General features: G+C 72.4%; 53 protein-coding genes, 1 tRNA gene and 1 pseudogene (1 of these 55 running past the window's edge). 30 read left to right on the top strand and 25 right to left on the bottom strand.

Annotated features, from left to right (window positions below; all coding sequences use genetic code 11):
- From FQY79_RS13865 to FQY79_RS13825, 9 genes are all read left to right on the top strand, one after another.
- On the top strand, positions 1-289 hold the 3' portion of the coding sequence (locus FQY79_RS13865) for a DsbE family thiol:disulfide interchange protein (protein ID WP_146313482.1). 269 nt of this gene lie to the left of the window's left edge; 289 of the gene's 558 nt are visible here — the last part of the coding sequence; its start codon lies beyond the left edge, outside the window; the stop codon is at positions 287-289.
- Entirely contained in the window at positions 286-741 is a 456-nt protein-coding gene (locus tag FQY79_RS13860; protein WP_186760088.1) for a cytochrome c-type biogenesis protein, read from the top strand. Before FQY79_RS13865 ends, FQY79_RS13860 begins: the two co-directional genes overlap by 4 nt.
- Positions 735-1772, top strand: a complete 1038-nt coding sequence (locus FQY79_RS13855; RefSeq protein WP_146313481.1) for a tetratricopeptide repeat protein — start codon at positions 735-737, stop codon at positions 1770-1772. The genes FQY79_RS13860 and FQY79_RS13855 overlap by 7 nt, the downstream gene beginning before the upstream one ends.
- 105 nt (positions 1773-1877) lie before the next feature.
- Positions 1878-2990: a homoserine O-acetyltransferase MetX gene (metX, locus tag FQY79_RS13850; protein WP_146313480.1), complete on the top strand. Its 1113-nt coding sequence runs from the start codon at positions 1878-1880 to the stop codon at positions 2988-2990.
- Between the two features lie 38 nt (positions 2991-3028).
- Positions 3029-3481 carry a DUF2214 family protein gene (locus tag FQY79_RS13845; RefSeq protein ID WP_146313479.1) on the top strand — a complete coding sequence of 151 codons (453 nt, stop codon included), beginning with the start codon at positions 3029-3031 and terminating at the stop codon, positions 3479-3481.
- A gap of 40 nt (positions 3482-3521) precedes the next feature.
- Positions 3522-3608, top strand: a tRNA-Leu gene (locus FQY79_RS13840).
- A gap of 182 nt (positions 3609-3790) precedes the next feature.
- Positions 3791-4198 (top strand): DUF1330 domain-containing protein, encoded by a 408-nt coding sequence (locus tag FQY79_RS13835; protein WP_146313478.1) that lies wholly within the window; start codon positions 3791-3793, stop codon positions 4196-4198.
- Positions 4199-4632: 434 nt separating this feature from the next.
- A complete protein-coding gene (locus FQY79_RS13830) occupies positions 4633-5772 on the top strand; it encodes a PQQ-dependent sugar dehydrogenase (protein ID WP_146313534.1) in 1140 nt (379 codons plus the stop codon).
- Between the two features lie 85 nt (positions 5773-5857).
- Complete coding sequence (locus FQY79_RS13825) at positions 5858-6946, top strand: DUF2235 domain-containing protein (RefSeq protein WP_222434292.1); 1089 nt, start codon at positions 5858-5860, stop codon at positions 6944-6946.
- Between the two features lie 10 nt (positions 6947-6956).
- On the opposite strand, the gene FQY79_RS13820 is transcribed toward FQY79_RS13825, so the two are convergent.
- The 3 genes from FQY79_RS13820 to FQY79_RS13810 form a co-directional block, all read right to left on the bottom strand.
- Positions 6957-7676, bottom strand: a complete 720-nt coding sequence (locus FQY79_RS13820) for an extensin-like domain-containing protein (RefSeq protein WP_146313477.1) — start codon at positions 7674-7676, stop codon at positions 6957-6959.
- A 430-nt stretch (positions 7677-8106) separates the two neighbouring features.
- Positions 8107-10182, bottom strand: a complete 2076-nt coding sequence (locus FQY79_RS13815; protein ID WP_246123132.1) for a M13 family metallopeptidase — start codon at positions 10180-10182, stop codon at positions 8107-8109.
- 481 nt (positions 10183-10663) lie between these two features.
- Positions 10664-11131, bottom strand: coding sequence for an FKBP-type peptidyl-prolyl cis-trans isomerase (locus tag FQY79_RS13810; protein ID WP_146313475.1), 468 nt, complete (start codon positions 11129-11131; stop codon positions 10664-10666).
- Between the two features lie 190 nt (positions 11132-11321).
- Between FQY79_RS13810 and FQY79_RS13805 the strand changes: the two genes are divergently transcribed.
- A complete protein-coding gene (locus tag FQY79_RS13805) occupies positions 11322-12455 on the top strand; it encodes a sensor domain-containing diguanylate cyclase (protein ID WP_186760087.1) in 1134 nt (377 codons plus the stop codon).
- On the opposite strand, the gene FQY79_RS13800 is transcribed toward FQY79_RS13805, so the two are convergent.
- From FQY79_RS13800 to FQY79_RS13770, 7 genes are all read right to left on the bottom strand, one after another.
- Positions 12428-13297, bottom strand: a complete 870-nt coding sequence (locus FQY79_RS13800; RefSeq protein ID WP_246123131.1) for an endonuclease/exonuclease/phosphatase family protein — start codon at positions 13295-13297, stop codon at positions 12428-12430. The genes FQY79_RS13805 and FQY79_RS13800 overlap by 28 nt on opposite strands.
- Positions 13287-14594 (bottom strand): acyltransferase family protein, encoded by a 1308-nt coding sequence (locus FQY79_RS13795; RefSeq protein WP_186760081.1) that lies wholly within the window; start codon positions 14592-14594, stop codon positions 13287-13289. Before FQY79_RS13795 ends, FQY79_RS13800 begins: the two co-directional genes overlap by 11 nt.
- 60 nt (positions 14595-14654) lie before the next feature.
- Positions 14655-15185, bottom strand: coding sequence for a riboflavin biosynthesis protein RibA (locus FQY79_RS13790; RefSeq protein ID WP_146313472.1), 531 nt, complete (start codon positions 15183-15185; stop codon positions 14655-14657).
- Positions 15186-15787: 602 nt separating this feature from the next.
- Entirely contained in the window at positions 15788-17653 is a 1866-nt protein-coding gene (locus FQY79_RS13785; protein WP_146313471.1) for a right-handed parallel beta-helix repeat-containing protein, read from the bottom strand.
- A 139-nt stretch (positions 17654-17792) separates the two neighbouring features.
- A complete protein-coding gene (locus tag FQY79_RS13780; protein WP_146313470.1) occupies positions 17793-18587 on the bottom strand; it encodes an OBAP family protein in 795 nt (264 codons plus the stop codon).
- Between the two features lie 77 nt (positions 18588-18664).
- Positions 18665-19132 (bottom strand): GlcG/HbpS family heme-binding protein, encoded by a 468-nt coding sequence (locus tag FQY79_RS13775; protein ID WP_146313469.1) that lies wholly within the window; start codon positions 19130-19132, stop codon positions 18665-18667.
- A gap of 130 nt (positions 19133-19262) precedes the next feature.
- Entirely contained in the window at positions 19263-20768 is a 1506-nt protein-coding gene (locus tag FQY79_RS13770; RefSeq protein ID WP_186760079.1) for a PQQ-dependent sugar dehydrogenase, read from the bottom strand.
- Positions 20769-20934: 166 nt separating this feature from the next.
- Here FQY79_RS13770 and FQY79_RS13765 point away from each other — a divergent pair, with 166 nt between their 5' ends.
- The gene (locus FQY79_RS13765) at positions 20935-23214 is read left to right on the top strand and encodes an LpqB family beta-propeller domain-containing protein (protein ID WP_186760077.1); all 2280 of its coding nucleotides are present in this window, start codon (positions 20935-20937) and stop codon (positions 23212-23214) included.
- Between the two features lie 37 nt (positions 23215-23251).
- Here the strand turns inward: FQY79_RS13765 and FQY79_RS13760 are convergent, their stop codons facing one another.
- Positions 23252-25762, bottom strand: a complete 2511-nt coding sequence (locus FQY79_RS13760) for a diguanylate cyclase (RefSeq protein WP_146313466.1) — start codon at positions 25760-25762, stop codon at positions 23252-23254.
- A 27-nt stretch (positions 25763-25789) separates the two neighbouring features.
- Positions 25790-26008 (bottom strand): hypothetical protein, encoded by a 219-nt coding sequence (locus FQY79_RS13755; RefSeq protein ID WP_146313465.1) that lies wholly within the window; start codon positions 26006-26008, stop codon positions 25790-25792.
- Positions 26009-26525: 517 nt separating this feature from the next.
- On the opposite strand from FQY79_RS13755, the gene FQY79_RS13750 reads away from it, so the two are divergent.
- Positions 26526-28064, top strand: coding sequence for an alpha-N-arabinofuranosidase (locus tag FQY79_RS13750; protein WP_342779032.1), 1539 nt, complete (start codon positions 26526-26528; stop codon positions 28062-28064).
- Between the two features lie 123 nt (positions 28065-28187).
- On the opposite strand, the gene FQY79_RS13745 is transcribed toward FQY79_RS13750, so the two are convergent.
- The 3 genes from FQY79_RS13745 to FQY79_RS13735 form a co-directional block, all read right to left on the bottom strand.
- A complete protein-coding gene (locus FQY79_RS13745; protein ID WP_146313464.1) occupies positions 28188-29234 on the bottom strand; it encodes a S66 peptidase family protein in 1047 nt (348 codons plus the stop codon).
- 148 nt (positions 29235-29382) lie between these two features.
- Positions 29383-29892, bottom strand: a complete 510-nt coding sequence (locus tag FQY79_RS13740) for a ferritin-like domain-containing protein (protein WP_027073075.1) — start codon at positions 29890-29892, stop codon at positions 29383-29385.
- A 91-nt stretch (positions 29893-29983) separates the two neighbouring features.
- Positions 29984-30529, bottom strand: coding sequence for a YaeQ family protein (locus tag FQY79_RS13735; protein WP_146313463.1), 546 nt, complete (start codon positions 30527-30529; stop codon positions 29984-29986).
- A 156-nt stretch (positions 30530-30685) separates the two neighbouring features.
- Between FQY79_RS13735 and FQY79_RS13730 the strand changes: the two genes are divergently transcribed.
- Genes FQY79_RS13730 through FQY79_RS13720 form a run of 3 tightly spaced genes read left to right on the top strand, consistent with a single transcriptional unit; the run spans position 30686 to position 33842 of the window.
- The gene (locus FQY79_RS13730) at positions 30686-31561 is read left to right on the top strand and encodes an N-formylglutamate amidohydrolase (protein WP_186760074.1); all 876 of its coding nucleotides are present in this window, start codon (positions 30686-30688) and stop codon (positions 31559-31561) included.
- Entirely contained in the window at positions 31558-32784 is a 1227-nt protein-coding gene (locus FQY79_RS13725) for a tyrosine/phenylalanine carboxypeptidase domain-containing protein (protein ID WP_186760072.1), read from the top strand. The genes FQY79_RS13730 and FQY79_RS13725 overlap by 4 nt, the downstream gene beginning before the upstream one ends.
- The gene (locus FQY79_RS13720; RefSeq protein ID WP_222434291.1) at positions 32781-33842 is read left to right on the top strand and encodes an ATP-grasp domain-containing protein; all 1062 of its coding nucleotides are present in this window, start codon (positions 32781-32783) and stop codon (positions 33840-33842) included. The genes FQY79_RS13725 and FQY79_RS13720 overlap by 4 nt, the downstream gene beginning before the upstream one ends.
- Positions 33843-33921: 79 nt before the next feature.
- Here FQY79_RS13720 and FQY79_RS13715 read toward each other — a convergent pair whose 3' ends face one another.
- Complete coding sequence (locus FQY79_RS13715) at positions 33922-34290, bottom strand: SpoIIAA family protein (protein WP_027073071.1); 369 nt, start codon at positions 34288-34290, stop codon at positions 33922-33924.
- Between the two features lie 158 nt (positions 34291-34448).
- On the opposite strand from FQY79_RS13715, the gene FQY79_RS13710 reads away from it, so the two are divergent.
- Genes FQY79_RS13710 through FQY79_RS13700 form a run of 3 tightly spaced genes read left to right on the top strand, consistent with a single transcriptional unit; the run spans position 34449 to position 37620 of the window.
- Positions 34449-35702 carry an efflux RND transporter periplasmic adaptor subunit gene (locus tag FQY79_RS13710; protein ID WP_146313460.1) on the top strand — a complete coding sequence of 418 codons (1254 nt, stop codon included), beginning with the start codon at positions 34449-34451 and terminating at the stop codon, positions 35700-35702.
- 3 nt (positions 35703-35705) lie between these two features.
- Positions 35706-36905, top strand: a complete 1200-nt coding sequence (locus FQY79_RS13705) for an ABC transporter permease (protein WP_146313459.1) — start codon at positions 35706-35708, stop codon at positions 36903-36905.
- Positions 36898-37620 carry an ABC transporter ATP-binding protein gene (locus FQY79_RS13700; protein ID WP_146313458.1) on the top strand — a complete coding sequence of 241 codons (723 nt, stop codon included), beginning with the start codon at positions 36898-36900 and terminating at the stop codon, positions 37618-37620. The genes FQY79_RS13705 and FQY79_RS13700 overlap by 8 nt, the downstream gene beginning before the upstream one ends.
- A gap of 21 nt (positions 37621-37641) precedes the next feature.
- Here FQY79_RS13700 and FQY79_RS13695 read toward each other — a convergent pair whose 3' ends face one another.
- Positions 37642-38535 (bottom strand): acyltransferase, encoded by an 894-nt coding sequence (locus tag FQY79_RS13695; protein ID WP_146313457.1) that lies wholly within the window; start codon positions 38533-38535, stop codon positions 37642-37644.
- Positions 38536-38741: 206 nt separating this feature from the next.
- Here FQY79_RS13695 and azu point away from each other — a divergent pair, with 206 nt between their 5' ends.
- The 4 genes from azu (at position 38742) to FQY79_RS13675 (ending at position 41805) form a co-directional block, all read left to right on the top strand.
- On the top strand, positions 38742-39377 hold the full coding sequence (azu, locus tag FQY79_RS13690; RefSeq protein ID WP_146313456.1) for an azurin: 636 nt from the start codon (positions 38742-38744) through the stop codon (positions 39375-39377).
- A 281-nt stretch (positions 39378-39658) separates the two neighbouring features.
- Positions 39659-40918: a putative Na+/H+ antiporter gene (locus FQY79_RS13685; protein WP_146313455.1), complete on the top strand. Its 1260-nt coding sequence runs from the start codon at positions 39659-39661 to the stop codon at positions 40916-40918.
- 82 nt (positions 40919-41000) lie between these two features.
- Complete coding sequence (locus FQY79_RS13680; RefSeq protein ID WP_246123130.1) at positions 41001-41396, top strand: DUF1801 domain-containing protein; 396 nt, start codon at positions 41001-41003, stop codon at positions 41394-41396.
- Positions 41397-41484: 88 nt separating this feature from the next.
- Entirely contained in the window at positions 41485-41805 is a 321-nt protein-coding gene (locus FQY79_RS13675) for an HPF/RaiA family ribosome-associated protein (RefSeq protein WP_027073062.1), read from the top strand.
- A gap of 19 nt (positions 41806-41824) precedes the next feature.
- On the opposite strand, the gene FQY79_RS13670 is transcribed toward FQY79_RS13675, so the two are convergent.
- Entirely contained in the window at positions 41825-42967 is a 1143-nt protein-coding gene (locus FQY79_RS13670) for an NAD-dependent epimerase/dehydratase family protein (RefSeq protein ID WP_146313454.1), read from the bottom strand.
- A 246-nt stretch (positions 42968-43213) separates the two neighbouring features.
- On the opposite strand from FQY79_RS13670, the gene FQY79_RS13665 reads away from it, so the two are divergent.
- The 7 genes from FQY79_RS13665 to FQY79_RS13635 all read left to right on the top strand — a co-directional run bounded on the left by FQY79_RS13665 (position 43214) and on the right by FQY79_RS13635 (position 49173).
- The gene (locus tag FQY79_RS13665; protein ID WP_222434290.1) at positions 43214-43993 is read left to right on the top strand and encodes an alpha/beta fold hydrolase; all 780 of its coding nucleotides are present in this window, start codon (positions 43214-43216) and stop codon (positions 43991-43993) included.
- Between the two features lie 557 nt (positions 43994-44550).
- Positions 44551-45858: a glycosyltransferase family 2 protein gene (locus FQY79_RS13660; RefSeq protein WP_246123129.1), complete on the top strand. Its 1308-nt coding sequence runs from the start codon at positions 44551-44553 to the stop codon at positions 45856-45858.
- Positions 45855-46784 (top strand): hypothetical protein, encoded by a 930-nt coding sequence (locus FQY79_RS13655; RefSeq protein ID WP_146313453.1) that lies wholly within the window; start codon positions 45855-45857, stop codon positions 46782-46784. The genes FQY79_RS13660 and FQY79_RS13655 overlap by 4 nt, the downstream gene beginning before the upstream one ends.
- 57 nt (positions 46785-46841) lie before the next feature.
- On the top strand, positions 46842-47276 hold the full coding sequence (locus FQY79_RS13650; RefSeq protein ID WP_146313452.1) for an FKBP-type peptidyl-prolyl cis-trans isomerase: 435 nt from the start codon (positions 46842-46844) through the stop codon (positions 47274-47276).
- Complete coding sequence (locus tag FQY79_RS13645; RefSeq protein WP_027073057.1) at positions 47276-47767, top strand: hypothetical protein; 492 nt, start codon at positions 47276-47278, stop codon at positions 47765-47767. Before FQY79_RS13650 ends, FQY79_RS13645 begins: the two co-directional genes overlap by 1 nt.
- 100 nt (positions 47768-47867) lie before the next feature.
- Entirely contained in the window at positions 47868-48539 is a 672-nt protein-coding gene (locus tag FQY79_RS13640) for an NAD-dependent epimerase/dehydratase family protein (RefSeq protein ID WP_246123128.1), read from the top strand.
- Positions 48540-48639: 100 nt separating this feature from the next.
- The gene (locus FQY79_RS13635) at positions 48640-49173 is read left to right on the top strand and encodes a hemerythrin domain-containing protein (RefSeq protein WP_146313451.1); all 534 of its coding nucleotides are present in this window, start codon (positions 48640-48642) and stop codon (positions 49171-49173) included.
- Between the two features lie 30 nt (positions 49174-49203).
- Here the strand turns inward: FQY79_RS13635 and FQY79_RS13630 are convergent, their stop codons facing one another.
- From FQY79_RS13630 to FQY79_RS13605, 6 genes are all read right to left on the bottom strand, one after another.
- A complete protein-coding gene (locus tag FQY79_RS13630) occupies positions 49204-50178 on the bottom strand; it encodes a DUF4344 domain-containing metallopeptidase (RefSeq protein WP_232221224.1) in 975 nt (324 codons plus the stop codon).
- Between the two features lie 128 nt (positions 50179-50306).
- Positions 50307-51350, bottom strand: coding sequence for an HDOD domain-containing protein (locus FQY79_RS13625; protein WP_146313526.1), 1044 nt, complete (start codon positions 51348-51350; stop codon positions 50307-50309).
- Positions 51351-51410: 60 nt separating this feature from the next.
- A complete protein-coding gene (locus tag FQY79_RS13620; RefSeq protein WP_051323045.1) occupies positions 51411-52052 on the bottom strand; it encodes a GNAT family N-acetyltransferase in 642 nt (213 codons plus the stop codon).
- A gap of 122 nt (positions 52053-52174) precedes the next feature.
- Complete coding sequence (locus tag FQY79_RS13615) at positions 52175-53605, bottom strand: PQQ-dependent sugar dehydrogenase (protein ID WP_084524895.1); 1431 nt, start codon at positions 53603-53605, stop codon at positions 52175-52177.
- Entirely contained in the window at positions 53602-54027 is a 426-nt protein-coding gene (locus FQY79_RS13610) for a DUF2231 domain-containing protein (RefSeq protein WP_027073054.1), read from the bottom strand. The genes FQY79_RS13615 and FQY79_RS13610 overlap by 4 nt, the downstream gene beginning before the upstream one ends.
- A gap of 115 nt (positions 54028-54142) precedes the next feature.
- The gene (locus FQY79_RS13605; RefSeq protein WP_342779031.1) at positions 54143-54607 is read right to left on the bottom strand and encodes a cupin domain-containing protein; all 465 of its coding nucleotides are present in this window, start codon (positions 54605-54607) and stop codon (positions 54143-54145) included.
- 1 nt (position 54608) lies between these two features.
- Between FQY79_RS13605 and FQY79_RS13600 the strand changes: the two genes are divergently transcribed.
- Positions 54609-55088 carry a VOC family protein gene (locus FQY79_RS13600; protein ID WP_146313449.1) on the top strand — a complete coding sequence of 160 codons (480 nt, stop codon included), beginning with the start codon at positions 54609-54611 and terminating at the stop codon, positions 55086-55088.
- A gap of 151 nt (positions 55089-55239) precedes the next feature.
- Here the strand turns inward: FQY79_RS13600 and FQY79_RS13595 are convergent.
- A pseudogene (locus FQY79_RS13595) lies at positions 55240-55521 on the bottom strand (DUF1810 family protein); the annotation flags it as partial.
- Positions 55522-55640 lie beyond the last annotated feature (119 nt).

Genomic DNA, 55640 nt, shown 5'->3' with positions numbered 1-55640 from the left:
GATCACCCGCCTGGCCGAGACCAAGCGCATCCGCGTGGTCGGCTACAACTGGAAGGACGAGCACGCCGACGCGATGCGCTGGCTGGAGCAGTTCGGCAACCCGTACTGGCTGGTGCTGGTGGACTACGACGGCCGCAAGGCGATCGACTGGGGCATCTACGGCGCGCCCGAGACCTTCCTGGTGGACGCGCAGGGCATCGTGCGCTGGAAGCACGTCGGGCCGATCGACGAGGCCGTGCTCGAACGCGACCTGCTGCCTGCGCTCGACGCCATCGGGGTGCCGCGATGAACGTGCGCCCCGCCCTGCTGCGTCGACTGCTCGCCGCGCTGCTGTTCGCGCTCGCCATCGGCGTGGTGCACGCCCAGGCGGTGCGCGATGCCACGCCGCTCGAGTTCCGCGACGAGGCCGAGGCCCGCCGCTTCCACGACCTGGTCGCCGAGCTGCGCTGCGTGATGTGCCAGAACCAGTCGCTGGCCGACTCCAACGCCCAGATCGCACACGACCTGCGCCGCGAAGTGTTCGAGCTGATGCGCGAGGGCCGCAGCGACGCCGAGATCCGCGACTACCTGGTCGACCGCTACGGCGAGTTCGTGCTCTACCGCCCGCGCTTTGGCGGCCATACCTGGCTGCTGTGGCTGGGCCCGGCGCTGGTGCTGCTGGCCGGCAGCATCGTGGTGGCGAGGGTCGTGCGCAGCCGCAGCCGCCAGCCGCTGCCGCCCGAGGAGGACCAGGAATGGTGAGCCCCGTCGTGCTGTACATGGTGCTCGTCCTGGCCGCACTGCTGCTCGCCGCGCTGGTGGCATGGCCGCTGCGCCGCGATTCGCGGCGGGTGTTCGTGGCGGTGCTGGTGGCGGTGCCGGCGATGGCGTTTGCGCTGTACCGCATCGTCGGCAGCCCCGAAGCCCTGGATCCGGCGGTCGTGGCCGCGACCGCCGGGCAGGCGCCGTCGATGGAGGAGGCGATCGCCGAACTCGAGGCCGCGCTCGAGCGCGACCCGGCCCAGCCCGAGGGCTGGCGGCTGCTGGCCCGCGCCCATGCCGCGCTTGGCCACCGCTTGCGCGCGCGCGAGGCCTACCTGGCCGCGCTCGAGCACATCCCCGACGATCCCGACCTGCTGGTCGAGGCCGCGCAGGCCGTCGCCCAGGCCAACCCCGACCACCTGATCGACGACCAGGCGCTGGGCATGCTCCGCCAGGCCCTGGTGCACGATCCCGACCACCAGCGCGCCCGCTGGTTCATCGGCGTGGCCCACCGCCAACGCGGCGAGGACGCCGAAGCCGTGGCGGCCTGGGAGGACCTGCTGCCGAAGGTGGACGCCGCGACCGCACGCGCCCTGCGCCCCCAGATCGCGCTTGCGCGCGAGGCCGCCGGCATGCCGCCGCTGCCCGCGGCCATGGCCGACGCGCCCGCCGGCGCCGGCAACGGCGTGCGCGTGCGCGTGCGCCTGGATCCGGACTTCGCCGCGCGCGTGCGCCTGCCCGGGGACGCGGTGGTGTTCGTGTCCGCGCGCGCGGCCGGTGGCCCGCCGATGCCGGTGGCGGTGGAACGGCACGCCCTGCGCGACCTGCCGCTGGACATCGTGCTTGACGACGGCGACAGCCTCATGCCCACCGCGAAGCTGTCCACGCTGGAGGCGGTGGAGGTGGTGGCCCGCATCTCCGCCACCGGCAGCGCCGACCGCAGCGACGACGACGTCGAATCGGCCGCGGTGCGGGTGCAGTTGCCGGCCGATGGCCCGGTGGAACTGGTGATCGGCGCCGCCGCGCGCTGAACGTCCGGCACAGCGTCCAGTCCGCGCGTTGCACGGACGCGTGCCTCTGCAATGATTGCGGATGCAACGCTCGGGCCGGCGCGACGATGGCTTTAGAATCCGCGCATGACCGAGTTCATCCCCCCCGGCACGTGCTGGGTCGACCTGCCTTCCCCTTTCCGGATGAAGCGCGGCGGCGTGCTCGAACACGGACGCGTGGCCTACGAAACCTGGGGCCGGCCCAACGCGGCGGGCGACAACGCGATCCTGATCTGCCCCGGCCTGTCGCCCGACGCGCACGCCGCCAGCCGCGAGGACGACCCCACGCCGGGCTGGTGGGAAGCGATGCTCGGCCCGAGCAAGCCGATCGACACCGACCGCTGGTACGTCGTGTGCGTCAATCCGCTCGGCAGCTGCAAGGGCTCGACCGGCCCGGCCTCGATCGACCCGGCCACCGGCGAACCCTACCGCCTGCGCTTCCCCGACGTGTCGATCGAGGACGTGGCCGATGCCGCCGCGCACGTGGTGCGCGCGCTCGGCATCGAGCAGCTCGCGTGCGTGATCGGCAACTCCATGGGCGGAATGACCGCCCTGGCCCTGCTCCATCGCCACCCGGGCATCAGCCGTGCCCACATCAACATCAGCGGCAGCGCCCGCGCCCTGCCGTTCTCGATCGCGGTGCGCTCGCTGCAGCGCGAGGCGATCCGCCTCGACCCGAACTGGAACGAGGGCCACTACAGCGACGAACGCTATCCCGAATCGGGGATGCGCATCGCGCGCAAGCTGGGCGTGATCACCTACCGTTCGGCGCTGGAGTGGGACGGCCGCTTCGGCCGCGTGCGACTGGAGTCCGACCGTCCCGACGAGGAACCCTTCGGCCTCGAGTTCCAGGTCGAGAGCTACCTCGAAGGCCACGCCCGCCGCTTCGTGCGCCGCTACGACCCCAACAGCTACCTCTACCTCAGCCGCTCGATGGACTGGTTCGACCTGGCCGAGTACGCCGATGGCGATGTGCGCGCGGCGCTGGCGCAGGTGCAGGTGGACAAGGCGCTGGCCATCGGCGCCCGCACCGACATCCTGTTCCCGGTGGAGCAGCAGCAGGAGATCGCCGAGGGCCTGGCCGCGGGCGGCGCCCGCGCCCGCTTCGTCGGCATGGAGTCGCCGCAGGGCCACGACGCATTCCTGGTCGACTTCGAGCGCTTCGGTCCGGCGGTCTCGGGGTTTCTCGACGGCCTCTGAGGGTGCGAACATGGGGTGCCTGCACGGGAGTGCCCGCCATGTTCTGCGATTTCCTTCTGGCCTCGGCCCACCACCTGCTGCTGTTCGGCCTGGTCGCCATGCTGGCGATCCAGTCCGCCCTGCTCGCGCGCCCGATCGATGCCGCGGCCGCGCGCCGCCTGGTCGGCGTGGACCGCGGCTACGGCACCGCCGCCGGCCTGCTCCTGCTTGCCGGCGTGGCGCGCGTGTTCTGGGGCGTCAAGGGCGCCGGCTTCTACCTGCACAACCCCTGGTTCCACGCCAAGGTGGGCGCGTTCGTGCTCGCCGCCCTGCTCTCGATCCTGCCGACCCTGGCCTTCATCGGCTGGCGCCGCCAGGCCACCCAGCAGCCCGGCTGGACGCCGGAGCCGGACCGCGTCGCCCGGATCCGCACCCTCGTCCGGATCGAACTGGCGCTGGTCGCCCTGATCTTCGTCTTCGCCGCGGCCATGGCCCGCCACGGTGGCCTCTGAGCTGGGCCGACCAGACCCATCCGCTATACTGCGCCCCCGCGCCGGAGTGGCGGAATCGGTAGACGCAGCGGACTCAAAATCCGCCGCCCTCAAAAGCGTGTGGGTTCGAGTCCCACCTCCGGCACCAGGGCCCTCGCTGCGCGTATTTGCCACGGCTTCTCCGGCCCGTTCCTGCAGTCCCGTCCGGCGCGGCCGCAGCTGGCGGATCCGTCCGCTGTCCGTGCCGATGCCCTGGCGTCGAGTCCTGTCTTTCAAAGGCCTCGCCAGCCTGCCAGGTCGTTGCACTTCCAGTCCGCCTACGGGTGTCATGTGAGCAACATCGAAGACCTCCTCTCGGCCGGGCAGCTCGAAGTCCTGGCCTCGCTGCCGGAAGGAAAGCCGGTTGTCATGCTCAACCTGCTGCGCTTCCGCGACCGGGCCGCCTACGACGATCCCGGCGAGGCGTGCAGCGGACGCGAAGCCTACCGGCGCTACTCCGAGGGCTCGCTTCGGGCGATCTCCGCCGTCGGCGGGCGCGTCATCTTCAGCGGCAGGGCGCATGCTTCGCTCATCGCTCCGTCGGACGAGACCTGGGACCAGGTATTCCTGGTCCGCTATCCGTCGGCCGCCGCCTTCCGCACCATGCTGTCCATGCCCGAGTACCAGGCCAGCGTGCGCCATCGGGCTGCGGCACTGGCGGACTCCCGGCTGGTGCCGGTCACGCTGTACGGAGAGTAGGCGCGAGTGGACGGGGCGCTGGGCGGGGCGGATGGGTGCGGTTGCCGGTGGAGCGCGGCTGGGGCCGCTGCAGGGTGGTGGCGGGTCGGGCAGGCGTGGTGGACGTCGGGACCATCGTGATCGCGGCATCCCGGCTCACGTGGCGATAACGGGGCGCGGGTTACTGGAAGCCTCGGACGGGCGTGGACGGTCGGGGCTCGACCGCGATCGCGCACGGCCGCCCCTTCCCCGACCCGGAGCCACGGATGCGCATCTCCCTCGCCAGCCTCGCCCTTGCGTTCCTGCTGGTCGCCGGTTGCGACGACGACGTGGAAGACGCGCCGGCGAAGACCGCCGCCAGCGAGGCGACGGCCACGGCCGCCGCACCGCCGCCGATCCTGTCCACGCGCCGCGCCGCGCCACCGGTGCGTGCCGGAGATTCCGCGCCGGCCGCGATGACGCCGGCGGCGCGGGCGCCCGCCGGGGCCACGAGCCGTGCCGCCGACGTCGAGCGCGGGACCGGCGGGCCCGGCCCGCGGCGCCGCGTGGTCGAGCCCGATCCGCCCTTCGTCCGCACGCCGGTGGCCACGTTCAATCAGCCCTGGGCGATGACCTTCCTGCCCGACGGGCGGGCGCTGGTGACCGAGAAGGCAGGCCAGCTGAAGCTCGTCGACGTGCGGACCGGCAGCGTCGGCATCGTCAGCGGCGTGCCCGCGGTCGCGGTCGGCGGCCAGGGCGGCCTGGGCGACGTGATCCTGCACCCCGGCTTCGCCGGCAACCGTCGCATCTACCTCAGCTACATCGAGCGCAGCGGCCCGAACTACGGCGCGGTGGTGGTGCATGCGCGGCTGGCGCTGGACACGTCCGGCGGCGGCCACCTCTCGCAGGTCACGCGGGTCTGGGAACAGGTGCCGAAGGTGACCGGCCAGGGGCACTTCAGCCACCGGCTGGCGTTCGACGCGTCCGGCAAGCTCTGGATCACCTCCGGCGACCGGCAGAAGTTCGACCCGGCCCAGGACATGGGCACCAACCTGGGCAAGATCATCCGCCTCGATGAGGATGGCAGCGTGCCGGCCGACAATCCCTTCTTCGCGCAGGGCGGCGTCGCCGCGCAGGTGTGGACCCTGGGCCACCGCAACATGCTCGGCATCGCCTTCGACGCCCAAGGCCGGCTGTGGGTGCACGAGATGGGGCCGGAGGGCGGCGACGAGCTCAACCTGATCCTGCGCGGGCGCAACTACGGCTGGCCGCTGGTCTCCAACGGCAACCACTACGGCGGCGCGCCGATCCCGGGCCACAGCACGCGACCCGACCTGGAGGCGCCCAAGGCCTGGTGGACGCCGGTGATCGCTCCGTCCGGGATGATCATCTACTCCGGCGACCTGTTCCCGACCTTCCGCGGCCAGGCGTTCATCGGCGGCCTCGCCTCGCAGGCGCTGATCCGGGTGCGCCTGGACGGCACGAACGCAGCGGAGTACCGCCGCTATCCCATGGGCCAGCGCATCCGCGAGGTCGAACAGGGGCCGGACGGCGCGATCTGGCTGCTGGAAGACGCCAACCCGGGGCGCCTGCTGAAACTCACGCCCCCCGCCTGACCCGGGTGCGCGACCGGCGCGGCTGTCCGCCTTCGCCCGTGCGCAGCGTAGTCCGGTGCAACGGCGCCCCCGCGCCGCTGCCCCCATGGACGACATGAAACGGATCGCGATCTTCTGCGACGGCACCTGGAACAGCGCGGACCAGGAGAAGAACGGGGAGCCCTGCCCCACCAACGTGATCAAGCTGGCGCTGCGCACCGCGCGCCGCGCCGGGACGATGCCGCAGCTGGTGTTCTACGACCAGGGCGTGGGCACCGGCGGCTCGCTCGACAAGCTCACCGGCGGCGCCTTCGGCCGCGGCCTGGACGACAACCTCTACGAGGCCTACCGCTTCCTGGTGCTCAACTACGAGCCCGGCGACGAGCTGTTCCTGTTCGGCTTCAGTCGCGGTGCCTACACCGCGCGCAGCCTCGCCGGCATGATCCGCAAGTGCGGCATCCTGCGGCTGCGGCATGCGCGGCGCTACCGGGAAGCGATCTCGCTGTACTGCGACGACCACCACCCCGACGACGACCCGGCGCAGGCGTTCCGCAAGGAGTGCTCGGTGACGGGGAACGACCCGGTCCCGATCCGCTTCATGGGCGTGTGGGACACGGTCGGCGCGCTGGGCATCCCGGTGCGCGGGCTGCGCGCGCTCACCGCGCACAAGTACAGGTTCCACGATGTCGAGCTGAGCGGGATCGTGCAGCATGCCTGCCACGCGCTGGCCGTCGACGAACGGCGTGCGCCGTTCGAGCCTGCGATCTGGGCTTACCAGCCGAAGGATGGACAGGTGGTGGAGCAGGTCTGGTTCTGCGGCGTGCACAGCGACATCGGCGGCGGCTATCCGCCGCAGGAGTCGGGCCTGTCGGACATCGCCCTGGAGTGGATGCGCGGTCGCGCCCGTGCGGCGGGGCTGGCGATCGACGCCGAGGTCGACACCACCCATGCGCTCAACCCGGACCCCATGGCGACGGCGCACGATTCGAAGACGGGGCTGTACCGGCTGACGCCCGGCAAGGACCGCGTGATCGGAGTGGTGAACACGCCGGAGGGCAAGACGGCCACCGGGCGCGATCCCACCCAGTCGCTGCATCCGAGCGTGCTCAGGCGCTGGGACCAGGATCCCCGCTACCGGCCCGACAACCTGCGCGCCTACCTGCGCATGATCGGCGACCCGCGCGCGGAGGCCTGAGCCAGCGGAGTCAGCGGCACAGGCGTCCGCCGCCGCGAGCGACGTGGAAGTGGTCGGCGTGGGCGTCGTTGTAGTCGGGGCCGAGCACGACGTCGAACCAGTCGCAGGCGCCGTCGCGCACCGCGCGCAGGAACGCCGCTTCGGGTGTGGAGGCATCGTCGCCTGCTGCCCAGTCGCCCAGCACGCGCACCCGGCGACCGTCCTCGAGCACGAAGCCGGCGATGTCGAACGCGTCGGCCGTGGCGTGGCGGCTGCGCCGGCCGCCCTCGCGCCCGTAGAGGTTGCGGCAGGCGTACGAGCCGAAGTGTTCGATCCGCGCCACCGGACTGCCCAGGTGCGTGGTCGCCGCCTGCTGCAGCGCGTGGCGTTCCCACATCGCCAGCGCCAGCGCACTGCGGCAGCTCAGGGCGAAGGGTTCGCCCACCGCCACGCTGGTGCGCGCGATGCGGAAGGCGTTGTCGAAGCCGCAGCCGTCGCCGGTGACCCGGTCCTCCAGCGGCGTCGCGTCGAGCGCGGCCTGGGCCAACGCCGCGCGGCAGGCGTCGCGGTCGCTGGCGGCGCGATCGAGCTTGAAGCGCGTGAGCAGGTTCGGCGCCGCGTCGATGCGCAGCGGCGCCCACGGATTCCAGCGCTCGGGCACGCGCAGCGCGCCCGACCACAGCGCCCAGGTGGCGAGCGCGACCAGCAGCAGTAACAGCAGGCCGCCAAGGCGGCGCGGTTGGGCCTCCATGGCGCGCAGTGTGGCGGGGGCGCGGACCAAGCGCGCGTGAGTGTCGCGCGCACGCTCTGGAATCCGCGGCTGAAGCCGCGCCTGCAGGACCTGCGCTTGCAGGAGCGCTTCAGTCGCGACGGACGTGGCCCCCACCCCGGCCCTCCCCCGCGAGCGGGGGAGGGAGAGCAGCAGCGCCTTGGCGCGAGCGTCCCCCACCGGCCCTCCCCCGCGAGCGGGGGAGGGAGAGCAGCAGCGCCTTGGCGCGGGCGTCCCCCACCGGCCCTCCCCCGCGAGCGACGGAGGGAAACATCGGCTTCGTGGGGAAGGAGAGGGGACGTCAGCGGGATGACGAAGCGGACCTGGGCAACGCGACGGGACGCCGCACGCGAGCGCTCCCTCCCCCGCTTGCGGGGGAGGGTTGGGGTGGGGGCAACCCTCCGCCAATGCGTTACCAGATCCGCACCCGCTCCTCGGGCGCGATCCACAGCCGGTCGCCTTCCTTCACGTCGAATGCGTCGTACCACGCGTCGATGTTGCGCAACGGCGCGAACGCTCGGATGTGGCCGGGCGAATGGGTGCCGTTGACCAGCTGCTGGCGCAGCGCGTCGTCGCGCCACAGGGTGCGCCAGACCTGGGCCCAGCCCAGGAACAGGCGTTGCTCGCCGGTGAAGCCGTCGATCACCGGCGCCGGCTCGCCGCCGAGAGAGCGGCGGTAGGCCTCGAGCGCGATGGTCAGTCCGCCGAGGTCGCCGATGTTCTCGCCCATCGACACGCGGCCGTTGATGTGCATGCCGGGCAACTGCGGAAACTCGTAGGCCTCGTACTGCGCGCCGAGCCTGGCGGCCTGGGCTTCGAACTTCTCCGCGTCCTCGGCCGTCCACCAGTCACGCAACATGCCCTTGCCGTCGGACTTGCGGCCCTGGTCGTCGAAGCCGTGGATGATCTCGTGGCCGATCACGCCGCCGATCGCGCCGTAGTTCACGGCCGGGTCGGCATCCGGGTCGAAGAACGGCGGCTGCAGGATCGCCGCGGGGAAGACGATCTCGTTCTTGACCGAGTTGTAATAGGCGTTGACCGTCTGCGGGGTCATGCCCCACTCGTGCTTGTCCACGGGCTTGCCCAGGCGCGAGCGGCGGAAGTCCCACTCGAAGCGCCGGGCGCGCAGGGCGTTGCCGAAGACGTCGCCCTCGCGCACCTCGAGCGCACCGTAGTCGCGCCACTTCTCGGGATGGCCGATCTTGAGTCCGAACCCTTCGAGCTTGGCGCGCGCCTCGGCCTTGGTCTCGGGCGACATCCAGTCCAGCGCTTCCAGGCGTGCGCCCATGGCCAGCTTCACGTTGGCCACCAGTTCGTCCATCTTGGCCTTGGCGTCGGGCGGGAAGTACAGCGCCACGTAGTCGCGCCCGATCGCCTCGCCCATCACCCCTTCCACGAACGACACGCCGCGCTTCCAGCGTTCGCGCGGTTCGGGCTGGCCGGACATGAACTTCTCGCGGAACTCGTAGTGGGCGGTGACGAAGCGCTCGGGCAGCAGTGGCGCCATCGAGTCGACCAGGTCGGCCGCAAGCCAGGCCTTGAGGGTGTCGAGGTCGGCTTCGGCGAAGGCCGCCGCCATCTTCGGGATCGCGGTGTCCTGGCGGACCACGGCCAGTTCGGCATCGCCCACGCCGGCGCCGTCGAAGAAGGTCGCCCAGGGGAAGCCAGGGGCCTTGGCCTCGAACTCGGACAGCTTCACCGGGTTGTAGGTCTTGTCGCGGTCGCGGCTCTCGGCGCGGGTCCAGTGGGCCCCGGCGATCCGGGTCTCGAACGCCAGGACCTTTGCCGCGGCGGCCTGGGGGCTCTCCCAGCCAGCCAGTTCAAGCAGTTGCGCGACATAGCTCAGGTAACGCTCGCGCTGCGGCGCGAAATTGTCGCGCAGGTACATCTCGCGGTCGCCCAGGCCCAGGCCGGACTGCGAGAGGTAGAGCGTGTAGACATCGGGGTTGCGCTGGTCATCGGCGACCATCAGTCGGAACAGGCCGCCGCCGAAGCCGTTGGCGACGCTGGCGCGCACCAGCGCGTCCTTGTCGGCGGCATCGCGCAGCTCGGCGATCAGCGGGCGCAGCGGCGCGTCGCCACGGGCCTCGATCGCGGCCTCGTCCATGAAGTCCCTGTAGAGCGTGGCGATCTTGGCCGCGTCGTCGGTGGACGGGTCGGCCTTCGGATAGCTCTCCACCAGGGCGCGCACGCGCGCTTCGGACAGGTCGCGCAGGACCCGGAAGTTGCCATAGCTGGACTGGTCGGCCGGGATCTCGGTGGTGCGCGCCCAGTTGCCGCTGGCGTAGGCGAAGAAGTCCTCGCCCGGACGCACGCTGCGGTCCATGCCCTCGACGTCGAAGCCCCAGGTGCCGTAACGCGGCGCCTTGATGGCCGACTGCTCGGCCGCGCTGGCTGCCTCCTCGGCGGCGGTCGACTGCTGGCTGCAGGCCGAAAACGACAGCGCCAGCGCCAGTGCGGTCGCCGCAAACAGGAGATTTCTCTTCACTACATTGCTCCAGATGATTGATTTGTAGACGGAATGACCGCAGGCGCGGCGTCCGGTCGGCGCCAGCATAGCGACCAGGCGGCGCCTGCCACCCGGGCCAAAGGGCATGGTTGGTTGCGTGTGCCTGCTTCCGCCGCGCTCGACCGAGGGCACGCAGGCGCCGGCGCGGGCCGCGGGGTCACTCGCGCCTGCCTGCCGCGGACCCATCGCACCCGCTTACGCCGGTCCAGTGGCCTGCAGGGGCTGGCCGCGTTGCCGGACCCCTATCGGCCGATGGCCGGGCGATCACCGCCGTTTGCGCCTGTCCCCTGCTCCGCCTGCACGCGGCGTCAGGTGCCCCCTGCCCCGGGGGCACTCCCGCGCCGGGACCCGCCACGCGGCCGTGCGCGCCTCCGGCGGCGGCCCCGGTCGGGTTCGGCCGGAGCGAGCGCCACGACCGCCGACCGGGCCGGGCGGGATCGTTCCGGCCGGCCCGAGCGGCTCAGCGCGTCGCTGCGCGGCCGGCGCGCTTTTCGTCCTCGGTCGCCTCGCGCACGTCGAGCACGCTCACGTCGAAGTGCAGGGTCTGCCCGGCCAGCGGGTGGTTGCCGTCGATGCGCACGCGGTCGCCGTCGACCTCGACCACGGTGACCAGCAGTGGGCCGCGTTCGGTGCGGGCTTCGAACTGCATGCCCGGCTCCACCTTCTCCACGCCCTGGAACGCCTGCCGCGGCAGGTCCTGGACCAGCGCCTCGTTGCGCACGCCGTAGCCCTCCTCCGGGCGCACGTCCACCTGCAGCCGGTCACCCGCCTGGTGCCCGGCCAGCGCCTTCTCCAGGCCGGGGATGATGTTGCCGGCGCCGTGGAAGTAGTGCAGCGGACGGTCTTCCGAAGACTGGTCGATGACGCGACCTTCGTCGTCGGTCAGGGTGTAGTGGATGCTGGCGATGCGCGCAGCCGTAATCTCCATGGAGATCCTCCTTGGATTGCATGGGGGTGGGTATCGAGGGGATCGCGTCGGATGACAGGACACCGGAACAACACACGGTGCGATGACGCCCGCCCACGATAGCGGCCGCCGGGGGCCGACGCAAACCGCGCATTCACGGTTTCACATACCGGAGGGTCCAGTAATCCCCGGCGCTGCCGATAACCTGGACGTGAACCAGCGCGATCCGCCCTTGCCGATGCCGCCCTATGCGACCGTGGCCGAACGCCGCGCGCGCGACCTGCAGTTCGTGCGCCGGGTCCATCGCATGCGGATGCTCGGCACCGTGCTGTGCGCGCTGCCGATCGCGTCGGTCCTGGCCGAACGCGGCGTGGGCTGGCCGCTGTGGGCGGTGATGGTGTTCAACGCGGTGGGCTGGCCGTTGCTGGCCAACTGCCTGTGCCGGCGCGCGCGCGATCCGGCCCGGGCGCAGTTCCGCTGCCTGACCCTGGACGCGGCGGCGTCGGGTGCCTGGTCGGCGGCGATCGCGGTCAGCCTGGCGCCCACGGTGCTGTTCGTCACCATGGCCACCGCCGACAAGATCGCCGCCGGCGGCTGGCGCTTGGTCAAGCGCAGCAGCCTGGCCCTGTTGGCGGGGTTCGTCCTCGCCTGGGGCCTGCTCGGCTGGCCGTTCGAGCCCCGCGCCTCGGACCGCACCCTGCTGCTGTGCATCCCGTTCCTGTTCGTCTACACCGTGGCCCTGAGCGTGGTGACCAACCGCCTGGGGCAGCGGATCCGGGTGCAGAACCGGGAGCTCGAGCGACGCAACCGCACCGACCCGGCGATGCAGGTCGCCAACCGCCCCTACTTCGAGCAGGTCGCGGCCGAGGCCCTGGCGCGCTTCCAGCGGACCGGCCGCCCGGCCGCCCTGGTGCTGCTGGACGTGGACCACTTCAAGCAGGTCAACGACCGCCACGGCCACGCGATGGGCGACGCGGTGCTGCAGCGGATCGCGGCGCTGCTGCGCGACAGCGTGCGCGAGAGCGACCTGCCCGGCCGCTACGGTGGCGACGAGTTCGCGCTGCTGCTGGTGGACGCCACCCTGCCCCAGGCGCTGGAGGTGGCCGAGCGCATCCGCCGCGAGACCGCCGCCCTGCGCTTCGACGGTGCATCGTCGCTGTCGTGCACGCTGAGCCTCGGGGTGGCGGCCGCGTCGCCGCAGGACCCGACCCTGGATGCCTGGATGCGCTCGGCCGATGCCGCGCTGTACCGGGCCAAGGCGGCCGGTCGCAACCGGGTGGTGGCGCATGCCCCCGCGCCGCCAGGCGATCCGGCGCCTCAGTCGAACTCGACCAGCACCGGGTAATGGTCCGACGGCAGCACGCCGTCCACCGCGTCGTCCAGGTGGCGGACCGTGCGTGGCCGCAGTCCGCGCGAGAGCACCCAGTCCAGGCGGCGTTCGGCCCTGCCTTCGAACCAGTGGCCGGTGCCCTCCGGCCCGGAACGGCGTGGCGCGTGCTCCCAGGCGTCGTCCAGCACCGCGGTCAACGCCCGGTGCGGCGGGTGGCCGGGGATGTCGTTGAAGTCGCCCACCAGCACCACCGGCAGGTCGGCGGGCAGGCCGGCGATATGGCGCAGGATCAGCGTCGCGCCGCGTTCCCGCGCGGTGGCGTCCTCGTCCCGGTACGGCATGTGGGTGTTGAGCAGGTACAGCCGCTTCCCGTCGGCGATCCGCTCGAACAGGCCCCAGCTGGCCATGCGCGGATACCTGGTGCCCCAGGTGATGCTGCCGGGCACGTCGGGCGTGTCCGACAGCCAGAAGTGGCCGGAGTCGAGCAGGCGCATCCGTTCGCGGTGGTAGAACACGCCCATGTGCTCGTCGTCGGCGGCGCCATCGCCGCGGCGGCCGTGGCCGAACCAGGCGTACTGCGGCAGGCGCGCGGTGATGAAGTCGGCCTGTTCGCGCAGCAGCTCCTGGGTCCCGAGCAGGTCCGGATCGGCGTCGGCGATCACCTGTACCAGCGCATCGCGGCGTCCCGACCACCGGGCCGGGCCCTCGATGTCGCGCGCCACGAGCACGTTGAACGACATGACCCGCAGCGTCGGTGCGGGCGCCGGTTCGAGCGTCCGGCAGCCGGCCAGCATCGCCAGCAGCAGGCAGGCGGCGATCCACCAGTGACGCAGGCGGGTGGAAGGTTCAGTTCGCATCGTCCGACTCCTGCCCGGCGCGCCCGCCGCGGGCGCGCAACTGCCAGGACGCGATCATAACCGCCGGCAGCGCGACGACCGCGCCGGGCCACACGCCGCCGACCAGGGCCACGGCCAGGCCTGCGTACAGGCAGGCGCCGCCGATCGCGATCGAGCGGCCGCGCGTGGTGCCCGGCACGTCGCGCTCGCGGCGCAGTTCGAAGCGGACGACGGCGGCGAGCACCGGCGCGACCATCAGCAGGCACAGCGCGATCCAGCACACGCGGCCCAGCCAGAAGCCCGGTTCGCCGGGCAGCCCCGCGTCGATCGGCAGGCCCATCCGTTCGCCCAGCCACGCCGCAGGCAGCTCGGCCAGCTTGTGCCACAGGTAGAGCGGCATACCGAGTGCGCCCAGCACCGCGATCGCGCGCGGCGGCGCGCGGCCCGCGAGCATGCGCCGCGCCAGCGGTTCGAACGCCAGCACCGCGCCGGCCTGCAGCCACATCACTCCGACCAGGGCCAGGGTCGGCGGCAGCATGTTGTTGCCGGCCAGCGCCACGCCCACCATCGCCACCGGATAGCCGCTGGCCATCGCCAGCGCCAGCCACGCGGCGCCGAGCGCGAGCAGCGCCACGCCCGCCGGCGGTCCGCGGAAGCGTCCGCGTTTCCAGGCGATGCCCAGCTGCTGCGGCAGCAGCCAGACGACCAGCATGTTGAGCCAGGCGATGCCGGGCGGACGCTGGGCGACGCGGCTGCCGAGCGCGGCCAGGTCGCGCGCGCTCGACACGTCCGCCCGCAGCACGTCGAGCGCCGCCGCCACCACCACCAGCCCCGCCACCGCGCCCAGGCCCCAGCGCTCATCCATCCGCAGGCTCCACGGTAGCAGCGCCTGCACCGTCAGCAGCATCAGCAGGAACCACAGGTGCACGGTCAGCGACTGGTCGAACAGGCCCAGCAGCCGTCCGCCCGATGCCAGGGCGGCCACGGCCAGCAGCACCAGCACCGCCAGGTAGGTCACGGTCGGCCGTGCGAGCGCCAGCGCGCGTGCCGCCCACCACCGCGCCGGCCCGGCCACGCCCACCCGCCGGGCGACGCCTTCGGCGCTGACCGCGGCGGAGACGAACACGAACAGCGGCACCACCTGCACCAGCCAGGTGAGCACAGCCGCGCCGTCCCAGGCCGCGAGCAGGTGCTCGGTCTGCGCCAGGCGGCCGTCGCGCAACCGCGGCAGGGTCGCGATCCAGTGCCCGAGCACCACGACCAGCAATGCGCCCGCGCGCAGGGCATCGGGATAGGGGTCGCGCTGCGGCGTGGACATCGGCCCTCCCTGGCGGAACCGTTCCATCTTAGCCCGCATGCTTCCGGGCGCGGCGTGCGGTCAGAGGGTGCGGGTCACCCCGGCGCCGCGTGCGCGCAGGAAATCGGCCGCCCCTGCGGCCTGTTCGGCCGACAGCGCATGCACCACCACCGTGGACCGGCCGGCATCCATGGCGTCGCGGGTAGCGTGCACGTAGCGGTCGTGGTCGGGTCGCAGCGACACCAGCCCACCCAGCAGCAGCCCGGCGGTGGTGCCGAAGAACAGCAGCGCCAGCGCGGCAGCAACCGGCGACTGGACGATGAAGGGCACGTCGGCCAAGTACAGCAGCGCGAACGCGGCGAGGGCGAGCGCGGCGCCGGCGAGGCCGAGGCGCAGGTGGGCGCGCAGGATGGTGCGCCAGATGCCGCCGCCTTCGGGTTCGAGCCGGATGTCGACATCGGCCGAGCCCGGCGTCACCACCTTGACCTGGGCCTTGGCCAGGCCGGTGTCGCGGCACAGCGCGTCGGCGGCGGCGCGCGCCGCCCGGGCATCGGGAAACACGGCAGCCAGCTTATGGTTCGAGACCTCCGCGGTCACGGGCACGTCGGACATGGCGAAGCTCCAGTCGCGTTTGCCCCATCCTCGTCCCCGCGGTGTGGTACGGGCGTGACGTGCGCGCGCAATGTCCAGGCGGCGAGTGGGGTCGATGGCGTCCGCCTGCCCCCCACCCCCAACCCTCCCCCGCTCGCGGGGGAGGGAGATCATTGCGGAGAGTCTCGGCCGGCATTTCCCCTTCCCCCGCTTGCGGGGGAAGGCCGGGATGGGGGCGAGGTGCCGCAGCGGGCGGAATGATCCGGGCTGTCCGCCTGCCCCCCCACCCCAACCCTCCCCCGCTCGCGGGGGAGGGGGGCATTGCGGAGAGTCTCGGCCGGCTTTTCCCCTTCCCCCGCTTGCGTGGGAAGGCCGGGATGGGGGCGAGGTGCCGCAGCGGGCGGAATGATCCGGGCTGTCCGCCTGCCCCCCCCACCCCAACCCTCCCCCGCTCGCGGGGGAGGGAGAGTCTCGGCCGGCTTTTCCCCTTCCCCGCTTGCGTGGGAAGGCCGGGATGGGGGCGAGGTGCCGCAGCGGGCGGAATGATCCGGGCTGTCCGCCTGCCCCCCACCCCACCCCTCCCCCGCACGCAGGGAAGGGGGACAGGTGGCAGCGTGGCGACGCTACTCCGCTGCCGCCGGATACGCGCCGGGAAGTGCGTCGCCGCTCCAGCCGAGGACCTGGGCCGCTTCCTCCGGCACGGGCGCGGGATGCACGCCTTCGGGGACATGCGCCAGGTCGAAGCGCCGCAGTTCGATGCTGCGGAACGGCGAGCCGTGGCCGGAGGTGATCGCCACGCCGTTCGCCTCCAGCTTCGTCGCCCTGCGGAACGCGTCGAGGTCCGCGTAGCCGGCCTGGCAGTCCGTGCCGCCGCGCACGGGGCCCCAGTCGACGAGCGGTTCGTCGCTGGCGCCGCGCACGTACACGTTGCCGTCCACGCGGGTGGCCATGGGCCGGGTCAGGCGGCCACACAGCGCCGGCGCCTGCCTGAATTCCAGCAGCGGTCCGTCGACGCCCTCCCCCGCCACCAGCAGGTTGCGCTCGAACACGTGGCCTTCGCGCTCGTCCACGTCCGGCCCGGTGGCCGGATGCCAGGCGAACAGGTCGCCGGTGGCGCTGCGGCCGTCGCGGTCGAACAGCACCGGCGAGTTGTAGAAGGTGTTGTGGTACACGCGCGCATTCGAGCTGTTGAGCACGCGGATGCCCTGCGCGTTGTCCACGAACACGTTGCCCGCGGCCACCACGCCCTTGGAGATCTCGAAGAAGAACCCGATCTGGGTGCCTTCGACGTAGTTGTCGACGAACACCCCGTCGACGTTGCCCACGTCGTACCACACGCCGTTGGAATGCGGGTGGTCGATGATCAGGTTGTCGCGCACCACCACGTCGTAGGACTGGTTGAAGATCTTCACCGCCGCCGGGTAGTAGCCCGTCAGCTGCTCGACGTTGTTGCGACGGACGATGTTGCGCTCCAGCAGCGAACCCGACGAGCCGATCAGGTAGATGCCCTCGGTCCCGGTGTCGCTGATCAGCGAGTTGCGGATGGTGAGGTTGTCGCCGCGGAAGTAGCCGGCCACGCGCGAGGTGTGGGTAATGGTCACGTGCTCGAGCGTGGTGCCCACCACCTGCTTGCCGTGCTCGCTGCGCGGCGAGATGCCCACCGGGTCGTCGGTGGGCTCGTCGTTCGGGCCGGTCGAGGGCTTGCGGTCCTCGATGTCGATGGCGCGGAACGCGTACTGGGTGAAGGTCAGGCCGCGGATGGTCGGGCCCTTGCCGTCGGACGGCTTGCCGTGCACCTCGCGCGAGGGGCGGTGCAGCGCGATGTCGTGCGCGGTGATCTCGATCTCGTGCTCCGCCGGGTCGACGCCGACGTACACGTAGCCGTTGTCGTAGTCGATGTAATAGCCGTCCTCGCCCAGTTCGCCGGGCCAGCCCTGCGACAGCAGCGGACGGCCGTCGACGAAGACCATGTCGTTGTTGAAGCGGTGCAGCGGGGTGCGCATGCCCTCGCGCTCGACCCGCCACCAGGCCAGCGGCCGCGCCGGGAACAGGCGGTCCCACTTCGTCCGCCACACGTTGTCGCGCAGCGCCTCCCACTGCGTGGCCACGCGCGTGCCCTTGAGCACCGGGACCTCGTCGAGGTAGGGCTGCATGGTGATGCCCTGGTTGAGCTGCAGGCCGCCGGTGCGGTAGGTGCCGCCGCGCAGCACGATGGTGTCGCCGGTAACCACGCGGGCGATCGCCGATTCGATCGTGGTCGGCCGCTGCAGGCTGCTGCCCTCCGCCGCGGGATCGCCGTCGGGCGCGACGAAGTACACCCTGCCCTCCTGCGGCACTTCGTAGCGTTGCGGGATCGGGCCGTAGGGTCCGCCGGATGGCGCCGCCTGCGCGGTGACGGCCAGGACGGCGGCGAGGACGAACAGTGTAGGCCGCAGCAGCGACGGCCGGCGGAAACGGTGAGCGCGCGGGGCGCTGGACGGCTTGGGCATGGATCCTCCCGGAATGGCGGCGGCGCGACGCTCGCAGGCGTCGTTCGTGTTAGCGCTACCAGAAGGTAGCATCGCCGACCGCCGCTGGCGACCGCCGCGCGCGGATCACCGCGTGCCTCCCCATTTGGCAGGTGCGGGCTCAGTCGGCCTGCGGGCCGCCTGTCGCGTGGGATCGGGTCTCGGCGTCCGCCGCCTGCGCCCCGCCGTGCTGGCCGGTGGGATCGGCCAGTTGCACCACCCTGCCCTGCTGCCAGGCATCGGCGCCGGGCGCGATCGGCGGTGCTTCGATGTCGCGCCTCGCCTCGCGGCGTTCGCGGCTGTCCACGCCCAGGCGTTCGTCGCGCGCCACCACCATCGTCTCGTCGGCCTGGCCGTCGGCGGTGAAGCCCATCATCAGCTGCGGCACGCCTAGCGGCAGGGCCTGGTCGCTGCCGCCGTGCCAGGTGTGCCAGGTCTTGCCGTAGGTGCGCACCAGTTTCTCCATCAGCGCCCGTTCGGCGGCGCCCGGGAGGCCCGGCGCCACCAGCTGCCCTGATTTCACCTCGAATACGTGGCTGTGCCACAGGTCCTTCTCGGCCTCGGGCAGTGCCGCGAACAGCCGTTCGTCGATCACGTATTCCAGGCCGATGATCCGCGCCCCGGCCACGTTGCCGTCGTGGATCACGCACTGGATCACGTCCTCGTTGAGCACCGAGCAGTAGTGGTGCGCCTCCATCTGCGTGTCCATGTCGCCGCTCTGGAAGTGGAAGCCGTCCAGGTAGGTGCTGATCGCGTCGATCGGCGGCTTGTCCTGCAGGGTGTCGGCACCGGCCGCGAGCAGGCGCGTGCCAGGACGCTGTTCGCGCCCGGCGGTGTCGGCGCCGGGCGTGTCGCCGCCGCCGCAGGCGGCCAGGGCCGGCAGCAGGACCGCGGCCAGCGTGGGGGAATGTCGCATGCTGTGCTCCTGTGGGGCGGGAACCCACAGGCTAGGCACTGGCCGGCAGCGACCACGTGAATGCGGGCCGCCGCCGCTCAGGGCCGGGCGATGCGCAGCCCCGCGTGCTCGGCCCCCATGGTGCCGCACCAGGCATCGAACTGCGACGGGGCGCCGGACACCCCGACGCCACCGACCGGCGCGCCATCGGCAGTGAACAGCGGAACCCCGCCCTCGATGGTGGCGATCATCGGCACGGTGGGCAGGTTCCAGTCCGCGGTCTCGAGCGTGGAGCGCCGGAACACCGCCGCGGACCGGCCCTTCCAGCGCGCCACTTCGGCCGCCGCTGGCGAGGCCTGGCCGCGGGCGAAGCTGAGCAGCTCGCCGGACTGGTCGTACACCGCCACTGCCACCTCGTGCCCGGCCTCGCGGGCCAGGGCCAGGCAGTGTCCGGTGATGGCCTGGGCGGTGTCGTGGTCGAGGACGGGCGCCATCACCTGCGCGGGCAGCGGCGGTGCGGCCAGGCCGGCGGCAGCGAGGACGAAGGCCGGAAGGATCGCTTTCATCGTGTCTCCTGTGCGGACGCGGTCCGCGTTGCGGGGTGCGGGATGCCCGGGCTCGCGGGCAGCGGGTTGGCAGGTCGGGGGTGCGTCGCCTGGACGGATGGCCTGCGACGCGCCGGCCCTCGGCACGTACTCAGCGGCGACGCTCTTGCCGCGCGGTGATCCGCAGGATCTGGCCGGGGTCGTCGGTCACCACGTAGATGGCGCCATCGGGCCCGACCACCGGCTCGTAGGGACGGCCCTGGGTGGTGAGCACGACCTCCTCGTGCTGCACGCGCTCGCCGTCGAGCGTGAGCAGGCGCAGCTGGCGCGGCGCCAGGCCGGTGACCAGGGCCTTGCCCCGCCATAGCGGGAACTGCGCGCCCTGGTAGAACGCCAGGCCCGACACGCCGATCGACGGTCGCCAGAACCATGCCGGCTGTTCGACGCCCTCGGCGCGCCGGTGCGGCGTGAGCACGGTGCCGTCGTAGTTGATGCCGTACGAGACCACCGGCCACCCGTAGTCCGCGCCGCGGCGGATGACGTTGAGTTCGTCGCCACCGCGCGGCCCGTGCTCGGTGGCCCACAGCCGGCCGGTGCCGGGCTCGAACGCCAGGCCCTGCGGGTTGCGGTGGCCCACGCTCCAGACCGACGCGAGCGCGCCCGGGCGGCCGTGGAACGGATTGTCGTCGGGCACGCCGCCATCGGGTCGGATGCGGTGGACCTTGCCATTGGGCCGGCCCGGCTCGCGCGCCAGCTCCATGTCGCCGCGGTCGCCCACGGTCAGGTACAGGTGGCCGTCGTCGCCGAAGGCCATGCGCGCGCCGAAGTGCCACCAGTTGCCGCCGTAGTGCGCGGGGGCGGCCTCGAACACCACCTGCTGGTCGACCCAGGCGTTGCCGCGCAGTCGCCCGCGCACCACCCGGGTCATCAGGCGCGGCCCGGCGGCGCCCTCCCCCTCGCCGTCGCCGAGGCGATGGGCGTAGCTGAGGTAGATCCAGCCGTTGCGGGCGTAGTCGGGGTCGAGGGCGATGTCGAAGAGGCCGGCCTGGTTCCACTCGTGGTCGTGCACGTGCACCGGCGGGGTGCCGGACACCGGTTCGGGGACCAGGCTCCCGCCGCGCACCACCCGCAGCCGGCCAGGCCGCTCGGCCACCAGCGCCGTGTCCGGGTCGAGGAAGGCCATCGACCAGACCGTCTCCAGGCCCTGGGCGAACACCTCCACGTCGATCGCGTAGTCCAGTGTCTGGTGCGTACCCGGGACGGCATCGAACGCGCGCCGCGCCGGCGGGTCCGGCGCGTCCTCCTCGTCCTCCGCGTCCTCCTCGTCCTCCGCGCCGGATCCGCGCGCCGGCAGGTGGGCCGCCAGGGCGGCGATCTCCTCCGCCGAGAGCGTGGCGGCGAACGAGGGCATGCCGCGCGAGGCGATCCCGTTACGGATCACCCGCTCGAAGTCCTGCCGGCCGCCGCCGTAGCGGTAGTGCTCCGGCGACAGCGGCGGGCCGAGCCCGGAGCCTTCGCCCGCCGCGCCATGGCAGGCGGCGCAATTCTCCTGGTAGAGGCGTCCGGCGTCCTGGGCCGCGAGCGGGCGGCCGGGCGCGAGCAGGGCAGCCAGGAGCAGCAGCAGCGCCACCGGGGCGCGGGGGAAACGATCGGGCATGGCGTCCTCCAGGGGGTTGCCGGCGGGCGCATCGCCGCCGTCGACCGTGTCGATCAGGCCAGTTGGCGGCTGCGACCTGAATGGAGGAACGCTGAGGTTTTGCGATAGATTCCGTGCGCGGCGCATGCTGGCGCCCTCACGACCATGGATCGGGGGCCCTCGACGGGTGAGCGAACCCACCGCCATCGGCAGGATCCAGACCGGGGGCGGCAGCACGCCGCCCGCGCCGCAGGCGTTCAGCGTCGGCGAAGCGCTGGTGCAGCCGTCGCTCAACCGCGTCTCGATCGGTGGCCAGGCCACCCAGGTCGAGCCGAAGCTGATGCAGGTGCTGCTGCTGATGGCCGAGCGGCCCGGCGCGGTGGTTCCACGGGAGACCTTCTTCCGGACCGTGTGGGCGGGGACCGTGGGCGACGACTACCTGCTCAACCGGGCGATCTCCGAACTGCGTCGGATCTTCGGCGACGATCCCCAGCGGCCCCGCTACATCGAGACCATCCGCAAGGGCGGCTACCGGCTGGTGGCGCCGGTCGCGCCGGCACGGGTCGCGGCGCTGGCCTCCATGCCGGGCCCGGCTCCGGTCGACGCCGGGGCGGTATCGGACTCCCGGCCCGGGTCGGCGGCGGCGCCGTCTCCCGAGGCCCCCGCCGCCACGGACGCCGCCGCGGCGGAGGGCGGGCGTTTCCGTCGCCCTGGCCTGGTGCTGGCGGCCGCCGCGCTCGTGCTCGCGTTCGCCGTGGCCTGGCAGTTCCGCTCCGCCGCCCCGCCTGCGGCGGTCGAGGCCTACGTGGTGCAGCCGCTGACCAGCTTCGTCGGCCGCGAACTGGAACCGGCGCTGTCGCCCGACGGCAGCCGGGTCGCCTTCATCTGGGACCGGGACGGCCACTTCGAGGTGTACGCCAAGGCCATCGGCAGCGAGCAGGCGCTGCGGCTCAGCCACGGCAGCGCAGACGCCCGCCATCCGCTGTGGCTGCCCGGCGGCGGCGCCCTGCTCTACGCGCGCGCCGGCGGCGACGGCATCTCGATCATGCGCGTCTCCGCCCTCGGCGGCCCGGCCACCCGCGTGTTCCACGATCCGGACAGGCGCGAGCTGCGCGGCATGGGCCTCTCGCCCGACGGCCGGCACCTGGTCTACGCCGCGCGCGAGCACGCCGCCGCGCCCTACCGCCTGCACCTGGCCGACCTGGACGAGGGCACGCGCCGCGCGCTCACCGATCCGGGCGACGGGGTGCTGGGCGACCTGGATCCGCGCTTCGCGCCGGACGGACGTTCGATCGCGTTCGCGCGCGCGGTCGACGAAGTCACCCGCGACCTGCACCTGGTGGCGCCGGAAGGCGGCGAGCCGCGCCGGCTGACCTTCGACAACCGCAAGATCAACGGACTGGCCTGGTCGTCCGACGGCGGGCGGATCCTGTTCACCTCCACCCGCTCCGGGCTGTACGGGCTGTGGTCGCTGGCGCCCGCCCGTGGCGAGCTGGTCCAGGTCGCGCTCGGCAGCGAAGACGTGCACCAGCCCGCGACCGCGCCGGGCGTGGACACGATCGCGTTCGAGCAGTGGATGCACCGCTCGCGCCTGCGCCAGATCGACCTGGCCGCGCGCACCGATGCCGACACCGGCCACCAGTTCCGGTCCACGCGCTGGGATTCGAACCCGGCGTGGTCGCCGGACGGCCGTCGCATCGCCTTCACCTCCAACCGCGGCGGCCCGCATGCGATCTGGACCAGTGCCAGCGACGGCAGCCATGCCGTCGAGCTCGCCTCGTTCGGCGGCAGCTACGTCGACAATCCCGCGTGGTCGCCGGACGGCCGCCTGATCGCCTTCGACGCCAGTCCCGACGGACGGACCGCGATCTACGTGGTGGCGGCCGAAGGCGGCCAGCCCCGGCTGCTGGTGGACGGCCCCGGCGACAACCGGCGGCCGGCATGGTCGCGCGATGGCGCCTGGCTCTACTTCGAATCCAACCGCGACGGCGCCTGGCGCATCCACGCGCAGCCGGCGGCCGGCGGCAACGCGGTGGCGGTCACGCCGGGGCCCGGCGTGCGGGCGCGCGAATCCAGCGACGGACGGTTCGTGCTCTACGCCCGCCCAGGCGCGCCGGGGCTGTGGCAGGTCCCGCGCCTGGACTGGGGCATGGCGGGTCCCGCGAAGGACGAGCGCCTGCTGCTTGCCGGCCTGGATCCGGCGGACGGCAGCAACTGGGCGCCGGCCGACGCCGGCATCTACTTCGTGCGCCGCCGCGCCGGCGGCGCCCCGGTCCTGGCGCTGCATCCCTCGGGCGGCGGCCCCGCGAGCGACCTGCTCGAACTGCCCGAATCCTTCCAGGGCTGGGGCTTCGACCTCTCGCCCGACCAGACGCGGCTGCTGTTCTCGGAGGTGACGTTCCGCGAAAGCGACCTGCGCCTGGCGCTGCCACGGCCAGCGCAGCCGGCCACGCTCGCGCAACGCTGAACCGGTCCGCGTCGTGCCCGGCGCCGGTGTGGCCCGCCTAGCCGGCGGTGCCCGTCGCCGCCGGCCCCGTTGCGTCGACCGGCTCCAGGTCGCCCAGCGGCGGAATCACCAGCGTGGTGTATTCCTCGTAATGCGCGTCGGGCAGGGCCTGCAACGCCAGGCGCTCGATGCGCGGCTCCTGGATCGGCAGCCGTGCGGCTTCGTACAGGATCACTTCGTGGTCGGCCGGGTACCAGCGCAGCAGCCGGTCCACCAGCGCCTGCAGGCCTTCGCGCTCGGGGTGGAAGCGGCTGCAGCTCAGGTCGCCGGACAGCGCCACCTGCCACAGCAGCACCAGTCCGGCGGTGTCCGGGACGCGGTCGTAATGCAGGAAGTGGGTGGCCTCCATCGACTGCACGCCACGGCGACCCGGGTCGATGCCCAGGTCCGCGTACAGGCAGGCCTCGGCCGAGATCCCCGGCTCCATCCTGGCCCGGATGCCCTCCGCACGCGCCTTGCGGATCACCGCGTGCGGCACGTCGGCGAACACGCCAGGATGGCCGTAGAACACCGCGCACACCCGCTTGCCGGCGCGCACCTGGGCCATGATCGCGTCGTCGATCTCGCGGTAGGTGATGCGCCGGTCCTTGCCCTCGGCGTAGTAGGCGCCGAGGTTGATCGCATCCGGGCGCAGGCCCTGCACCATGGCCAGCGAGAACGGGTCGGTCAGGCAGAACACCACCTGCGCCTCGCGGATCTCCGACAGGCAGCGCTCGCTGATGTGGCGGCCGAACTCGATCCCGCTGCCCACCACCACCAGGCCGCCGCCGCCGGCCTGCGGCGCGGTGTCGCCGGCGCAGACGGTGCGGTCGCGCCCGGCGTACTTGGCGCGGTACAGGGCCTGGTCGGCCTCGTGCACCAGGTGCTCAAGCGTGCCGTTGCTGTCGCGGTCCTGGCAGATGCCGGCGCTGATGCTGAAGTGCACGGTCTGTCCGAACACGCTCACCGCCTCCATCCGCGCGCGCAGCCGGTCCAGCAGGGCGCCCGCGTCCTCCTCGGTGCCCTCGAGCAGGATCGTGAACTCGTCGCCGCCACTGCGCCCGGCGATGCCCCGGCCCTCGACCACCTCGGCGATCCAGCCGCCCAGGGCGCGCAACGCCTCATCGCCGGCGGCGTGGCCGTAGCGGTCGTTGACTTCCTTGAACCAGTCGATATCGAGCACGATCGCGGTGAACGGCCGCCCGTTGCCGTGGGCGCGCGCGAACGCCTCCTGGCCGAGGCGGCGCACCTGCTGATAGTTGAGCAGCCCGGTGAGGCTGTCGCGCTCGGATTGCCAGCGGTAGCGGCGCCGCTCCAGGAACGCACGGTGCAACAGCACGACCAGCAACAGCGCCGTCGCCAGCAGCGCCACCACGCCCGCCGCCAACAGCCACTGCCGCCGCCGGGTGGCGGTGACCTGGAGCGCGGCCAGCTCCTTTTCCGCTTCCAGCAGCGCGATCTGCCGCTCCTTGAGGCGGGTGTCGAACTCGACCTGCAGGTAGGCCAGCTGGCGCTCGCGCGCGGCGCGCTCGGCCGCCTCCGACGCGGCCGCCGCGCCCTTTAGGTGGCGCAGGGCCTGCACCGGGTCGCCGCGGTGCTCGGCCAGGTCGGCGAGCAGGCGTTCGGCTTCGGCCACCGCGATCTGGGAGTCGCGCTCGCGGTAATAGCGCAGCGCGTCGACCAGCAGGTCGTGGGCGTGGTCGAGTTCGCGGTCGGTGGCGATCAGGCATTCGGCGACCACCAGCCGCGCGCTCCAGGCGCCGGCTTCGAAGCCCGATTCCTCGAAATCGGCCTGCGCCTGGCGCACCCACGCCAGCCCTTCCTCCGGGCGGCCCTGGGCGGCGAGCATCTTGCCCACGCCGTAGCGCGCGTTGGCCGAAAAGATCCGGTCACCCGCTTCGTCGCACACCTCCATCTGCCGCCGCCGCAGGCGCCCGGATTCGGCGTGCTTGCCGACCAGTTCCTCGGCCAGGGCAAGGTCGGACAGCGCGTGGCAGATGGCGCGCTGGTCGCCGCTCTCCTCCACCATGGTCAGGCCGCGCAGCGCCAGTTCGCGTGCCTTGTCGGTCTCGCCCACCAGTGAATGCAGGTAGCTGGCCATGCCGAGCACGCGGGGCGCGTCGTCGGGCACCTCGGGCACGTAGGACAGCGCCTCGCCCAGCCAGGTGAACGCCATGGTCCAGTCTTCGAGGTTGGCCGCGATGCTGGCCGCGGTCGAGAACGCCTTCACCTTCAGCTTGGCCGGCATCTCCTCGCGCAGCAGCCGGTCGAAGCCCTCGACCGCCTCCTCGAGGCGGCCGGCGATGCCGAGGTTGCGCAGGCGCACGTACTCCAGCCGCTGGCGCTGTTCCCGGCTCAGCTCGTCCTGGCGATCGGCGAGCGCCTGGATCCGCTCGTCCGACTCGCGCCAATGCGCGGCGTAGCCGAGGCGTTCGATCTCGCGCAGCTCCGGCTCGAGCGTCTCGTTCGCCGCTGCCGGGCCGGCGAGCAGTGCCAGCCACAGCAATCCAACTGACCAGCGTCGGCCCATCCCGTGGCCCAAGGTAACCTCGCGCGGCTAGTCTTCGTACGTGCGGATCAGGTGGTTGGTGGCGAACTTGCCGTCGGCCAGGCCGGTCAGCCGCTTGATCGCCTCGTAATCCTTCTCCAGCATCGCCTTGCGCTCTTCCGCGCTCAGTCCGGCGCGTTGCAGGACCGCCTCCGGATTCTTCTCGTACTCGGCGGCGAGCGCTGCGTCGCTGCCGAGCTTGCGCATGAGTTCAAGCAGTCTGGACATCGTCTCCCCCGAACAGTCCGCGGTTCGTCCCGGGCGCGGCCGATGGCGCGCCCCGCACCCGGGGGCACCTGGCCCCGCTCCCGGCCGGCCATGCTTCCGGGTGCGCAATGGACGGACATTAGCATATGGCGCGGTCGCGCAGTCCGCCCCCAACCAGGCGCCCGCGCCAGGCCACGCGCCCGCCGGCCCCCGGTGGGCCAGGCCCGGGCAGCGGAACGCGGCGGCCATTCCAATGCGCGCAGGCGCCATGCAGGAACCGGTATCCCCTTGACGCCCTCGCGCGGCCGCCGCGCGAGGCCACGAACACGCGCGAACCCCGCGCATCTGCGCGCATCCGCGCGCTTTCCGGCGCCGCGGGCGCAGCCCGGCGGGCGCGCGAGGCGGCCCGCCCCGGTGCCGTCCGCGCGGCCGCCGGCGGTCGACTCCCGGCGGGATGTTGGACAGACTGCGGCCAGGCCGCCGGCGCCCGGGGAGGCGCGCGGCGGGTACCGACCCGATACGGAGGATCCATCGCACCATGAGCATGCCCACCCTGCTGCGCTCCGCAGCCTGCGTCCTGCTGCTGTCCGCCGGCGCGTCCGCCGCCATGGCCGCGGATGTCACCGGCACCCTGCACGCCGACCGTCCCGGCCCGGTGATCGCACCCGAGCTCTACGGCCAGTTCATGGAGCAGCTGGGCACCGGGATCGACGGCGGGATCTGGGTCGGTCCGGACTCGGACATCCCCAACACCCGCGGCTACCGCAACGACGTGCTCGAGGCGCTCAAGGAGCTGAAGGTGCCGGTGCTGCGCTGGCCGGGCGGGTGCTACGCCGACATCTATGACTGGCGCACCGGCATCGGCCCGCGCGAGTCGCGCCCGGTCACGCTCAACCGCTGGTGGGGCAACAAGGAGGAGCACAACGCCTTCGGCACCCACGAGTTCTTCGAGTTCGCCGAGCTGGTCGGCGCCAAGACCTTCCTCAACGTCAACGTCGGCACCGGTACGCCGCGCGAGGCGATGCAGTGGGTCGAGTACATCACCTCGCCGACCAATTCGACGCTCGCCCAGGAGCGCCGGCGCAACGGACGCGACGAGCCGTGGAAGATCGACTTCCTCGGCATCGGCAACGAACCCAACGGCTGCGGCGGGCGGATGCGCGCGGAGTGGTTCGCCGACCAGTTCCGCCAGTACGTGGGCTTCATCGTGCCGCACGGCGGGGCGACGATCATCGCCTCGGGCCCGGACGCGACCGACCCGGAGTGGACCCGCACCACGATGGAGCTCGCGATCGAGCACATGGATGCGTTCTCGATGCACTACTACACCCTGCCCACCGGCGACTGGGAGAACAAGGGACCGGCCACCGGCTTCGACGAGTCTCAGTGGCTGGCGACCTTCGAGCGCACCTACATGATCGAGCCGATGATCCAGGAGCAGGTGGCGATCATGGACGAGTTCGACCCGGAGGGGGAGAAGGCGCTCATCATCGGCGAATGGGGCACCTGGTACGACCCGACTCCCGGTTCGCCGGGCGGCTGGCTGCAGCAGCAGAACAGCATCCGCGACGCGCTGGTGGCGGCGGTCAACTTCGGCATCTTCCATCGCAACGCGCGCCGGCTGCGGGCGGCCGGGATCGCGCAGATGGTCAACGTGCTCCAGGCCATGTTGCTCACCGACGGGCCGAAGATGGTGCGCACGCCCACCTTCCACGCGTTCCGCATGTACCGCCCCTTCCAGGGCGCGACTTCGCTGCCGCTGGAGCTCGAGTCGCCCGCGTACGGCGGCCTGCGCGCAGTCGACGGGACCGCGGCCCGCGGCACCGACGGCAAGCTTTACGTGGGCCTGGTGAACCTCGATCCGCGCGAGGGCAAGGAGGTCACGATCTCGCTGCGTGGGGTGGAGGCTTCCGGGGTCGTCGGCGAGGTTCTCACCGCCGACGCGATCGACGCGCACAACACCTTCGACGCCCCCGACACCGTGCGGCCGCGGCCGTTCGAGGGCGCGCGGCTGGTGGACGGCACGCTGAGCGCGACCCTGCCGGCGAAGTCGGTGGTGGTTCTGGCGCTGGAGTAAGTGGCGGCGGGGCGGGTCGTCGCGACGGCCTGCCCCTGTCCTGCGCCGTGCAGGGCGCGGCGCCGCGCCAACGCAACGGCGAGGAAAGGTCGCGCTGCGGGGACGTTGGCGTGGGCCCCGCCCCTACCCGGCCGCGAACGCCGGCGAGAGCATGCGAAAGCTGCCCGCGTCCGCGTCGAGTTCGACCTCGGCGCCGACCGGCACGATGAACTGGTCGCGGATGTGGCCGATCATCGCGCCGCGGTACGCCGGGATCCCCAGCGGCCGGACGTGGTCGTCCAGGATCTGCGCCAGGGTGAGCGAGCCGTAGCCCGGGCCCGGCTCGCAATCGGTGCACTCGCCGAACACGAAGCCGGCGATGCGGTCGAGGATCCCGGCGAGCTTGAGCGTGGTGAGCATCCGGTCGATCCGGTACGGCGCTTCCGAGACGTCCTCGAGGAAGAGGATCGCGCCGTCGAAGTCCGGCAGGTAGGGCGAGCCGGCCAGCGCACTGAGCACGGTGAGGTTGCCGCCGAGCAGGCGGCCGCGCGCCTTGCCGCCGCGCAGGGTCATGGTGCGGTTGCGGCGCGGCACCAGCTCGTCGTCGTCGGGATCGCGGCGGTTGGCGTAGTGCATCAGCTCGCGGTCGAAGAACACGCGCCGGAACTGGTCGGCGTTGAACCGGCTCCAGCTGCCGGTGCCGATCGGACCGTGGAAGGTGACCAGGCCAGTGCGGGCCTGGATCGCGCAATGCAGCGCGGTGATGTCGGAGTAGCCGAGCAGCGGCTTGGGGTTGGCGCGGATCGCGTCATAGTCGAGCAGCGGCAGCAGGCGCGCGGCACCGGAGCCGCCCCGGGTGCAGACGATGGCCGCCACCGCCGGATCGGCGAACGCGGCGTTGAGGTCGCCGGCGCGCGCCGCGTCGTCGCCCGCCAGGTGGCCGCGGCGGTCGGCGTAGTGCGCGCCGGTGACCACGCGCAGGCCCAGTGCCTCCATCACCTCGCGGGCCAACTGCAGGTCCAGCGGTTCGGCGACGGCCGCCGACGGACTCACCAGGGCGACCGTGTCGCCCGGCGACAGCGGCCGCGGCAGGAGGCGCGCGGTGCCTGGCGCGGCCGTGGTAGCGGCCAGGCCCGCCGCCGGCGCCCCGGCCAACAGCGCGGTGGCCTTGAGGAAGTCCCGTCTGTGCATGTGCAGCCCCTTGCGGCGTCGGTGCGAGCGTAGCAACCGCCGTCGCCGCCAACAATCCGCGCAGTACCGCAATCGGGGCCGCACCGCGACGTCCGACCCGGCAGGCGGCCGGACGCCTCATTCGCGATGCGCGATCAGGTCGCGACGACTACTTCTTCGCCGTGGCCCCGGGGGTATCGGCGCGCTCCAGGAACTGACGGGTGACGTCCGGCAGGTGGTCCTGCAGCCAGCGCGCCATCGCTTCCTCCTCGACCAGGATCCGCTCGCAGGCCGCCCGCGTCTCCTGGTCGCCGAGCGCCTCCGCGGCCGCGATCAGGGTGCGGTAGGACGCGATCTCCATGTGCTCGAAGACGTAACCGGCCATCGATCCCTTGACGATCTCGTCGGAGGCCACCATGCCGCCGATCGCCTGTCCCATGGCCGCGACCTTGCCCATGGCGTCCTTGAGCCTGGACGGCGAACTTCCCAGCCGCGTGATGCAGCCCTCCAGCAGCGCCTGCTGGCCGAGCGTCTCCTCGATGTGCTGCTCGATCCGCGCCTTCAGTTCGGGATAGTGCTCGATGCGCGCCGCCTGCGCCTTGAGCATCTGTTCGGCCTGCTGTTCCATGGCATGCGCATCGCGCAGCCAGTCCAGCAGGTGTTCGCGTGCATCCGTCATCGCCGTGCTCCTTCGTGGAGGAACCGGCACTTTCGGCAAGCGCCCGTAAATGCGGCGCGACAACGACGTGCACGCGTCGTACGAAAGGAGTTCAGCGGCCCCGCTTGCGAACCCGGGGCGTGACGGCCACGTTCAGCCGCTCGCTCATCAATTGCAGCTCGCCGTCCTGGATCATCGCGGTCAGGCGCATGCTGCGTTCGAGCAGCGCGGTGAGCGCTTCGACGTCGGCCGGTGCGACATCGAGCACGGTGAGGTTGGGCAGTCGCGAGAACGCGCCGGCGTGCCGGTCCCACCACGCCTCGGCCGCCTGCCCGCCGTAGTTGACCACCACCACCTCGCCGGCGCGGGCGCAGGCGCGGCGGACGCGGGTGTCGTCGGGCTGGCCCAGGTCGATCCAGCGTTCGATCTGGCCGGTGTAGTCGCGCTGCCACAGGTCGGCGTCGTCGGCCGTGCTCAGGCCGCGCCCGAACTCCAGGCGTTCGTCGGCGTACAGCGCGAACGCGGCCAGGCGCAGCATCAACCGCCCCGGCGTCTCGGACGGATGCTGCGCGAGCGAGAACACGTGTCCGGCGTAGTAGTGCCGGTCCATGTCGGTGACCTGGAGCTCGACCCGGTAGATGGTCGCGTTGGGTGCCATGGGCAGGCCGGTGCGGGAAAGTCCGCGATTGTACGGGCATCCATCAGGCGCGTCGGCCCCGTCCGCGACGCGGCCTCGACGCACCTGAACCGATGCCCCCGGCGCCCGGCATGGTCTCACGGCCCGATCATTGCGGCGCTGCCAGCATCCGTCGGCATGATGGCGCCCGAAGGTACTTCTCCCCCTCCTCCCACCCTCCATTCCGGAGACTGGTTCGAGACCCGGCCGTGCCTGGCCGCGTCCGCGCGCGAGCGCGACTGGGACATCATGTTGCGCGATGGGCCGGTCATCGCGACCGCGATCCACGACGGCCACGCGATCCGCCCTTCCCTGCAGCCGCTGGTCGCGCTTGCCGACGACGCGCGCCTGCGCGAGGAGGATCCGTTCACCGGCGTGCTCACCGACGTGGGCGACGTCCGCATCACGGTGCCGGTCTCGCGCTTCGAGGTCGACCTCAACCGCCCGCGCGACAAGGCCGTGTACCGCCGGCCCGACGATTGCTGGGGCCTGGAGGCCTGGCGCGAGGCGCTGCCCGGGACGGAAGTGGCGCACTCGCTCGCACGCTGGGACCGCTTCTACGCCATGGTCGAGGAGCTCATCGAGCGACTCCTGGAGCGCTGGGAGACGGTGCTGCTGATCGACCTGCACAGCTACAACCACCGCCGCGACGGCGCCGACGCCGCCCCTGCGCCGCAGGAGGGGAATCCCGACATCGAGCTCGGCCTGAGCACGGTTGCCCCCGGCGCCTGGCGCGAGGTCGCCGACCGCTTCGCCGCCGCGCTGCGCCGCACGCCGGTGCTCGGCCGCGCCCCCGACGTGCGCGCCAACGTGCGCTGGCCGACCGGCGGCCATTTCCCGGAGTGGGTGTACGACCGCTGGGGCGAGCGCGTGTGCACCATCTCGCCCGAGTACAAGAAGATCTTCATGGACGAGTGGACCGGCCAGGTGGACATCGCCGCCCTGCGCGACCTGCAGCGGGGCCTGCACGCGGCGGTCGCGCAGATCCGCCCGGAGTTCCGGAGGCGGCCGTGAACGCCGCTGCGCCCCCGCGACATCGCGAAGGCCGCGAACTGCCGCCCGTGGCGGCGCAGGTCGACGCCACGCTGCTGGGCATCGACGCCGGGCTCGACTGGCTGCTCGCGCTCAACCCGCTCGGCACCGACGCGCTGTGGCGGGAGTTCGAAGGCAGCGGGCACGCGCGCGTGTCGCCGCTGCGCTACGCCGAGCCCGTGCTGGACCTGGACGCAATGCGCCGCCGGCTGCTGGCGCTGCCGATGGACCGTATCGAATCGCCGCTGCTGGCCGGCCTGCTCGGCGAGAAGCAGCGCGACCTCGTCCATGTCCTGGACCTGGTGCGGCTGCGCGGAACCGCGGCCTTCATCGACGCCAGCGTCGCCTTGTTCGGGACCGTGGAGCCGGAACTGCTGGCGCTGGCGCGACGCCTGCTCGAGCAGGTCGTGCCGGGCGAGCCGCTCGAGGCCGATCTCGGCGTGGACGCGGTCGTCGCCGCGGTCGAGGACGAGGTGGCGTGGTACCGCGGGCAGGTCCCGGACTTCTCGCTCGACGTGGTGGTCGACGCCGACATCGGCTCGCTGATGATGGTCTCGAACGGACGGCTGTACCTCGACGCCGGGCTGCGGCTGCCCTCGGCACGCCTGCAGCCGCTGCTGCAGCACGAGGTCGGCACCCACGTCGTGACCCACTACAACGGTTCGCGCCAGCCGCTGCGGCAGCTGGGGGCCGGCCTGGCCGGGTACGACCCGCTGCAGGAGGGGCTCGGGGTGCTGGCCGAGTTCCTGGCCGGCTACCTCCCGGGCGAACGGCTGCGGATCCTCGCCGCCCGCGTCATCGCCGCCGACATGGCGGTCCGTCGCCAGGGCATCCCGGCGATCTTCGCCTGCCTGCACGAGCAGCACGGCTTCGCCACCGACGAGGCCTTCGACGTGGCCGTGCGCGCCCTGCGCGGCGGCGGCCTGACCAAGGACGCGGTGTACCTGCGCGGCCTGTGCGAGCTGCTCGAGGACCTCGGCCAAGGCGGTGCGTTCGAGCCCCTGTTCGCCGGCAAGTTCGCGCTGCGCCACCGCCGCGCCCTCGACCGCCTGGTCGAGGAAGGCTGGGCGGTGCCGCCACGGCTGTTGCCGCGCTACGCCACCGCACCGGGCTTCCGCGACGCGCTCGCCCAGTGCCGCCGCCTCGACGTGTCCGAACTCCACCACGCCCATCCCACCCCGCTGCCCCTGGACCTGAGCCCATGATCGACCGCCCCCTGCGCCTCGGCTTCGTCGTCAACGACGTGGCGACCGAGAAGGACAACTACACCACCATCCGCCTCGCCCGCACCGCCATCAACCGCGGCCATTCGGTGGCGCTGATCGGGCTGGAGGACTTCATCTACGACCCCTCGGGCGTGGTCCATGCCAGGGCCCACCTGCCGCGCCGCGACGCCTACGACGAGGACGCGGCCCTGCTCGGCGACCTGCATGGCGACGATGCGCGCGTGGAGCGCATCAACGTCGAGGAGCTGGACGTGCTGATGCTGCGCAGCGACCCGGCCGACGAGGCGGTCGACCGGCCCTGGGCGCCGAACAGCGCCCTGCTGTTCGCCCAGCTGGTGGTCGCGCGCGGGGTGATCGTGCTCAACGACCCGATCCACCTCACCGATGCGTCGAACAAGACCTACTTCCAGCATTTCCCGGAGGAAGTGCGGCCGGTGACCTGCATCAGCCGCGATGCCGAACAGATCAAGGCCTTCATCGCCGACCAGGGCGGCCGCGGCGTGATCAAGCCGCTGCAGGGCTCCGGCGGCCAGGGCGTGTTCGTGGTCAACGGCGACGGCGGGGCCAACGTCAACCAGATGATCGACGCGGTGATCCGCGACGGCTACGCGATCGCCCAGGAGTACCTGCCCAAGGCGGTCGACGGCGACCTGCGCCTGCTCACCCTCAACGGGCGTCCGCTGCAGGTGGACGGGCGTTACGCCTGCTTCCGCCGCTACAACGACTCCGGCGACGCGCGCAGCAACATCAGCGCCGGCGGCAAGGTGGAGCTGGCCGAACCGGACGCCGACGCCCTGCGCCTGGCCGAACTGGTCGCGCCCAAGCTGGTCCGCGACGGCATGTACCTGGCCGGGCTGGACATCGTCGGCGACAAGCTGATGGAAGTGAACGTCGACACGCCCGGCGGCATCAACATGGCCGAGGAGCTGACCGGGGTCGATTTCTCCGGCCACATCATCAACGACCTCGCGCGCAAGGTGCGGCTGCGCAACGAGTACCGCGGCAACCTCACGAACGTGGAACTGGCGATGCTCTGAGTGCCGACGCGGCCGGCCGGCGCAACCCTGGCGCCGGCCCGGGCCTCGCCGCGCGACTGCCGGGGTTCGCCGGTGTGGATCAGCCCTGCGTGACCCACGCCAATGCTTCGTCCCTTTGCTCCGGGCGGTAGACGCGGTAGCTGACGAACGGCAGCAGCGCGCTCTCGAGCCGCGTGCCGGCGCGCACCCATGCCTGGTCGGCCACCACCGCGATGCGCCCGAATCGCCGCAACTCCTTCAGCAGCGGGATCGCCCGTGCCAGGTGGCCCCCGAACCCGGCCAGTTCCAGGGTGCCCAGCGAGCGGGTTTCGATGAACATGTGCATGGCCGGATGCCGGGACAGGACCTGCTCGATCCGGTCCATCAGCGCCTGCAGGTCGGCGGAGGTGATCTGCCCTTCGACGGTCACGGCGATGACGTCGTCGGCGGAGGGATGGAACTGGTGCATGGCGGCTCCCTGGTCTGGTCCGGACGGCCAGTCTGCCCGTTCCGCCGTGGCCCGCGCGTCGATGCCGCCCCGCGACGGGAGCTTGCGTCCGCCCTGCCGCGAATGGCGCCGTCACGGCATTCAGGCGACACTTCGCACTTTCGAGGCGGGGGTCGACGATGGCCGAGGGCAAGGCGCGCCGCAGGTGGTGGGCGGCGGCGGCTGCGGTGGGACTGGTGGCGGTCGCGGCGTGGGCCGTGGCCTGGCTGCGGGGACCGCAATTGCCCGGCTACGAGGTCGTACGCGGACCGCTGGTGCACAACGTGGTCGCCACCGGTCGCGTCGCGACGCCGTCGCGGGTGCTGGTCGGCGCGGAGATCTCCGGCCTGGTGCTCGAGCGCCGGGTGATGGACGGCGACCGGGTCGAGCCGGGCGACCTGCTGGTGGTGCTGCGCGCGCGCGACCTGGAGGCGCGCCGCGACGAGGCCCGCGCCGCGCTCGAGGCCCTGCGCAGCAACGAGCGCCCGGATGCCCGTGCCCGTCTGCGCCAGGCGCAGGCCGAACTCGACCAGGCCGAACGCGAACTGGCCCGCCGGCGCGAACTTGGCGAGCGCCAGCTGGTCTCGCGCGAGAGCGTGGAAGTCGCGGCGCAGGCCGTCGTCGCCGCGCGCGCGGCGGCCGAGCAGGCACGCCTGGCGCTGCAGGCGCTCGACGGCGGGGCCCGCGAACTTCAGGCCATCCAGCAACTGGAGCAGGCCGAGGCCGACCTGGCGCGGGCGCAGATCCGCGCCACCGTGCCCGGCACCGTGCTGGTACGCAACGTCGAGCCGGGCGACACGGTCACGCCTGGCCAGGTGCTACTGGAGATCGCCCGCGACGCCCCCGGCGAGGTGCTGCTGTCGGTGGACGAGAAGAACCTCGAGCGGCTCGAGGTCGGCCAGCCCGCCACCTGCATCGCCGACGCGTTCCCGATGCGGCCGTTCACGGCCACCGTGTTCCACCTCGCCCCGGCCGTCGACCCGGCGCGCGGCACCGTCGACGTGCGCCTGCGGATCGACCCGCAAGCCGACTTCGTGCGCCAGGACATGACCGTCACCGCCACGGTCGAGACCGGCCGGCGCGACGACGGGCTGGCGGTGCCCAACGACGCCCTGCTCGATGCCGACCCGGGCAGCGACCGGGCCGCCGTGCTGCGGATCCGTGGCGGACGCGTGGAACGGGTGCCGGTGCGGCTGGGCCTGCGCGGGCTGGCGATGAGCGAGGTGCTCGACGGCCTCGAACCCGGCGACCAGGTCGTCGCAGCGGCCGCCCTGGGCGCCGGCGCGCTGCCCGGGGAAGGCGACCGCGCCCGCGTCCGCGTCCAGCCGCTGCCCGAGGCAGGCCACCACGACCGCGCCGCGACCCATGGCGAGCTGCCGATGTCGCTGGACTGAGCGATGTGGATCGAGGCCAGCATCGCCCTGCGCTTCCTGCGCCAGGGCCGGACCCAGAGCCTGCTGATCCTGGTCGGCATCTCGGTGGGCGTGGCCGTGATCGTGTTCGTGACCGCGCTGATCTCGGGCCTGCAGGCCAACGTCATCGACCGCACGCTCGGCACCCAGGCCCACATCCGCGTGGAGGCGCCGCGCGAGGTCAACCGCCTCGCCCGCGCCGGCGACGGCGTGCTGCAGCTGGTGCTGGAGGATCCGCGGCCGCAGTCGCTGCGCCCGATCGACAACTGGCTCCAGGTGCGCGACGTCCTCGACCACCTGCCCGGCATCACCGCGGTCTCGCCGCTGGTCTCGGGCCCGGCCTTCGGCCGCCGTGGCGACGCGGTGGAATCGGTGGCGCTGGTCGGCATCGATCCGCCGCGCTACCTGCGCGTGATCCCGCTGGACGCGCACATGGTGGAAGGCCAGCTGCGGGTCGGCTCGGGCAACGTGCTGGTCGGGCGGATCCTTGCCGACGACCTGGGCCTGCGCCTGGGCGGCAAGCTGCGGCTGGAAGCGGGCGACGGCCGCGACGCGATCGTGACCATCGCCGGCATCTTCGAACTGGGCGTGCGCGACCTCGATTCGCGATACGTCTACACCGACCTCAAGCAGGCGCAGTCGCTGCTGGCGCTGCCCGGCGGCGTGACCGTGATCGACCTGACCGTCGAGAAGCTCTTCGAGGCCGACCAGCTGGCCGCGCGCGTGCGCGGGCTCACCGGCCTGCAGGCCGAAAGCTGGATGGAGAGCAACGCCCAGCTGATGAACGCGCTCAGTTCGCAGAGCCTGTCCACGCGCATGATCAGCTTCTTCGTCGCGATGTCGGTGGCGCTGGGCATCGCCAGTGTGCTGGCGGTGAGCGTGGCCCAGCGCACGCGCGAGATCGGCATCCTGCGTGCGATGGGCACCCGCCGCCGCCAGCTGCTGCGGGTGTTCCTGGTCCAGGGCGCGGTGCTCGGCCTGATCGGTTCGGCGATCGGCGCACTGGCCGGCCTCGGCCTGGTCTGGGTGTTCAACCGCTTCGGGCCGGGCCTGTTCGTGATCCCGCTGCCACCGGCGCTGATCCCGGCGGCGATGGCGATCGCGACCATCGCCGGCATGGGCGCGGCGCTGGCGCCGGCCTGGCGCGCCTCGCGCCTGGACCCGGTGGAGGCGATCCGTGGCTGACCGGCGCGAGGTGCTGCGGCTCGAAGGCCTGCGCAAGTCCTACAACGTCGGCCAGCCGACCGAGGTCGAGGTGCTGCACGGCATCGACCTGCGCCTGGACAGCGCCGACTTCGCCGCCCTCGTCGGCCCGTCGGGCTCGGGCAAGAGCACGCTGCTCAACCTGATCGGACTGCTCGACACGCCCACCGCCGGCGAGCTGTACCTGCAGGGCGAGGCGACCGCACACATGGACGACGAGGCGCGCACCGCGCTGCGCGGGCGCCACATCGGGTTCGTGTTCCAGTTCCACCACCTGATCGGCGCGTTCACCGCGCTGGAGAACGTGCTGATGCCGTGGATGGTGGCGAACGGACGCCCGACCCCGGAAATCCTCGAACGGGCGCGGGGCCTGCTGTCCGACGTGGGGCTGGCGAGGTTCGCCGACCGCCGTCCCGACCAGCTCTCCGGCGGCCAGCAGCAGCGGGTGGCGATCGCCCGCGCCCTGGTCACGCGCCCCGCCCTGCTGCTGGCCGACGAACCCACCGGCAACCTCGACACGAAGACCGCGGCCGAGGTGTTCGACCTGCTGCGCCGCTTCAATGCCGACTATGGCTGCGCGGTGCTGGTGGTCACGCACGACCCGCGGCTGTCGGAGACCTGCGACCGCACCATCACCCTGGTGGACGGCAACATCGTCTCCGACGAACGAAACCGCGCGACCGCCGCCGACGCATGACGCCGGGCCGGCGCCCGGGAGCTAGGCCGGGGCGCCGCCCTGCCCCAGCAGACGTGCCATCTCCATGTCCTTCTCCTCCCACAGCGCGTTCAGCCATTGCTGGAAGCGCGCCCGGGTGGCGCGGTCGGACTCGTCGCCCGCGCGCGGCACGTCGGTCGGTAGCGGCCGCACCCGGACCGACACGCGGACCTCGCGCACCCGCCCCGACATCAGGTCGACCATGCTCGGCCGTCCGCCCGGATAGGCGATGGTGACGTCGAGGATGCCGTGCAGCGAATCACCCATCGCATCGAGCACGTAGGCCACGCCGCCCGAGCGCGGCTTGAGCAGGTGCCGGTACGGCGAAGCCTGGCGCGCGTGCTTGTCTCCGGTGAAGCGCGTGCCCTCGACGAAGTTCATGATCGCCACCGGGATGTCGCGGAACTTCTCGCAGGCCCGGCGCGTGGCTTCCATGTCGCGCCGGCCGAGCGCCGGATTGCGGGCGATCTGGGCCCGGGTGTGGCGGCCCATGAACGGGAAATCCAGGGCCCACCACGCCAGGCCCAGCAGCGGTACCCAGACCAGTTCCCGCTTGAGGAAGAAGCGCAGCAGGGGGATGCGGCGGTTGAAAAGCTTCTGCAGCACCAGGATGTCGACCCAGGCCTGGTGATTGGCCAGCACCAGGTAGTGTCCGTCCGGCCGCACCTGCTCCAGCCCGGTGGCCGTGATCCGCGCGCCGCTGCAGCGGTCCCAGAGCAGGTTGTTGAGCCCGATCCAACTTTCCGCGATCGCGGTCAGGACGGCGTTGCAGCCGCGGCGCACGCCGCGCGCCGGGACCGCCACCTTCACCAGCGCCACCGCCAGCAGGGGAACCACGTGGAGGACGGTGCTGGTGGCGATCACCAGCAGCAGCAGGACGACACGCAACGACGACATCGAGGCAGGCACGGACGGTGGGGGTGCGAAGCGTAGCGCAAAGCGGCCCGGCGCCGTCGCCCGGGAGCGTCCGCCCAGCGGGCCGGCAGGGCGCCAGGTGCCGCGCGAACCCGCGCGCGGCGGTCGCGGCGCGCTCGCCCGACGCTCACCGGCCGCTTCCGGGCCGGGGCGTATGATCGGCCTCCCCCCTCGACAGGAGATCCGCCATGAACGCGAAACTCGCCACCCTGGGAATCGCCTGCGCCCTTGCGCTGGCCGCTTGCGGGGGCGATGCACCGCCGCCCGCCGCCGCGCCCTCCCCGGCCGCCAAACCGGCGCCCTCGCCGACGGCACCGGCCGAACCGGCCACCGCGGACACGCAGGCGACGGACGCCGCTGGCGCCACCGATCCGGCGGCCTCCGCAGACCCATCCGCCGCGGCAGCGCCGGCGGAGGCTGCGGGCGAGGCGGTGGTCAGCAACTGTGCCACCACGATCGAGGGCGATGACGCGATGCGCTACAACGTCGGCTCGATCACCGTGCCCTCCTCGTGCACCGAGTTCACCATCACCCTGCGCCACACCGGCCAGCTGCCGGTCGCGGCGATGGGCCACAACGTGGTGATCTCGCTCGCCTCGGACCGGGCGGCCGTCGCCGCCGACGGCATCGCTGCCGGCGTGGAGGGGCACTACGTCCCCGCCGACGACCCCCGGGTGATCGCCCATACCGAACTGGTCGGCGGTGGCGGCACCACTTCGGTGACCTTCCCGGCCAGCGCGATCAGCGGCGACGGCCCGTACGAGTTCTTCTGCAGCTTCCCCGGCCACTGGTCGGTGATGCGCGGCACGATCAGGGTCGGCTGACGCGCCAGCGGGTGGCGCGGCCCGCGGTGGCCGCGCCACCCCGTCCGTTTCGATCCTCCCGGCCGCATCCGCCCGCGGTGCGTCCGGCGTCGCCGCCATCGGCACACGGCATGCGCCGGACACGGCCGGCGCGAGTGCGCGCACCCGGGTGACGGGCGCCGGAACCCCGGTCGCGGTGCCCCCGCTCCGCGCGGGCAGGTTTTCGACCTTGGTGGCAGGCCGGCCCCCCGGTCGGGCCCATGCCGTAGCATTGCCCCCCTGTTCCACTGACCGGGCCCGCCTTGAACCCGACCCCGATCGAACTCGTCGCCACCGTGCTGTTCGCGCTGGCGGTCCTGCACACCTTCAGCACCAAGTACTTCCACCGCCTGGCCGAGCGCCAGCCTGCGCATTCGGGCATCTGGCACCTGCTGGCCGAGGTCGAGGTGGTGTTCGGGTTCTGGGCGATCGTGTTCGTGCTCACGATGATGGCGCTGCTCGGCACGTCCGAGGCGGCCGCCTACGTCGATTCGCGCAACTTCACCGAGCCGATGTTCGTGTTTGCGATCATGGTGATCGCCGGGACCCGGCCGATCGTGTGGCTGGCCGCGCGCCTGGTCGATGGGCTCGCAAGGCTGCTGCCGTGGCGCAACGGCCTGGAATTCTGCTTCAGCGTGCTGGCGCTGGTGCCACTGCTGGGGTCGTTCATCACCGAGCCGGCGGCCATGACCCTGGCAGCGATGCTGCTGGCCCGGCGGGTCTATGCGGTGAACGTGTCGAACACGACCAAGTACGCGCTGCTCGGCACCCTGTTCGTGAACGTGTCGATCGGCGGCGTGCTGACCCCGTTCGCCGCGCCGCCGGTGCTGATGGTGGCGGGCCAGTGGAACTGGGACATGGTGTTCATGCTCACCCACTTCGGCTGGAAGGCGGCGCTGGCGGTGGCGGTGAACGCCGCCGTGGTGGTGTTCGTCTTCCGTCGCGAGCTGGGCCGGCTGCCCTCGGCCGAGTCGGGCACGCCGACGCCGGCGGTGCCGCTGCCGATGGTGATCCTGCACGTGCTGTTCCTCGCCGGCCTGGTGGTCTTCGCCCACCATCCGGCCATGTTCATGGGCATCTTCCTGCTGTTCATGGGCGTGGCCACCGCCTACGGCAAGTACCAGGATCGCCTGATCCTGCGCGAAGGCCTGCTGGTGGCCTTTTTCCTCGCCGGCCTGGTGGTGCTGGGCGGCCAGCAGCGCTGGTGGCTGCAGCCGCTGCTGATGGACATGAGCAGCGACGCGGTATTCTTCGGCGCCACCGCACTGACCGCGATCACCGACAACGCCGCCCTGACCTACCTCGGTTCGCTGGTCGAGGGCCTGAGCGACGAGTTCAAGTACATGCTGGTCGCCGGCGCGGTGGCCGGCGGCGGCCTGACCGTGATCGCGAACGCACCCAACCCGGCCGGCATGTCCATCGTGCGCCGCCATTTCAAGGACCAGACCGTGCACCCGTTGGGCCTGCTGGCCGCGGCGCTGCCGCCGACGATCGTCGCGATGCTGGCCTTCCGGCTGCTGTAGCCGCGCGGCAGGCCCTGGCCCGGGCCTTGACGCGTGGTGCAGTAGCATCGGCGGCACGCTGCCACGAGGAGGCGGAACCACCATGCCCAAGGCCCCTGCGAAGAAGCCGACGCGCAGACCGCCCGAACCGGTCGATGACCACGCGGTCATCGCCGACTGGATGGAGCAGGCGATGCCCGCGCTGCAGCCGATTCTCGCGTACCTGGACCGGACGATCCGCGATGCCATCCCCGGCCTGGAGTACGGGGTGAAATGGAAGAAGGCCTACTACGGCCTCCCCGGCAAGGGCTGGCTGATGGAGATGGTGGCCTACGACGTGTCGGTGAACCTGGTGTTCTTCGCCGGCGCGAAGTTCGATCCCGCCCCGCCCCTGGGCGAGGGGTCGCGCTACGTCAAGATCCGCTCGCTGGACGAAGCCCGCGCTCCCGAAGTGCGCGACTGGATCGGCCAGGCCACGAAGCATCCTGGCTGGCGTTGAGGGGCCACGGCGCGGGAGCGGCGGCGGCTGACCGCACGCTCACGCTCGCGCTGTAGGATCGGGGCGGTTTCCACAGGCGGACGCTCCCATGCCCATCATCCAGTTGAACACCGACAACCACATCGACGGCACCGACGCGCTCGAGGAGCGGGTCAACGCGATGCTCGAACAGCAGCTCGGCCGCTACTTCCCCCGACTGAGCCGGATCGAGGTCTTCCTGTCAGACACCAACTCCCCGGTCAAGTCCGGCGTCGCCGACAAGCGGTGTGCGCTGGAGGCGCGCCTGAAAAACGACGACCCGGTGGGCACCAGCCACGACGCCGACACCATGGAGCAGGCCATCCGCGGCGCCTGCGACAAACTCAGGACAGTGCTCGACACCAGGATCGGGAAGCAGCGCGGCTACTGAGCCGCGATCCGCGGCCCGGCTACGCGCCCTGCGCCCGCCACGCCGCCAGCAGCTCGGCCTCGCGCTCGCGGCTGATGCCCGCGCCGAACGCGGCCTGGCGCTCGGCCGGCAGCGAGTCGAACCAGGCCAGCAGGTCGGCCACTGTCGTGGCCAGCGGGCGGAACGTGAGCCCGGCCGCGATCGCGCGCGCGTTGCTCACCGAGCCGTAGCCGCCGTACCTGGGATGCGTGCGCGAGACCCAGATCGGCAGGTCCACGCCGTTCTGCTCGAGGAAGTCGGCCGGCACGTGGGTGAAGCGCGCCGCTCCCCCGGTCACGGCGTGGCAGCCGTGCACCATCGCGTCGGTGCTCAGCGCGTAGTCCGGCCCGCAGGCATTGAAGGTGCCGGTGGTGCCGTTCTCGGCCATGCGGATCGTCCACTCCGCGAGATCGCGCCCGTCGATCACCTGCACCGGGTCGCGGCCGTCGCCGGGCACCAGCACCTCGCCGCCCTGGGCGATCCGGCGCGGCCAGTAGGTGAAGCGGTCCGAGTCGTCGCGCGGGCCGACGATGTAGCCGGGGCGGATGATCGTGGTGCGCGCGCCGAACTGCTTGTGCGCCTCCGCCTCGCTCAGCGCCTTGAGCGGCCCGTAGAGGTTCTCGATGTCCGCCACCAGCGTCTCGCGGGTCTCGGCCATCGCGTCGCGGCCCCGGTAAGGGGCGAGCGGCGCGTCTTCGCCGATGCCGGGCCTGGAGCCGTCGGCATAGACCGAGATCGTCGAGATGAAGATGTACTGGCCGACGCTGTCCTTCAGCACCTGGCCCGCGTCGCGGACCCAGAACGGGAGCGTGGTGGGGTTGTCGATGCACACGTCCCAGCGCCTGCCGCGCAGGGCGGCGAGGTCGCCGGTATTGCGGTCGCCCGACAGCTGCTTCACTTCGCCCGGCCATTCCGGCGAGGGCCGCCGTCCGCGGTTGAACAGGGTCACCCGGTGCCCGCGCGCGAGCGCGTACTGGACCTGGAACGGCCCGGTGAAGCCGGTGCCGCCGAGGATCAGGATGTCGAGCGGCTTCTTCGCGCGTTCGACCGGCGCCGACCCGGAGGCGGCGGCGAGGCCCGGCAGGGCGGCGGAGGCGGCGGCGAGCGCGCCGAGCTTGAACAGGTCGCGGCGGGTGGTGCGCATGCGGGGATCCCCGGATCGAGAGCGGCCATTCCAGCACCACGGGCGGGCGCCGGCGCATGCCGGAAGTCGTGCCAGAAAGCCCCGCCCCGGTGCTGCAACCGGGGCGCGGACGCCATGCCCGGCGCCGGCCATCCATTCCGCCCCGGCATCGCAGCGGGCGAATGTGGAATCGCAGCCCATTCGCCGCGCCGGACATGGCAACCTCGGCGGCGACCCGTGCACCCGCACGCCGCCCATCGAGCGACCATGACCCGACTTCCGATGCGCCTCCTGGCCCCTGTCCTTGCCTTCCTGGCCCTGCTGTCCACGGCCGTGCAGGCCGCCGACGACAGGTACACCTTCGTGATGGTCCACGGCGCCACCGCCGGCGGCTGGGAATGGAAACGCACCGGCGAGTTCCTCACCGCCGACGGGCACACCGTCTACCGCGCCACGCTCACCGGCCTCGGCGAGCGCGAGCACCTCAACAGCCCGGAGATCGACCTGGAGACCCACATCCAGGACGTGGTCAACCTGATCCTGTTCGAGGACCTGCACGATGTCGTGCTCACCGGTCACAGCTACGGCGGCATGGTCGTGACCGGGGTGATGGACCGCATCCCCGAGCGCCTGAAGCACGTGGTGTTCCTCGACGCGGCCGTGCCCGAAGACGGGCAGTCGCTGTGGGACCTGTTCGGCGGCCAGGGCATGGATCCTGACCGGTTCAAGGACGGCTTCATGCAGGTGCCGTGGGTCGAGCCGGGCGCGAAGCCGCCATACAGCGTCAAGCACTCGGTGAAGTGCTTCAGCCAGCCGGTGTCCTACCGCAACCCCGCGGCGCTGGCGCTGCCGGTCACCTACGTGGCCTTCGTCCCGGCTGACCAGTCGGTCGAGGAGCGGGCGAAGAAGGACAGGAGCTGGCAGAACGCGCAGGCCCGCGGCTGGACCATCCGCACCTTCCCCGGCGGCCACGTGGCCCAGCAGGAGGATCCGCGCGGCGTGGCGAGCCTGATCGCCGATTCGGTCGGCGACCGCAACCGCCGCTGACCCGGCCCCGCCCCGCGTCCGCACCGCCCGACGCCCCAGGGCGGCCCGGCCCACCGCTGCAGGAGCGGCTTCAGCCGCGACCCCACCCGCCGGATTGCGCCCCCGCCCGGGCGCGGGAACGGTCACCGGCCACCAGGAACCCGTCCCCCTTCCTTCCCGGCGGCTGTCGGCCACATCCTTCCCCTCCCGTCGACCAGGCCCCCACCCCCCGCTCGCGGGGGGTCGGGGCGCCCGCAACAGCCTCGCCCCCGTGAGGATGGCCCGCCGCGCATCATCCCGCCCTGCCGCTTGTCGTGCGGCCCGCGCCCACGCCGGTCTTCGTCCTGCGATCCATGCTGTTCCGTCAAGCGTGAGCCAGCGCACGTTGGATTTGGTGACGCAGTTGGCACGATAATTGCGAAATCCCCGCTCTCCCCGGCTACCGTTTCCGCGACGAGTTGGATACACCGCTCCCCGCGCCGGTCCGTGCTTCCGGCGCGGCCTCCGCTCCGCCCCCTTGCCAGCGCCAGACCCTCCTTCCCGCACCGGTTCCGACTGACGCAAAGCGTCGGTTCTACGTGCCGCTGCGCGTCAAGTTCGTCCTGGTGCTGGCGGCATCGCTGGCCTGGATGGGCCTGTCGGTGTTCCTGTCCACCCGTTGGCTCGACGACCTGTCCGCGATCGTCGGCGTCTGGCCCGCGGTGTTCGTGATCGCGTTCGTGGCCTGGGTGCCGGGCTTCATGAACGCATTCCTGATCGGATCGATCCTCGTCGACCGGCGTCCGCCCCGGCGCCACGTCGACCGGCTCCCCGACGTCTGCGTCCTGGTCGCCTGCTACAACGAGGCCGCCAACGTCCGCGACACGCTCGCCAGTCTCGCCCGCCAGGACTACATGGGCAACGTCGAGGTCGTGGTGATCGACGACGGCTCCACGGACGGCACGCTGGCCCTGGCGCGCGAATGCGCACGCAAGCTGTCGCGCCCGGGCCTGGCGATCCGGGTGCTGGCGCAGCCGCGCAACGGCGGCAAGGCGCGCGCCCTCAATCGCGGCCTGGCCGAAACCACGCAGGAACTGGTGGTGACCGTGGACGGTGATTCCTACCTGCGCCCCGACGCGCTGCGCAAGATCGTCCAGCGCTACCTGTCCGACCCGCCGGGCACGGTGGCGGTGGCCGGCGCGGTGCTGGTGCGCAACTCGCGCGAGAACTGGCTGGCGCGTTGCCAGGAATGGGACTACTTCCACGGCATCGCCGCGGTCAAGCGCGTGCAGAGCATGTACCACGGCACCCTGGTCGCCCAGGGCGCGTTCTCGCTGTACACGCGCGATGCGCTCGTGCAGGCCGGCGGCTGGCCCGAATGCGTCGGCGAGGACATCGTGCTCTCGTGGGCGCTGCTGGAGACCGGCGCGCGCATCGGCTACTGCGAGGACGCCTGCCTGTTCACCCGGGTGCCGACCCGGCTGCGCCAGTTCGCACGCCAGCGCCAGCGCTGGTCGCGCGGCCTGATGGAAGCTTTCGGCCGCCACTGGCGGCTGCTGTTCCATCCGCGCATGACCACGCTGTTCATCTGGTGGAACCTGCTGTTCCTGCCGCTCGACCTGGTCTACACCCTGGCGTTCCTGCCGGGGCTGGTGCTGGCGCTGTTCGGCTTCTACTGGATCGCCGGGCCGATGACCCTGCTGGTGCTGCCGCTGGCCGCGATCTGGAACCTGGTGATCTTCCGCACGCAGAAGCGGATGTTCCAGGCCCAGAACCTGCGCGTGCGGCGCAACCTCGGCGGCTTCCTGTTCTACACCCTGGGATACACCATGATCCTGCAACCGGTGTGCGTGATGGGTTATGCGGCCGAACTGCTGCGCCTGCGCAAGAGCTGGGGGACGAAATGAGGCCCGTCGCGTCCCTCGCCGCCGCTGCGCTCGCCGCGACGATGGCGGCGCTGGCCGCCCCGGCCGTCGCCGGCGAAGGTGCGCACCGCCAGGCGGTGCGCGCCGATGCCTGGGCCAGTTCGGACGCCGACGGCAACCAGACCCGGCGCCTGGCCCTGGGCTGGGACCTGGCCCACCGCGACCTCGACCACTGGTGGGGCGTGAAGGTCGAACGCGCCGAGTTCTCCGGGAACGGCTGGCACGGGCATGAGGACCGCGCCTACCTGTCCGGAGCCGGCGACCTGGGCACGTGGCGCTGGCAGGGCGACCTGGGCAGCAACGGCAGCGAGCTGCTCGGCCGCGCCTCGCTCCACAGCCTCGACGCCCGCCGCAAGGAGGTCTTCATCGAGCGCGACACGCTCGAGACGCGCCGCGGCGTGGCCGCCGGCTGGGTCCACACCTTCGCCGGCGCCACCGTGGACCTGCCGATGGGCGAGCGCTGGTCGGCCACCCTGCTCGGCGGCGCGCAGCACTTCGGGACGGGCCGCAACCTGCGCACCCACCTGCGCGGCACCCTGGTGCATGCGCTGGTGCCGTCCCAGGGCATCAGCCTGCAGCTGCGCACCCGCTATCACCGCAACAGCCACCCGTACGAAGCGGACTATTTCTCGCCGCCGTGGTACGGCGAGGCGATGGGCGTGGCGGGCTGGCGGCGTTTCGTTGGCGGGTACCAGTGGCGCGCCGCGGCCGGCATCGGGCGGCAGCGCAACGCCGACGATGCGTGGCGCCGTGCGCGCATGGTGGAAGTGGGACTGGAAACACCCCGCTGGCGCGATGCCTGGCTGCGCGTGGACGCGGGCTACTCCGACACGCCGGTGCTGGCCGGCGACGGCAGCGGCGCATACGCGTACCGTTACCTGCGGGTGCAGGGCGTGGTCGCGTTCTGACCGCCGGGCGACCGTGGCGGCTATCCTGTCCCCCGTCCGCGCGCCTGTGTCCATGCCATGAAGTTCCGCCTGTTCCTCTCGTCCTGCCTGCTCGCGCTGCCCACGGCCTGCGGCGGGCCGCCGCCGTACACCGGTGGCGACGTCCCTGAACTGCAGCGCGTGGACATCGTCGTGGGCAGCGGCCCGGCGGCGACGGCCGGCGATGAGGTCTCCGTCCACTACACCGGCTGGCTGCACGACGCGAAGGCGCCGGACCGGCGCGGCGCGAAGTTCGACAGTTCGCGCGACCGCGGCCAGCCGTTCGTGTTCCGGCTGGGCACCGGGCGGGTGATCCGCGGCTGGGACGAAGGCCTGGAGGGCATGCAGCCGGGCGGCAAGCGCGAGCTGTACATCCCTGCCTGGCTGGGATACGGCGAGCGCGGCGCCGGCAAGGTGATCCCGCCCGGCGCGTCGCTGGTGTTCGAGGTCGAACTGCTGGACATCCGCCGCTGATGCGCGGCTGGTACCGGCTGTACGAGGACTACTCGCACGACCACGGGATCGTCTCGCAGCCGGCGCTGCACGACGCGAGCGTGCTGCAGGGGCGGCCCATCGAAACCACCGGCCTGCCGCCGCTCGAGTTCGAGCTCGACGCCCCGGACGATGCCTGGCTGCCGCACTTCATGACCGGCGGCACGGTGCTCGCCAGCGACGCCTTCATCGCCACCCTGCGTGCCGCGGGCGCCGACAACTTCCAGTCCTTCCGGGCGCGGCTGTCGATCCGCGGCAGCGGCGCGGTCCGGCACGACTACCAGCTGTTCAACGTGCTGGGCCAGCGCGGGCCGGGTGCCGCGGACGCCCCGCCACCCGGTGCCGGCGCAGTGCACATGTTCCGGCGCGCCGGGATCCCGGCCGACCTGGTCGTGGACGACGTGGTCCGCGACGCGCTCGCCGCGCATCGGCCACCCGGCGGCTGGGGTGTCATCCTCGAGGCGCTGGACTGACCGGCGCCGGCGCGCGGTCGCGCCGCGCCGCGTCGGGCGCCCGTCGACGCACGGCGAACGCGGTCGCTAGACTGCGCCGGGAGCTTGCGTTGGAGGCACCATGCGGATCCTGATGACGGGCGCCACGGGGCTGGTCGGGCAGGGCGTGCTGGTCGAAGCGCTCGCCCGTCCGGACGTGTCGGCGGTGGCGGTACTCGGCCGGCGCGCGATCGGCCACGCCGATCCGCGGGTGCAGGACCTGGTGGTCGAACGCTTCGACGCCCTCGAAGGCGTCCTCGACCGCCTGGCGCCGTTCGATGCCTGCTTCTACTGCGCCGGCGCCCCGCCCGTGGGCACGCCACAGGGGCGCTACCGCCACGTCACCTTCGACCTCACCCTGCACGTGGCCCGCGCCTTCGCCGAACGCAATCCGCGCGCGCGCCTGCTCTACGTTTCGGGCGCGCACGCCGATCCCGGCAGCCGGATCATGCCGCTGCGGATCAAGGGCGAGACCGAGGTCGCGCTGCAGGCGCTGCCGCTCACCACGGTGATGTTGCGCCCCGGCGGGATCCGGCCGGCGCACGGCGAACGCAGCCCGCACCGCTGGATGCGCCCGTTCTACGCGGTGGCCGCGCCGCTGATGGGCGTGGGCGCGAGGCTGGCGCCGGGGCTGCTGACCAGCACCGCGCACCTCGGCCGCGCGATGCTGGCACTCGCGGCCATGCCGTCCCCGCCCCGGGTGGTGGAGAACGACGCGATCAACCGCCTGGCCGCGGGGCCGGGCAGCGCCTGACCCGTTCCCTCCACGGCCCGGACGGCCGCCGCCCGTCCGCTCACGTCGCCACCACGGCCGCTGCCGCATGGTCTTCGCTCCCTGCCACGAGGAATGCACCATGGCGACGCGCGACATACTGAAGACGCTCAGGGCCGAGCACGACGAGCTGCGGCAACTGTTCGAACAGATGGAAGGCACCACCGACCGCGCGGCGAAGAAGCGCGCCGACCTGCTCGCCAGGATCAAGGCCAACCTGTTGCCGCACGCCAAGTGGGAGGAGACCGTCTTCTACCCGATGTTCGCCGAGCGCGCCGACCGCGACGGGCTCAAGACCCACGCCGAGGCGGTGGAGGAACATCGCGCCGTCGAGAAGACGGTGCCGCCCGACGTGCACGCGGCCGAGTTCGGCACGCCGCAGTTCGCCGGACGGGTCAAGGTGTTCGGCGAGATGATCGACCACCACGCCAGCGAGGAGGAAAGCACCATGTTCTCGATGGCGCGCAAGCTGTTCACCGCAAAAGAGCGTGCCGACCTGGACGTCGCCTACGAGGAGTGGAAGGCCTCGCCGGCCGCCGCCGCGCTCACCGCCGTGGCCGAGGCCAAGACCGGGCTGAAGGCGGCGGCGCGCCGGGTCACGCGCCGCGCGCAATAACCGGGGGCGATCCGGCTGACAACGGCGCCGTCAGTCGCCGCGCATCAGGTAACGCGCGCCTTCCTCGCGGTAGGCCTCGTAGCCGGGCGCCAGGTGCGGCAGCAGCAGCCGCACCCAGGCGCGGCTGACGCGGCGGGTTTCGCGCGGACACCCCCGGGCCCGCTCGGCGGTCAGGTCGCCGGCGGCGACCATGCCCGCGAAACCCGCCGGGTCGGTACCGTAGATCAGACACTGCAGGTTGAAATAGCGCTGCTCGCCGAGCGCGTGTTCGCCGGCGTAGGCATCGAGGTTGTAGGCGCCGGTGCTGCGCGAGAGCATCCAGTTGGCGGCCAGGCGCAGGTTCTCGATCACCTCGCCGGGGGTTTCCTCCAGGCTCGCGAAACGCAGCATGAGGATCGCCGCGAGCTGGTCCACCGCGTCCTCGAGGCGGCCGGTCACCGGCAGGTCCAGCAGGTGCACCAGCGCATGCCCGGTTTCATGCAGCACGATGAAGCGCACGTTGGCGCGCACGTAGCGCAGCGGATGCTCGTCGCCGCGGCCGAGGGCCTGCTGGTGCGCCTTGCCGCGCTCATAGAGCACGCGCAGGGTTTCGTAGCACAGCACCACCTCGACCTCGGCCGGCCGGTAGAACGCGCCGAACTCACCGCACTCGGCGGTCACGTAGCGCAGCCGCCGGGGCAGCGCGAACATGCCGTCGATGGCCTGGACCTCCGGCAGCCGGCGCAACAGGTCGGCGTCGCGCACGCGCTCGTGGATGCGCTGCAGGTCCGCCGACGCGGGCGGCACGTAGGCGTACTCGAACGCGGGCGGCGCCACGGCCCTGGGATCGGGCGCCGCGCTGGGCCGCACCACGCTGCGCGACAGCGGCCCCTCGTCGGAGTCCGGCGGCGCGGTGCGCGCGCCGGGCGACACCGCGCAGCCCGCGGCGAAGGCGAGCGCCAACAGCAGGTGGAGCGGGGGAAACCTGGGCCGCCGCATCGATGCCTCGCCGGGTGCGTCCGCCAAGCAAACCATGCGCACCCCATCCACGTCAGCCCCCGGCAGCGCCGTCGGCCGCGCCCGGCACGTCATCGCGTCGTGCCCCGCGGCGGGGCCGGCAGCCGGGCCGCCACGGGCGTGGCGCGGGGCCCTCCTCACGCCTGCCCCGCCCCGCCGGGCGCCGGGCCATCGGTATCGAGCATCTGCCCGGCGGCGAGCGCGCGGCCCATGCGCACGCGGCGCGCCAGCGGCCCCAGCGCATCGTCGGGCAGGTCGTCGGCCAACTGGTCCATCGCCTGCCGCACGCGTTCGGACAGGCCCCAGTCGGCCGAGATCGCGCGCGCACAGCGCATCGACCAGGCATCGAGCAGCGACACCATGGTGTCCACGCCAGGCACGCCGGCGCCGCCCTTCCCCCAGCTGTCGCGCATCACCTGCACCACCACCACCGCGCCCAGTCCACACACCAGGGCCAGCAGCTGGGCCGAGTGCAGGTCGTCGCGCGCGACACCGGGCGCCGGCTGCAGGGCGAAGCCGGCCGACTGCAGGGTATGTCGCCAGAGCAGCGTCGCGCAGCGGGCGAACAGACTGCCGTCGTCGGCGATCACCGGCTGCAGCAGCGCGGCCATCGCGGTGCGGCGCAGGCCGTCGGTGCCGAGCAGGGCCACCGCCCGCTCCAGGTGTTCGACCGGACCGCCGCGGCGGGCGTACATGGCGCTGTTGGCGACGCGCAGCAGGTTGCCTGCCAGCGCCGGATCCTGGGCGAGGATCGCGGCGATCGACTGCGCGCTCGCCCCGGGATCGTTGATCGCGCGGGTGAGCTGCGGCAGCAGCTGCGGCCGGCGCGGCACGTAGCGCGGGTGCGCGCGGATGCCGGCCAGGGTCTCGACCGCGGCCGCCTCGGCCGCGGCCTGCAGGTCCCCGTCGCCCCCCGGCGGTGCGGGCCGTGCGCTGGCCGCGGCGCGTCCGCACAGCTGCTCCAGGATCGCGCGCTCCGCCGGCAGCATGGCCGGGCCGGGGTCGTCGGCCGCGCCGGCCGGTGCACCTTCCCCGTCCGCAGCGGCCGCTTCACCCGGGGCCGATGCAGGCGCGCCGCCCGCCACGGGCGCCAGCCGTGCCCGGCCGCGGCGCATGCGCGCGAGCAGCCATCCGCCCGACGCAAGCGCCGCCGCGACCGCAAGGATCACCACCCACGACATCGGCACGCCCTGCTCGCCCCCCCCAAACCTGCCGGTCTCCCCTCCGGCGCCGCGGCGTATTCAAGCACAGTGCGGCGGACCGGGGCTGCGCGGATGGCGCAGCATGAACCAGTTGTCCACGCCCAGCACCCGCTGCCGTCCCGCTTCCTCGAAGCCGCCGCGGCGGTAGAGGCGCACGTTCTCGGGCTTGTCGGTTTCCAGGTAACCGATGCCGCCGCAGCGATCGAGCCGCTCGCACACCGCCTCCATCAGCCGGGTGCCGATACCCTGCCCGCGCCGCCCGCGCGCCACCGCCGCGGGTCCCAGGTGCCAGTGGTCGAACCGCGGGTCATGCCGGCGCCAGGCATGCAGCCAGCAGGCGATCCTGGGCAGGCGGTGCAGCGAGCGGGCACGCGCCAGGATCCGCAGCATCGTGGCCTTCTCCCTCGCCGGCGGCTGGCAGTGGCCCGGGGCCACCATGGCGGCGACCCCCACCAGCCGTTCGCCGTCGAACGCGCCAAGCACGTGCCCGGTGCGCCGCTGCCGGTCCAGCAGCCGCACGAAAGCGTCGGCCAGCAACGGTTCGAGCCGCGCCTGCGTGGCGCCGAACACGCGCAGGTGCAGCGGGTTGTCGCGCATGCCCGCGGCCAGCAGGCGCGCGGCATCGGCCAGCAGGGCCGGCGGAAGGGAGGCGACCTGGAGGGGGCGGGCGGCGTCCACCATGACCACACCATACCCGTGCCGTCGGCCGAACCGGCGCGGGCCCCTCCCGGCACGCCCAGGCACCCAGGCGCCCCCACGGCCCGGGCGGCCGTCCAGTGCGCGCCAGGACCGGCCCGGGCGGATCAACCAGGCGGGGGCGGCGCCGGTGTGGGCGTGGTTCCGGCTTCGTCGTCCCCTGGCCCGGTGTCGTCACCCGTCGCACCGTCCCGGTCGTCCATCCCGCCCGCGTCCTCTCCCAGCGGCGGAACAGGATCCAGGGCCGGCGCATCCACGCGCGACACCCGCCAGATCGTGTTCGACAGGTCGTCGGCCACGATCAGCGCCCCGCGCGGGTCCACGGTTACGCCCACCGGCCGCCCGCGCGTGGTGCCGTCGTCGTCGCGGAAGCCGGTGACGAAGTCCACCGGGTCGCCCGCCGGGCGGCCGTTGCGGAACGGCACGAACACCACCTTGTAGCCGACCGGATCGGCGCGGTTCCAGCTGCCGTGCATGCCCACGAACGCGCCATCGGCGAACGCCGGCCCCATCGCCGCGCTGGAGAAGTCCAGGCCCAGCGCGGCAACGTGCGCGCCCAGGCTGTAGTCCGGCGTGATCGCCTGGGCCACCTTCTCCGGGTTGCGCGGGCGCACGCGCTCGTCCACGTGCTGGCCCCAGTAGGCCCAGGGCCAGCCGTAGAAGCCGCCCTCGCGCACCGAGGTCAGGTAGTCGGGCACCAGGTTCGGGCCGAGCTCGTCGCGCTCGTTCACCACCGCCCACAGCTGGCCGCTGCCCGGCTGGATGGCGAGCGCGGTCGGATTGCGCAGCCCGGTGGCGTAGGGGCGGTGCATCCCGCTGGCCACGTCGATCTCCCACACCATCGCCCGGTCCTGCTCGGCGAGCATGCCGCGCTCGGTGATGTTGCTGTTGGAGCCGATGCCCACGTAGAGCCTGCGTCCGTCAGCGCTCGCGGTCATCGCCTTGGTCCAGTGGTGGTTGATCTCCGACGGCAGCAGGGCAAGCGTCTCGGGCGTGGCCGCGCTGGCCTGGGTCTGCCCGGGCGTATAGTCGAAACGGACCACCGCGTCCTGGTTCGCCACGTACAGGCTGTCGCCTACCAGGGCCAGGCCGTAGGGGGCGTTGAGGTTGGCGGCGAACACGGTCTGGATCTCGTAATCGCCATCGCCGTCCGCGTCGCGCAGCAGGGTCAGGCGGTTGCCGCTCTGGACCTGGGTGGTGCCGGCGGCCTTGATCGGCCCGGCGATCACGTCCTTGGGCTTGAGCCTGGGCGCGTTCCCGCCGCGGCCCTCGGCCACCAGGATATCGCCATTGGGCAGCACCAGCGTCTGCCGGGGGATCAGCAGGTCGGTGGCGATCGCCCGCACCTCGAAACCCTCCGGCACCAGCGGGACGCGGTCGCCCCACCCCGCCGGCTTGGCGATCACCATGTCCGGCATCAGGCCGCGCCGCGGCTCGGGCAGCTCAGGGTCGGCGCCGTACTGCAGGGGCGGCTGTTCGCCCGAACAGGCGGCCAGCATCGTCGCCAGCGCGAGCGCGGCCGGGGCCAGGCGGTTCATGGCGCACCTCCGGTGCGCACGGCCCCGCACCCGAGCCAGGTCGCCGCGCAGGCCAACAGGACGGTGATCACCGACAGCACCAACCCGCCCGGCATGCTGGCCCAGGCATCGCGCGCGTGCCAGAGCGCGTTGAGCAAGCCAACGATCCAGGCCACCAGCAGCAGCACGAAGTGCAGCAGCGAGTGGCGGGTGCGGCGTGCCGGCAGCAGGCCGAGGATCGCGCACACCAGCGCCGCCCCCGCCACCACCAGGCCCCCGGCGATCAGCCAGGAGGCGAAGTTGTTCCACTGGATCTCGTAGCTGCGGGTGTAGGCGATATCGCTGAGCAGCGCAGCGAGGAACAGGGTCGCCGCGCCGCCGAGCAGCACGGCGTGGAGCGGTGGACAGGACGTCACGTACGGTCGGTGGATGCTGGCGGACATCGCGCGTTCTCCCTCTGGGCCGGTCACACGGCGGCGGCGCCCACCCTACGCGTGCAGGGCTCACGGCGATGTGTACGGGCCGTCGACAGGCACTGCGGGTCCGGCAACGTGCCCGCTACTGCGCCGGTTGCAGCCATGCCCCGTGGCGGTGCACGACGTCCATCATCCGCGGCAGGAACTCCTCGTCGCCGCGCCGGACCGTCCGCGCGAGTTCGACCCGGTCGAGAAAGAACGCCTCGAACCCGCCGGGCGTGAACGTGGTGAGCAGTTTTACCGGCAGGTCGTCCGCGCTGCCTTGGGCGTGCGGCGTGCCGCGCGGAATGTGGACATACGAGCCGGCCGCGAGCGTGTGGGTCGTGCCCCCGACCTCCAGCTCCAGCGTGCCTTCCAGCACGTAGAAGCTCTCGTCCATGCCCGGGTGCACGTGCGGCGGCGTGCGGTAGCCCGGGGCCTCGTTGAGTTCGAGCACCGCGTAGCGGCCGCCGGCCGGCCACCGGCGTGGCGCGCAGGGTGTCGATTCCCGCCCCGCCCGCTCGTCGCACCATGGAAAGCGCGCCGCACGCCCCCTGAGGAGAGGCATCATGATCCCGAAGACCACCATCTGCCTGTGGTTCAACGGCAACGCCCTCGAAGCCGCCCGGTTCTACGCCGACACCTTCCCCGACAGCGCCGTCGGCAGGCTCGTCCACGCCCCGGGCGACTATCCGGCGGGCAAGCAGGGCGATCCGCTCACCGTGGAGTTCACCGTGCTGGGCACTCCCTGCGTGGGCCTGAACGGCGGCCCGCAGTTCCCGCAGACCGAGGCGTTCTCGTTCCAGGTGGTCACCGAGGACCAGGCCGAAACCGACCGCTACTGGGACGCGATCGTCGGCAACGGCGGCCAGGAGAGCGCCTGCGGCTGGTGCAAGGACCGCTGGGGCGTGTCATGGCAGATCACCCCGCGCGTCCTGATCGAGGCCTACCGCGGCGAAGACCGCGCGGCGGCCAAGCGCGTGTTCGACGCGATGATGCAGATGCGCCGGATCGACGTGGCCACGATCGAGGCGGCGCGGCGCGGCTGACGGGCGCCGCGGTCGGACGCCATCTTGTCCGTCGCCGATCTGGATGGACGGGGCGGAACTTCGCAACCAGCCGGTGAACGCCATGCAGGCGGCCCGCCCTCAACCTGCCGCCGGACCCACCCGCCCGGTCGATTCCGGCCACGCCGGTCGCTCAGGCGCCGCCCGACTCGATCGACAGCGCTTCCAGCGTCAGGCGGTCCTCCAGTCCGCAGGTGCGCAGCGCGTCCGCGAACACGCTGTCGGCGCCGCCGGCCTGCGCGAACAGTGTCATGCAGGAGATGAACTTCATCGCGTCCAGCTGGCCGAAGATCACCGGCGGCGGAACCCCGGCCTGGAGCACGCAGCGCGTCGCGGCCTCGAGCCGGGGCCCGAGCACAGGATGCGCCAGGTAACGCCGTGCCTCCTCCAGCCCGCGGATCCCGTAGTGCGGGTACCAATGAGATTGATCACTGAGAACAGTGCGGGGTGATCGCTCAACCGACCTTGCTGACCATCAGCAGCGGATCAAGCAGGCTCGCCAGTCAAGAAGCTGCTGGGAGATCTTCCAGCACT

This window comes from Luteimonas wenzhouensis, assembly GCF_007859305.1.
GTDB classification, from domain to species: domain Bacteria; phylum Pseudomonadota; class Gammaproteobacteria; order Xanthomonadales; family Xanthomonadaceae; genus Luteimonas; species Luteimonas wenzhouensis.
Note: the sequence above shows the minus strand (reverse complement) of the source record. Positions and strands in the feature narration are given on the sequence as shown.

What these genes read in the sequence shown, in the direction of transcription:
- FQY79_RS13715 (WP_027073071.1), bottom strand. Translation starts at nt 34,290, where the DNA reads ATGCACCAGTTCCATCCCTCCGCCGACGACGTCATCGCCGTGACCGTC.
- FQY79_RS13610 (WP_027073054.1), bottom strand. Translation starts at nt 54,027, where the DNA reads ATGTCCGCCAGCATCCACCGACCGTACGTGACGTCCTGTCCACCGCTC.
- FQY79_RS13790 (WP_146313472.1), bottom strand. Translation starts at nt 15,185, where the DNA reads ATGTCCGACGTGCCCGTGACCGCGGAGGTCTCGAACCATAAGCTGGCT.
- FQY79_RS13825 (WP_222434292.1), top strand. Translation starts at nt 5,858, where the DNA reads ATGGACGACATGAAACGGATCGCGATCTTCTGCGACGGCACCTGGAAC.
- FQY79_RS13845 (WP_146313479.1), top strand. Translation starts at nt 3,029, where the DNA reads ATGTTCTGCGATTTCCTTCTGGCCTCGGCCCACCACCTGCTGCTGTTC.
- FQY79_RS13750 (WP_342779032.1), top strand. Translation starts at nt 26,526, where the DNA reads ATGAGCATGCCCACCCTGCTGCGCTCCGCAGCCTGCGTCCTGCTGCTG.
- FQY79_RS13615 (WP_084524895.1), bottom strand. Translation starts at nt 53,605, where the DNA reads ATGAACCGCCTGGCCCCGGCCGCGCTCGCGCTGGCGACGATGCTGGCC.
- FQY79_RS13795 (WP_186760081.1), bottom strand. Translation starts at nt 14,594, where the DNA reads ATGTCCACGCCGCAGCGCGACCCCTATCCCGATGCCCTGCGCGCGGGC.
- FQY79_RS13645 (WP_027073057.1), top strand. Translation starts at nt 47,276, where the DNA reads ATGCGCGGCTGGTACCGGCTGTACGAGGACTACTCGCACGACCACGGG.
- FQY79_RS13620 (WP_051323045.1), bottom strand. Translation starts at nt 52,052, where the DNA reads ATGGTGGACGCCGCCCGCCCCCTCCAGGTCGCCTCCCTTCCGCCGGCC.
- FQY79_RS13625 (WP_146313526.1), bottom strand. Translation starts at nt 51,350, where the DNA reads ATGTCGTGGGTGGTGATCCTTGCGGTCGCGGCGGCGCTTGCGTCGGGC.
- FQY79_RS13855 (WP_146313481.1), top strand. Translation starts at nt 735, where the DNA reads ATGGTGAGCCCCGTCGTGCTGTACATGGTGCTCGTCCTGGCCGCACTG.
- FQY79_RS13720 (WP_222434291.1), top strand. Translation starts at nt 32,781, where the DNA reads ATGATCGACCGCCCCCTGCGCCTCGGCTTCGTCGTCAACGACGTGGCG.
- FQY79_RS13775 (WP_146313469.1), bottom strand. Translation starts at nt 19,132, where the DNA reads ATGAAAGCGATCCTTCCGGCCTTCGTCCTCGCTGCCGCCGGCCTGGCC.
- metX (WP_146313480.1), top strand. Translation starts at nt 1,878, where the DNA reads ATGACCGAGTTCATCCCCCCCGGCACGTGCTGGGTCGACCTGCCTTCC.
- FQY79_RS13830 (WP_146313534.1), top strand. Translation starts at nt 4,633, where the DNA reads ATGACGCCGGCGGCGCGGGCGCCCGCCGGGGCCACGAGCCGTGCCGCC.
- FQY79_RS13705 (WP_146313459.1), top strand. Translation starts at nt 35,706, where the DNA reads ATGTGGATCGAGGCCAGCATCGCCCTGCGCTTCCTGCGCCAGGGCCGG.
- FQY79_RS13745 (WP_146313464.1), bottom strand. Translation starts at nt 29,234, where the DNA reads ATGCACAGACGGGACTTCCTCAAGGCCACCGCGCTGTTGGCCGGGGCG.
- FQY79_RS13640 (WP_246123128.1), top strand. Translation starts at nt 47,868, where the DNA reads ATGCGGATCCTGATGACGGGCGCCACGGGGCTGGTCGGGCAGGGCGTG.
- FQY79_RS13860 (WP_186760088.1), top strand. Translation starts at nt 286, where the DNA reads ATGAACGTGCGCCCCGCCCTGCTGCGTCGACTGCTCGCCGCGCTGCTG.
- FQY79_RS13665 (WP_222434290.1), top strand. Translation starts at nt 43,214, where the DNA reads ATGACCCGACTTCCGATGCGCCTCCTGGCCCCTGTCCTTGCCTTCCTG.
- FQY79_RS13650 (WP_146313452.1), top strand. Translation starts at nt 46,842, where the DNA reads ATGAAGTTCCGCCTGTTCCTCTCGTCCTGCCTGCTCGCGCTGCCCACG.
- FQY79_RS13760 (WP_146313466.1), bottom strand. Translation starts at nt 25,762, where the DNA reads ATGGGCCGACGCTGGTCAGTTGGATTGCTGTGGCTGGCACTGCTCGCC.
- FQY79_RS13740 (WP_027073075.1), bottom strand. Translation starts at nt 29,892, where the DNA reads ATGACGGATGCACGCGAACACCTGCTGGACTGGCTGCGCGATGCGCAT.
- FQY79_RS13735 (WP_146313463.1), bottom strand. Translation starts at nt 30,529, where the DNA reads ATGGCACCCAACGCGACCATCTACCGGGTCGAGCTCCAGGTCACCGAC.
- FQY79_RS13770 (WP_186760079.1), bottom strand. Translation starts at nt 20,768, where the DNA reads ATGCCCGATCGTTTCCCCCGCGCCCCGGTGGCGCTGCTGCTGCTCCTG.
- FQY79_RS13810 (WP_146313475.1), bottom strand. Translation starts at nt 11,131, where the DNA reads ATGGAGATTACGGCTGCGCGCATCGCCAGCATCCACTACACCCTGACC.
- azu (WP_146313456.1), top strand. Translation starts at nt 38,742, where the DNA reads ATGAACGCGAAACTCGCCACCCTGGGAATCGCCTGCGCCCTTGCGCTG.
- FQY79_RS13710 (WP_146313460.1), top strand. Translation starts at nt 34,449, where the DNA reads ATGGCCGAGGGCAAGGCGCGCCGCAGGTGGTGGGCGGCGGCGGCTGCG.
- FQY79_RS13670 (WP_146313454.1), bottom strand. Translation starts at nt 42,967, where the DNA reads ATGCGCACCACCCGCCGCGACCTGTTCAAGCTCGGCGCGCTCGCCGCC.
- FQY79_RS13675 (WP_027073062.1), top strand. Translation starts at nt 41,485, where the DNA reads ATGCCCATCATCCAGTTGAACACCGACAACCACATCGACGGCACCGAC.
- FQY79_RS13655 (WP_146313453.1), top strand. Translation starts at nt 45,855, where the DNA reads ATGAGGCCCGTCGCGTCCCTCGCCGCCGCTGCGCTCGCCGCGACGATG.
- FQY79_RS13695 (WP_146313457.1), bottom strand. Translation starts at nt 38,535, where the DNA reads ATGTCGTCGTTGCGTGTCGTCCTGCTGCTGCTGGTGATCGCCACCAGC.
- FQY79_RS13600 (WP_146313449.1), top strand. Translation starts at nt 54,609, where the DNA reads ATGATCCCGAAGACCACCATCTGCCTGTGGTTCAACGGCAACGCCCTC.
- FQY79_RS13605 (WP_342779031.1), bottom strand. Translation starts at nt 54,607, where the DNA reads ATGCCTCTCCTCAGGGGGCGTGCGGCGCGCTTTCCATGGTGCGACGAG.
- FQY79_RS13755 (WP_146313465.1), bottom strand. Translation starts at nt 26,008, where the DNA reads ATGTCCAGACTGCTTGAACTCATGCGCAAGCTCGGCAGCGACGCAGCG.
- FQY79_RS13820 (WP_146313477.1), bottom strand. Translation starts at nt 7,676, where the DNA reads ATGGAGGCCCAACCGCGCCGCCTTGGCGGCCTGCTGTTACTGCTGCTG.
- FQY79_RS13800 (WP_246123131.1), bottom strand. Translation starts at nt 13,297, where the DNA reads ATGCGAACTGAACCTTCCACCCGCCTGCGTCACTGGTGGATCGCCGCC.
- FQY79_RS13680 (WP_246123130.1), top strand. Translation starts at nt 41,001, where the DNA reads ATGCCCAAGGCCCCTGCGAAGAAGCCGACGCGCAGACCGCCCGAACCG.
- FQY79_RS13780 (WP_146313470.1), bottom strand. Translation starts at nt 18,587, where the DNA reads ATGCGACATTCCCCCACGCTGGCCGCGGTCCTGCTGCCGGCCCTGGCC.
- FQY79_RS13785 (WP_146313471.1), bottom strand. Translation starts at nt 17,653, where the DNA reads ATGCCCAAGCCGTCCAGCGCCCCGCGCGCTCACCGTTTCCGCCGGCCG.
- FQY79_RS13730 (WP_186760074.1), top strand. Translation starts at nt 30,686, where the DNA reads ATGATGGCGCCCGAAGGTACTTCTCCCCCTCCTCCCACCCTCCATTCC.
- FQY79_RS13635 (WP_146313451.1), top strand. Translation starts at nt 48,640, where the DNA reads ATGGCGACGCGCGACATACTGAAGACGCTCAGGGCCGAGCACGACGAG.